The sequence below is a fragment of the Fibrobacter sp. UWB3 genome (assembly GCF_002210405.1).
Classification (GTDB): Bacteria; Fibrobacterota; Fibrobacteria; order Fibrobacterales; family Fibrobacteraceae; genus Fibrobacter.
The window spans coordinates 55,138-112,808 of record NZ_MWQJ01000004.1 but is presented as its reverse complement, the minus strand read 5'-3'; the positions used below and the strand labels follow the sequence as shown (position 1 = coordinate 112,808).

Sequence of the window (57,671 nt, the reverse complement as noted above, 5' to 3'; positions counted from 1 at the left end):
GCGTTACCTCGGCAGTAAAGACGCGAAGGACATCCTGAACGAGCTCTTAGGAAAGGTCCTCCGCAAGCTGCACCTCGCACGTTAAGCACCTTTGTGTCATGCCCGCTACCAATCTTGTCATGCCCGCCACTGAGCGGGCATCTCCTTCTTGTAAGGCTTAAAAAGGAGATTCCCAATCAAGTCGGGAATGACATCGTACTACAAATTATCCCCGTTTTCGTCACTTTTCACGGGTGGATAAATTTCTTCGGGCAACGATCCGTAGCTAGAGACTTTATCACCTTCAAATCCATTGATCATCCATTTGACGAACCCCACAGTTCCGCCAAGCACGGCACCAGTTGCAAAGCCTACCCCAGCAGCACTCAGTGCAACAAGTTTGAGAGGAAACAGGCGAATATCCATTACATCCACTGCACGGAGATGACCACTACCATTCGTAGCCATGAACCAACCGGGTATTGCCAATGTTGTTCCCGTATTCGCACCATAACGAATCATGGGGTTCGGGTTCTTGCTTGCTGCACAACCAACAAGGCTCAACACAAGCAACACGCAAACGACTAGCTTCAAAAAACTCATACTCGCAATATAGATTTCTAATCCCAGGATTCTGAATTTACCTTAATTTTGCTCCGTATTCAGAATCAGAATTTGCGGGCGGTAAAATTTCTTCTGGCAAAGGATCAGCTTTGGGGATATCATCATTTTCAAAGCCGTTGAACATCCACTTGAAAAAGCCAACTGTTCCACCTAATATGGCTCCAATTACATAACCGGCACCCGCAATACCTAGCGATATTCCAAGAACCGTTATGTAATCATCCTCAGCCTTCTTTTGGCTTTCGGTCTTACAGCTATAGCTATGACAATCGTCGTCATCATCGTCATCCAACGCGGCAGCAAGCGCTGTAACGCCCACAGCACCCACTAAGCCAGGAACCGCCAAAGATGCACCCGTATTCGCACCATAACGAATCATGGGGTTTGGATTCTTGCTCACGGCACAGCCTACAAGGCTAAGCGCAAGCAACATACATATGACGGCTCTCATTAAACTCATACTCGTAATATAAAGCGACGGCTTTATTTTGCCAATAGCACAATAAAATTTTATGATAATCTAGCAAAAATTAAGGATAAAGCGCAATAAAAAAATCCGGCAGATTTCCGCCGGACTCTCTTAATTTACAGAGCCTTCTATTTTATCAAAAGTTTCGTCGAATAATTGCTATTTGCGCTGCGAATATTCACGAAGTAATTTCCCGCGCGCACTTTCGGCAAAACTTGCGACGTTCCAAATGAAACGTTCGCCGAGCCGTTCCATACAACGTGTCCCATCGCATCCATAACCGTCACGCGGTCATTCTCGCGCAACCCGGAAATCGAAATTTCACGACCGTTCACACTCACTTTCGGCAATGCAAAATTCACGTTGTGGATTTTCGAAAGCGAAGTAGCTCCACAGCCAATAACATCCGGCCTCCCGGCGCACGGATCGTCCTTGTACAAAGGCGCCACGGCTTCAGCCCACAAGCGGTGCATCGACTGTCCGCCCTTTGGTTCAGCCGGGTGCACGCCATCACTTGTAGAAAGTTCTTCGGGATGTTCCAAGAAATAACTGTAGAAATCAGGACCGGCAGGTAATTCGTTATCTTTAGTGAGTTTGTCAATGGCGTCGAGGTAATCCTGATGCACCTGCCACTTTGCAATTTCGGGATTCGTCGCAATCATGCGGGCAATAATCGGAGTAATACCATGCGCTTTTGCCGTATCGATAATCGTCTGCAAGTTCTTCGTGAATGTTTCGACATTCGCATTGCTGCCGCCCCAGGCATCGTTTGTTCCCATTTCAATGGCCCAATACCTCACGTTCCCCACATATTCCGCGTAATACTTGAGCGCATCGACAACGCCCTGGCTCGTGACGCAACCAATGCCACCGCGAAGCATCGCCGGGTAATAATCTTCAAAACGCGCGTGAATCAACTGCGCAAAATTCGAATCGACTGCAAATTGCTTCATGCCCATCTGGCTGATGCTCGTGCCCATGAAGAACCACGTATCATTTGCGCCATCACTAATGTCGTAAGCGCCGACTTCCTCGAGATTTTTCACCGGGGATTCCGCCACGATGCGGAACCAGGACTTCCCAGCAAAATCAATTGCAAGCCCACGGGACATGGCACCGCTCTCGCCCACCTCGGCAACCGTTTCCCAGTCGCCATCGACGCCGTTTGTCGAATTCGCAGACGTCATCACCTTGAAATTCTGGAGGCTCGCCGATGCATCCACGGAATGTTGGCAGCTCGCCGCGTGGACATATTTTTCGCCAGCCCAAGATTCGTCACCGCGCGTCTCCCACGTGATGAACAGCTTTGTCGGACCCTCGCCCACGTTCAACGCAAAATCCGACACCGACGAGACCTGGTTAAAGTCGAGCTTTCCATCGGTATAGACTTCCGGTTTCCAGTTGGAATTGACAGCGCCCGCCACGTAGAGATTCTTGCCCAGACTCACGTTCGGACTCGATGTAGCTGCAAAAGCCCCAAAGGAGGCTCCACTCAAAGCAGAAACAAGCGCGGCATTCAAAAATACGCGCGCAAACTTTTGTTTTTCCATATTTTCACCCCAAAAACTTAAATACCTTTTCGGAAAAATAAATTATTATGGGGCAAATATCTCAAAAAATTGATTCAGGTGTGGACATTTTTGTCGAGAGATGTTCCTTACCTTCCGTTATCTCTCAAGCGATAGAGTACGCACGCGATATCAATCGGGCGCGGCAAGCTCATTTCACGACTCAAGCCTTGCGGCAAGTTGCGGAACCCGACATTCTTGATTTTTTCGCAAAGCGCATTGATACGTTCCATGATTGTCGCCTTCGCAGACTCGCCATTAGCATCGTTGTTGCTTGCGGCATTCTGGCAAAGGTTCAACAACATGAAGCCTGCACCGAATCGCTGTTGCTTATCCACAAGCGCACCCGCCTTAGACGTATCCGAGACAAGGAAACCGATTTGCAGTAATGTATCGCCAGAGATTTTCACTTTCACCTGACGCTCTACAGCAGACGCAGGGCGGAGTGACGGGAGCAAAGGCTTCACGTATTCGGCAAAGTCGCGGCACTGCGGTTCTACAAACGCAGGCAATCCCGGCACGATTTTTGCGCCATCCCCGCCAACCAATCCAGCAGCCACATTCTTTCCATTGATTCTTGCGCATTCCGCCTTGTACGATGCCATCACGATGATGTTGTCCGCCAAGTCCAAAAAGTCTCCGCAGGCACCCGCCACCAGAATAAAGCTACGTCCCTTGATTTCACGGATGCGGTCCGTCAACGGGATAAGCGGTTCGCGGTCATCGCCCAAAAGTTTACGCACGCGTACATCGCGAATGAGGAAGTTCACAGCAGAAGAGTCTTCGTCAATCAAGAAGACATCGCTCCCCGCTTCCATTGCTTCCATCAAGTTTGCGGCCTCGCTCGTCGAGCCCGACGCACAGGCCGTCGTAAAGTTCTTTGTCGAAATTCCACCCGGCAGGTCACGCACAAACTGCGAAAGGTCCGTGCCGCGCACGCTGCGGCCATCTTCGACGCCCACGCGCACCGCCGATTCGCTCACGACTATGCCTTCGCGACCGTCTCCCGGGATATGCGGGTAAACAGATTTCGTCAAAGCTTGCAACAAAGTCGATTTTCCATGGAACGCCCCGCCCGAAATCACGGTAATGCCTTTCGGGATTCCCATACCGCGAATTTCGCGACCATTGGCGACAAGCGTCACCGCCATTTCTTCGGGCGCCACAAACGGGACAGCCCCATCCATCGGGAGTTCACTCAAACCCGATGCACGCGGAAGCACGGCGCCATCCGGCACAAACGCACAAAGTCCACGTTCTTCGAGCTGCGACAAGATTTCCTTGCGCTTGGCAAGTACGCGGTAATGCTCGACAAGTTCCGGCTCCACGCCATCCTTCTTCGATTCGCCCGAATTGTACAGCGCAGCCGACACCAAGTCCGGCAAGACCATCGTCAAAATTTCGGCAGCAGCTTCCGCCTGAATCTTGCGGCCGTCGCCCGGCAAGCGCACCTGCAAACACGCACGCAGCTCGCCATTGTCCACCCAGAGCGCATTTCGCACTAGCATTTCAGGTCCAGCAGTGTCAAAGACGACCGCCGCATCCCTGTCGGGGTACTTCTCGCGCACAAGCGCCGAAAGCCTGCGATAAAGGTAATCGCTCAATGCCAGGCGGCGTTCAAAAGTGCCCCCCCATTCGCTCGGGAACCCAAGCATCAGCAAACTCGCCTTGATCATCACACGCGATGCCGGCGCATACGGGTCACCCTGCACATGCAGGAATTCCAGCACAAAGTCTCCAAAATCCCATGAGCGGTCCGCCAAGGATTTGTAAAGACCGTAATTTTTCCCTTGTAAACTGCGAATTTTTTGGTAAAGAGCTTTCATATACATAAAATTAATTAATCTAGACCAATAATACACCTAATATTTACGCACATTTTACGGCACTTTAACATTTGTCCTGTAAAAAAAGAATTAAATTCTAGAAGTGAACTAACTCTTTTACATGCAAATCAGGAGTACAACCCATGAAAAAGCTTTTCTTTTTTGCCTTGATGATGGCATTCCTCTTCACGACCGCCGTCGCTGACGAAGAAGATCCACCTCCGCGTGGCAAATCCGCAATCGTCAACATCGTTACCGAACCGCCTAACAGCGACGTGTTCCTCGGTGGCGAACCTCTCGGCAAGAGCCCGATTAAGGATAGAGAAGTCAAGTCTGGCCGCCAGACGCTCGTCGTCATTGACCAGGGCTTCGAACTCGTCAACAAGCGCGTGAACATTTGGCCGGGCAAGGACAGCCGCAACAATCTCGACTTCAGCACCAAGATTCCGAAGGGCAACATCAAGATCACGACGAATCCGCCGCGCTGCCTCATCTTCGTTGACGGTGAACAGGCCGACAAGACTGACGGTGCCGAACTCGTTGTCCGCAGCCTCGATGCTGGTGACCACGTTGTGCGTGCCCAGTGCAGCAACCGCAAGAGCGCCGAAGCCCTCGTGAAGGTCGTTGGCGAAGAAACGGTCGACGTCCATCTCGACGCTACCAGCGGCAAGAAGAAAAAACGCTAATAGCAATTCGAAATTCCTGGATCCTTCACTGCGTTCAGGATGACGAAAAAAGCGACTTTTTTCAAAGAACTCCCCTTTTGGGGAGTTTTTTTTATGTTTTTTTTGTATGTTTATAACATAATGTTTTAATTCTAGGAGAAAAAAATGTCAAAAATTTGGCTTTTCGCCCTTTGTGTAAGCTTTGCTCTCTTTACCGGTTGCGCCAGTGATGGTGGCAAAAAAGTCTCCCGCCTCGATGCAAATTCCGTTACCGATCTCTCTGGCAGCTGGAACGATACTGATTCCCGCCTTGTTGCCGACGAAATGATCAATGACTGCCTTGGCCGTCCGTGGTACAGCCAGTTTGCCGCACAGAAAGGTTCTGTGCCGACCATCGTGATTGGCAAGGTCCGCAACAAGAGCCACGAGCACATCCGCGTCGAAACCTTCATCAAGGATATCGAACGCGCCCTCATCAACTCCGGCAAGGCTGAATTCGTCGCCAACTCCAACGAACGCGAAGATCTCCGCAACGAACTCGCCGACCAGCAAGGCAACACCACCGAAGAAACCACCAAGGATGCCGGCATGGAAATCGGTGCTGACCTCATGCTCACCGGTACCATCAACTCCGTCATCGACCAGGAAGGTGGCGAACAGGTGGTCTTCTACCAGATCGACATGGAACTCACTGACATCCAGAGCCACCGCAAGGTTTGGCTTGGCGACAAGAAGATCAAGAAATACGTAGCCAAGAGCAGCGTGAAGTTTTAGACTTAATCAGACACCGTCATTCTGAACTAGATCCTTCACTTCGTTCAGGATGACGTATTCTAAGCTCAAAGTTCTAATAACTGAGAAGGCTCGCACCAGCGAGCATTTTTTATATAAATTTGCCTATATGAGACGACTTATATTATTCCTTGCAGCGACTTTGTTTTTTACGGCTTGTGCAAACAAGTCCATGACCCGCTACGAAGCCCTTGCACCAGTCTTTGAGCACAACGGCTACGATGCCACGATTTCCGAAATCAAGAAACAGCAAGACGATCTTTACGGCGAAAAGACCGAGTTCCTCTATTACTTTGACCTGGGCGTGCTCTACCACTACAACGGGAATTACGCAGAAAGCGCAAAGAACTTCGATAAGGCAGACAAGATTTACGACGACCTCTACACGCGATCCATAACAAACGAAGCGGCCGCCATCGTCACAAACGACAACATCCGCCCCTACAGAGCCCGCCCCTTTGAAATACTCGTGCTCCATGAAATGCAAATCATGAACTATCTCGCGCAAAAGAATGTCGACGGGGCTTTGGTCGAAGTGAATCGCGCCCTAAAGGCAATGACGGAGCTTTATCAAAAGGATAACGACAAGACAAACGACAACGGATTCTTGCGCTACCTCACGGCAATCGTCTACGAAATGGCTGGCGAACCGGACGAAGCCGCAATCGCCTACTACAAGACGGTCAAGGCCTACGATGAAAACATCCTGAACCTCCCCAAAGAAGCCCGCGAATTTGTCATTGAAAATTTAAAGCGCTCCGACCGCGAAGACGATATCAAGGCACTCAAGCTCGACAACTCCATCGAAACGCCAAAAGCCAAAGCCGCTTACGATCTCGGCCAAGAAATCATCGTCGTTGGTTATGCAGGCCACGGCCCCATCCTCACCGAACTCAAAATGTCAGGTACTTACGTGAGCGGAGGGCTTCTGAACCTCACCTACAAAGACAGCAAGACGGGCCAAATTACAAGCACCAATCTCGGCGCCCCGCCAGTCGCAGGAGCAAGCAACGGCGAGACATTCCATATAAGCTTTGCCCTCCCCGAAGCCCATTCATTCAGAAGTCAGGTCCAGCGCTTTAACGTCACTGTGGACAACCAGTCCGGCATACGCCCCGAAAAGGTGATGGCGCTCGACAAGGAACTCGAAATGAACCTCAAGGACGACTTTGCAAACACCATGACACGCACAGCCATCCGAGTCGTGCTCCGCACCATTGCCGCTCAGGCTGCCAAGAAGGCCATGGAAACGGACAACGCCCTCTTTAACCTTTTCACAAACATCGGTACAGACATCGCACAGGACCAGATGGAAAAAGCAGACCTCCGTATAGCCCTCTTCTTGCCGAATTCCTTCCAGATGACAAGAATTCCTGTAGAACCGGGTTCACACGAAGTCTCCGTCGCAGCCGAAGGCGACAGCGGCACAGTCAAGGTATTCAATTTTGGCAGTATCCCCGTAAAAAAAGGCGAAAAGAAGTTCATATTTGTACCGGCAATCAAGTAACTTGGACATAAATAGGCGAAAAAGCACCATTTTCTGAATTGTAAACACCTTTTTTCTAAATAATTATTTAGTTTCAAGGCAAAACATCCTAGGAGCAATAAATCCATGAATTTTAAAATCATTTTCGCAGCGGCAGCTTTGCTTGCCACCCAATCCTTTGCCATTGCAGGTATCGGCGCCCACTACACCCCGGCTGTAGGAACTTCCCTCAATGAAGCTAAAAAATCCGAAATTTTCAAGGGCCAGGACAAACTCCAGTTCAGCCATGGCAACTTTGACTATATCCAGGGTTTCGGCTTTAAGGCTTGGGTAGACCTCCTCCCGTTCATCGATATCGAAGGTACTTTCAATATCCAGTTCGCTTCTTACAACGCCTCTCTCTGGGCAATGCGTGACGACGGCACGTTCAAGGAAATCCCGATGGAAATCGAACTTGGTGGCACTCCGTTTGCAAAGGCTACCCCGAAGTACATCGCCATGAACGCAGACATTTCCGTCACCTACCCGTTCTCCATCCCGCTGTTCCCGATCCGTCCGTATGTTGGCGGCGGTCTCACGATGCACTGGAACACCTTCGTCTTGAACAAGGCCTTTGTGGCAAATGTCATCAAGGACGCTTATGGTGAAGCAGCAGCATCCAACGCAAATGAAATTGACGTAAGCAAGCTTGCCGACAAGGTTGTCGACTACGCCAAGGACGAAGGCCTCACCAAGAGCATTGGCATCCACCTGCTCGCCGGTGTCCGCTTCAAGCTCCCGATCATCCCGATTGCAGCATACGCTAACGTCAAGTGCTACCTCGGTGGCGACTACGACGACGATATCGATGCAGGTCACTTTGCATTCGAACTCGGTGGCGGTTTCGCACTTTAATCCATCAAATTTTGTATATAATATAATTGGTTAGAAGAGAGTAGGTATCCAAGAATGACTCAGAATACAAGCAGCACCAACATCCTCATCATCGAAGATGAAATTGCCATTGCCGAAGGCCTCGTAGACCTCTGCGAGCTCAACGGTTACCGCGTCAAACACGTCATTGACGGCGAAAGCGGCCTTGCCGAAGCACTTTCCGGACAGTACGGACTTGTACTCCTGGACCTCATGCTCCCGGGCATGGACGGCTTTACCGTTTGCGACAAAATTCGCGAAAAAGACAAGAGCCTCCCGATCATCATTCTTTCTGCAAAGAATTCCGATGACGATATCATCAACGGGCTCAAGTTCGGCGCCGACGACTACATCCCGAAGCCGTTCTCCGTGCCGATGCTCCTTGCGCGTATCGAAGCTGTGCTTCGCCGTAGCCGCCAGACGATGGAAAATGAAGGCAAGCTTGTTGCCGGCAACCTCCGCGTGAACTTCCGTGAATACACGGGCGTCCGCGGTACAGAAGAACTGGCATTCACCCGCAAGGAAATTGAAATTCTTGAATACCTCTGGAACAACCGCGACCATGCCATTCCGCGTTCCGAACTCCTCCGCAAGGTCTGGGGTTACGAAAATGCAGAATCTGTGGATACCCGTACGGTTGACATCCACATCACCAAGCTCCGCAAGAAGATCGAAGACGATCCGGCTCATCCGAAGCTGCTCGTCACGTTCCGCGGTGAAGGTTACCAGATGCGCTCGGCTCCAGAATGCGAGAAGTCAGTATAAATAAATTCTCTACATACCTCTCTAGCAAGTACAAGGCTCTTCGGAGCCTTATTCTTGCCTCTAAAGATCGTCTCATTTTTGTGGCGATTTTTATCGTTATTGCGATTCCCGTAATAATGCTTTTAAGCCATTCCTATGCACAGTTGCAAGCGTCGTCGCTCTTTGGCTACAAGGAACACGCGTTCTCTGTGCTCCAGAATTTAAACAAGAACATCACGGCTGACCTCGCCATCGAAGACAGGCGTTCTTATGCGGACTACCGCTTTATACGCTCGGTTCCTGTGTTTGGCGGCGAAGAAATCACGATGTCCGAGCTTGCGGAATTTCCGCAGAGGAGCCATTATGTTGGGCTCGTCGGGCATTTCCAGCTGGATCCCTCCGGAAAGTTGAGCACGCCCGTTCTCCCAGATGGCGTGCTTGAAAAGATCCCCATGGTCGACAGGGTCAAACGTGTCGCCATCCGTAACAAGATAAGCCTTATTCTCAACACCTCGGGATTTTCCGCCATCTCCTCGCCTGCAGTCGCATCGACATCGAGCAGCATGGAAAAAGCGGACTCGACGCAAAAGAACGACAGCAGACTTATCGACCAGATTTACAAGCAGGACCTCGACATTGCGAGCACACGCAAAAAGAAAAAGAACAGCAAGCACCGTGTCGAACAAATTACCGAAACTGGCGACTTTGCGTTTGGAGTCGAATCCACAAAGCTCGATACGACCGGCCTTCTGGTCCGCTTGATCAATACCGAAACGACGCATTCCATGGAAGCTGAAATCGACTTCTTCCAGGCTATTGTCGATTCGAACTACATCATCTTCCACCGCACAGTTAGACGCGGTACAGACGTGTTTATCCAGGGCTTTATCGTCGATGCACGAGCTTACCTCACGAACCTCGTGAAAAACGAAATCGAGAAGTACAAGGGCGTTACAAAAGGCAATCAGCAAGACCCGCTCGTGCTCGCCTTCTTCCACAAGAACAAGTCCTTTGTCGCTTTTGGTGAACGCAACAACATCACGACGGAACTCCTCTCCGAATCGTTGCAGGCGCCTCTCTCGGATATCACTTTCAAGATGTACACCACACAGCGCGCCCCGGGCGGAGAATTCGTATTCTTCATCGGGTTCCTGATGCTTGCGGTACTTGGAATCGGCCTTATCTCGATTTACCATGTGACACAGAGCCGCGTGAAGCTCGCCGCGAAGCGCCAGGACTTTGTCTCCGCCATTACGCACGAACTTAAGACGCCTCTCACGGCCATCAAGATGTACGCCGAACTGTTGCAGAACTCCTGGGTGGCTAGCGAAGAAAAGAAGCAAAAGTATTACGGCCAAATCGCCAGCGAAGCCGACCGTCTCTCGAGACTTATCCAGAACGTGCTGAACCTCTCGAAGCTCGATGGCAATCGCTGGAACGTGCAGCTCCGCATGGACAAGCCAAAGCAGGTCCTCGACGACTTCGTCTCGACTTACAGCAAGAACGTCGAAAAGCAGGGTTTCGAGCTTACAGTTTCTTCGGACACGGATGCCGATAACATCAGCCTCATGATCGACCGCGACGCCATCATGCAGATTCTGATGAACCTCGTTGACAACTCGCTCAAGTTCTCCAAGAACGCAGACTACAAGATGATCAACGTGGAACTGCGCATCAAGGGCACCGACATGTACCTCGCCGTACGCGACTACGGTCCGGGCATTCCGCCTTCCGAAATGAAGAAAGTCTTCCAGGAATTCTATAGAGTCGAAAACGAAATGACAAGACAGACGAGTGGCACAGGCATCGGACTTTCGATGGTAAAGAAATTGTGCACTTTATGTAATATGAACATAGAATTGGAAAACGCTAACCCCGGTTTGCGCACAAAAATACACTTCCCAAGTCTGTCCATTTAAGTTTTCATTATGTATTTTTAGGGCGTTCCGTCAGTATGGCGGAAACCCAAAAATTCAAAGAGGCGCGGTATGACTCAGGACGATATCATCAAGAATCCGTTGGATTATGATCTTTCCATTGAAACCGTTGGCAAGGGCACTCTTAAGTCCCCGATGAACGGCGTTCCTTTCGTTTCGGAAAACGACAAGGTCAGCCTTACCACTGACGTCAATCTCATCTCTGAATACTTAGCGAAGGGCATTCCGGTACCTTCACTCGAAGTCGCCGGCCCTCGACAGACAATTTTCCACGACCCCGCCTGGACGCGCGCAGGTATCGTCACTTGCGGCGGTCTCTGCCCAGGCCTCAACAACGTGATCAAGGGCCTTGTACAAGTGCTCTGGTTCGACTACGGCGTGAGGAACATCTTCGGTATCCCGTACGGCTACCGCGGCCTGAACCCGAATTACGGTTACTCCCCCATCGTGCTTGACCCGGATGTGGTCGACGCCATTCAGGAAGACGGCGGTACGATTCTCGGTAGCTCCCGCGGCATGCAGGATCCGGCCATCATGGTCGATACGCTCATGCGCCTCAACATCAACGTGCTGTTCTGCATCGGCGGTGACGGTACGCTCCGCGGCGCACATGCCATTGCCGAAGAAGTCAAGAAGCGTAAGCAGCCCATCTCGATTATCGGCATCCCGAAGACGATCGATAACGACTTGAACTTGATCGACAGGACGTTCGGTTTTGAAACCGCCGTGCTCAGCGCCACAGACGTGATTACAAGCGCGCACATCGAAGCAAATGGTGCGTTCAACGGCCTTGGCCTCGTGAAGCTCATGGGTCGCGACTCCGGCTTTATCGCAGCGTATGCATCGCTTGCAACAACCGTTGTGAACATCTGCCTTGTCCCTGAAGTACCTTTCACACTGGATGGGCTTTTCAAGGCTCTCGAAAGCCGTTACGCCAGCGGCAAGACTCACGCCGTCATCGCCGTCGCCGAAGGCGCCGGACAGGAACTTTTCAAGAACCAGGAAGAACGCAGAGACGCAAGCGGCAACATCTTGAAGAACGATATCGGTGAATTCCTGACCCACAAGATTAAGGAACATTTCGATAGCGTCGGCAAGGAAATCAACATCAAGTACTTTGACCCGAGCTACACGGTGCGTAGCATCCCCGCCAAGGGCACAGACGCCATTTTCTGCTTCCAGCTCGCAGAAAACGCAGTACATGCAGGCATGGCAGGCAAGACGGACATGGTCGTTGGCAGCATGAACAACGTATTCTCGCACGTGCCTATAGAATACGCCGTCAGCGAACGCAAGAAAATCAACCCCAATGGCCCCCTGTGGCATGCCGTTCTCGGTATCACACGCCAGCAGGACTATTTCTCCGGCAAGGGCAAACGCAGCAAGTAATCCTTTTATTAATTTATCACCATGCTCAAAAAAGAAGAAAAAGTCATCATCCGTACCGCACTCATGGAATACCGCAATCTCTTGTTCAAGACATTCCACGGCACTGACGAAGAAAAGACTCGCATTGCCACGGTGAACAAGTTGCTCCAAAACTGGAAAGTCTAAGCGTATTCATGAGAATTACGCGGAACATTATTTTTGCATTGCTGCTTGCGATTAGTTTCGCAAGTGCAAACGACTATTTGCACATAGCAGATTCCTGCTATGCGGCAAGAGCCGTGCGCGCCAACGGCGACAAGGCCGATGCAAAGAATGCAAAAATCATGAAGGAATCCTATCGCAAGGCGATGGAGGATTCTACCGTTCTGGAACAAGCGACTGAAGGCTATGTGAAGACGCTGTACTTCTGCTTCAGATTCGTGCAGTTCGACGAGAAGAAGCGCCAGCTCCATTTGGACACGCTGATGGAAGCAAGCAAGAGCGCCTACGAAAAGTTCCCCAAGAACAAAGAAATCGCACACGTTTACGCTTCGACGCTTTCGATGTGGGGCTCGGAACGCAACGTATTTTCGTCGATTAAGGAAGGCATTGCAGGTAAAGTCCGCGATGTCGCCACAGCCGCAGAAGACTGGCAGATTCTCGGGCGTGCGCATTTTGTGCTGCCGTATGTACCGCTAATTCTTTCGTGGCCTGATGAAAAGCTTGCAGACAAATACCTCACGATGGCACTCGAAAAGAACCGCAAGGACATTTACAACTACTACTTCCTTGCAGACTTGCGCTATGACCAAGACCGTTTTGATGATGCCGTAGAGCTGATTGTACAAGGTCTCGATGCAGGCGTGCGCCCTGGCTACATTCTTGAAGACAAGCGCGCCCGCTGGCATTTAAAAGAGCTCTGGAAGAAAATCGATTACAAGCACAGGGACAAGCTCTCGCCAAAACACCTTGAAGACGGCGAGAACATCCGAAAAGCGATCGAAGCGCTGAGAGCGAAGAATAAGAAAAAATAATTTGTTATAAAGGAGATTCCCGCTTTCGCGGGAATGACACACAAACAAAAAAACGGACTTTGAAAGTCCGTTTTTTTAATGGTGATCCCGGAACGGAGTCCGGGATGACAATGTAGAGAGTTATTTCTGGGCCTGCACAGCAGTCAAAGCGATCGTGTAAACGATGTCTTCGACGAGGGCGCCGCGGGAAAGGTCGTTCACCGGCTTGGCCAAGCCCTGGAGCATCGGGCCGATAGCGATCGTGCCGTGGGCAGAGCGCTGCACAGCCTTGTAACCGATGTTACCGGCAGAGAGGTCCGGGAACACGAACACGGTAGCCTTGCCAGCGACCGGGCTGTTCGGGGCCTTGAGGGCGCCAACGCTCGGGACTGTTGCAGCATCGTACTGGAGCGGGCCATCGATGAGCATTTCCGGGCGGGCAGCCTTTGCAGCGGCAGTAGCGGCCACAACGAGGTCTGCATCCGGGCCCTTGCCCGAATTGATGGTGCTGTAAGAAAGCATGGCAACGCGGCTCGGGAGGCCGAAAGCCTTTGCCGTGTCATCGCACTGGAGAGCGATATCGGCGAGTTCTTCGGCGAGCGGGTTCAGGTTGATGGCACAGTCGCCGTAGATGTAGGTCTTGTCCTTCATGCACATGAAGAACACGGAGCTCACGGACTTCACACCCGGAGCGGTACGAATAATCTGGAGAGCCGGGCGGAGCGTGTCGGCGGTAGAGTGGATAGCGCCAGAAACGAGGCCATCGACTTCACCGAACTTGAGCATCATCGTAGCGAGCATAACGTTGTCAGAAAGAGCAACGCGTGCAGATTCCGGAGTCATGCCCTTTGCCTTGCGGAGTTCCACGAGAGTCGGCACATACTTTTCAGCAAGTTCTGCGCTCGGTTCGATAATTTCGATGTTAGCCGGGAGCTTTACGCCCACAGACTTTGCGGTAGCTTCGATATCGGCCTTCTTGCCGATGAGGACCGGCACGGCGATGTTGCGTTCGACAGCGAGGCAAGCAGCCTGCACGGTACGCGGTTCAGAGCCTTCCGGGAGCACAATGCGCTTCACGCACTTGGAAGCCTTGGAAAGGAGGCTTGCGCGGAACATGGCCTGGCTTACGCGGCGTTCAGCAGCCGGTTCTGCGAGGTCGCCAGCAACGCACTTTTCGCAACGGAGCAAGCGCTTCGGGCAGAAGAGTTCTGCATCTTCGCCATCGGCAAAAATCTTTGCATCGAGGGCAGAGGCGAGGTCGTCGTTAAACTTGTGAGCAATGACATCGTTCATGCCGGTTGCACCTTCGACGACAACAGCGTCGACATCGTCAAAATCCTGCTTGAGGAAATCGGCACAGATCTTTTCCATGAGCACGGCAGACTTGCCGGCCTTGATTTCTGCAACGCTATCGGCAGCATTGAAAACTTCGAGCGGCTTGTAGACTGTAGCGATGAGACCAGCCTTGGTAACAGCGTCGACAAGTTCCTGGACTTTGGCTTCCATGTTGGAGGCAGCCGTGGCAACTAGGTAAACACGATTCATTTTAATCTCCAATTTTGAATTTACGAGTGTAAAGGTAGGATTTTTTTGCTTGGCGGACAAGAATATTCATAGAATAACGAGACATGACTGGATGGTGCGACGCCCCTACTCCTTGGCTCGGTTATAAAAATGAGCCTCATTTTTGCAACACTCGCCTTCTGAGTAGTCTTCCGCCTTCGGCGTCAGAATGACGCAAGAAAAAATCATGTTAATTTCTGTTTACAATGCCAAAAATTTTCACAAACGAGCGGTTTTTCGATGTAATAACTATTTAAGCTCTATTGACAACATAATTTTATTGTTATCTTTGGCGTCGAAAGTGTATGGGAAAACACTGTGGGATAGGGGATTTAATAATTAGGAGTCACGGATGAGGATCAGTGGACTTTTTTACAGGGTCTTGGTGTGTTTGGCTATATTCAGTGCCTACGCCTTTGCGCAGACGGTTGCTGTTGCACACATCATTTACGAAGAAGGCAACGTCTTGTACTATGCCGACAACGAAAGCAATTTCGTGTACAAGGCCGTTGAAAAAAACGAAGATGGTACATTTACCATCGAATTCACCAACGAGCGTCTTGCTAACGGCAAGAAAGATACTCGCAGACTTCAGTTCGGACAAGGCTGCAGCGGCAACACATGCCGCATCGACTTAAGTCCTGACAACAAGCCTCTATTGGGCGAACTTTTCCCGGAGTACACAGACGGAAGCTATACAGACGGTGTGACCCCGACAAAAAAACTGGAAGTCTGGATTGTCATCAACGAAGACAAGACGCTGACGATTTCCGACACGAAACCAGTGGTCGCGGTCAAGCCCAAGAAACATATCCGTTTCTTAACGCCATGGACAAACACGAACGCCATCATCTACATGAATGGCGCCGAAAGCTACATGAGCTCGCTCCCCTCGTACTGCGGATGGTTCGAGACAAAGCTTACAAAGCCTTCCACGGCCAACGTTTACTTTAAGCAGACTATCGGTACAACATTTGTTGGCGCCGAAGGCACCACCGAAGACGAATCGACAATCACGCCGATCAATCTGGATTCTGCCCTTGCCATTAGCGACACGGTTTGGGTCGTTGCATACCAGTACGGCGCTCCTGAAGTTCATGCAACATACCCAGGCGTTCTTGGCGAATGCCTCCCGAAAATTCTCCCCGTGATGATGTTCGACTGGTATGACGGTTCCATGAATTCCGACGGCTCCAAGAACGGCCTCAACTACGGTTCTGGCGGCGCCGGACGTACAGGATTCGACATGCGCGGAGTTCCCATGTTTGGAACAGGGGTAAGCCAGGACTTTGGTCAGGGCGGTTGCGAAGGTTCTCCGGTCACAGGGATGGTCGAAAAGCAGCTTGGCCCGAACGGCGTTCCTGTGATGGCAAAGAACTTCCCGCAGAACTGCAAGAATTCCACCCACCTGAACAGCTGGTTCCTCCCCGAAGAGCTCTATAACGACGGTACGAATTCTTACACAAACGTTACATGCCGCGATTTGGAACTCACGCTTACAGACGACGGATTCTGGCTTGGCCAAAAGGATGACGAAAGCCCGGAACACGGACTCTTCTTGCTCGACGATTTCCGCTGGCTAGACGAAGCCCAAAAGATTGAAAACCCCCACTACGATTCCATCAGCGGCGCAAGCGATATTCCGGGTTACCACAACTACGGATTCGCCATGAAGATCCAGGCTGAATTTGTCTACATCAAAGGCCAGTACTTCGAATTCAACGGCGACGATGACGTTTGGGTATTCATCGACAACAAGCTCGTTGTCGATATCGGCGGTCAGCACAAAAAGATCAAGAAGTCCGTTAACCTCGACGATCTGGGACTTACGCCGGGTGAAACTTATCCGTTCCACATTTTCTATGCCGAACGCAAGCGCACTCAGTCGAACTTCATGATGAGAACGTCTATCGACCTGAAGGTAGAATCCAGCATGCTTCTCACCGACCACTCGACAGATTCCACGCTTATCAAGAAGGAAGTTTGGCAGAACATTCGCGAAAAGACTCTCGCCTGCGACTTCTCCGCAAACTCCGAGACAAAGCGCACGGAACGCGGACCTTCAAACTTTACCTTGTTCGGAAAGAGCCTTTCGCCAAGCGGCTTTGCCATAAGCAAGCTCGATTCCGTCTACTTCAGCGGCATTACAGTCACAAACGACTATACGATGCTCACGATCAATACAAAAACAATTTCCCGTGCACAGGCACTCCCGCCGGGAACATACTTTGTACGCGTTTCGCTTAAGAACAATCCGAAGGAATACAAGGATGTCTACTTCACCATCCCGCCGACGGAACTTCCGAACATCGCCTATGCAAACATCATTGACTCCAGCTACTGCATTATGGCAGACGTCATCAACCAGGATACCGTCTGCTTTGAAAAGTACTGGAAGCCGCTCGGAAACGAAGCCAGCCGTGACGTCAGCAGCGACACGCTCCCCATTACTTTGGACAAGAACGAAAAGCAGCTCTGGGCAGGCCGCATCTACCCCGTCAACGTCACCTACGTTGAAGACTGGGCCTCAAGCTACACCGGAATTACAGTCCAGGTCGCGTCATCGGATCCGAACCTAGTCGCCTGCGACTCTCTCGGCACTCCGCTTGCGAATAGCGAATTTACGCTCATCGACGGCAAGAACACGTTCTACATCAAGGCAAACGCCGCCATAACGAACGGCACCTTAACCGTATCGACAGCATCTGCCAAGAACAAAAGCATCAACTGGACGAACATCAACATTATTGAACCTCCGGTCCCGCGCGTAGACACGGCATACATTTTCGACAAGAACGGCGACGGCCGTGGCGATAGCATCTGGGTGAGTTTCAACAAGCCGCTTGGTGGCAACAGTGTCCTGAATTCCATTTCATTTATATTCGGCAATACCCGCTATGAACATTTAAAGCCAGATTACAAGGATGGCGACAGGTCACTTTCGTTTGTTGCAAGCGGCGACGGCTTTGGCATCGACATTTCTACAGGTGGCGCTTACGAGCCCTACTCCGGCAAAATCACAGCCCACTACACTTACACCAACCCTGAAGACCACAAGGTATCGTACCCCTCCATGGACGGTATCCTTGGCGACAAGATCGGCCCCATCATCATGGCTGCAGAAATTGCATACACCGATGACGGAAAGACCGTACTCTCGCTCACCTTCAGCGAAGGCCTCACCTCCGAAAATGCAAGTGCCGGCCTGTTCGGCTACCGCAGCTACGGCAGCGGCGCATTCTCCTCCATCGTCCAGGAAGCGGAATATATCACCACAACACCGGCAAACCGCTGGAAGCTGATCTTCTCCAAGAAATCCGCTTCGGATATCCTCCCCATCGTCGGCGACTCCATCCGCATCAAGCCTCCTTCAGAAGGCGGGCTTGCACTTGACCTCATCGGTAACCCGGCACACGAAATGAACCCGTGGGTACGCATCACCGGCGAGCAGCGCATTACAGTCACGACCCCTGCAGTCGTCACCATGCACAAGGATTCCCCGAACTTCGACAAGACCAAGGAAATTGTCAGCAGTCCAAACGCAACCGTCCCGATAATCGTCAACAGCGAAAGACCTCTCACCGCAAACCAGGTCGGCGAGATTTACGGTACGCAGGGCCACTACCTTGGCGACATGAACATGTCCGAACTCGTCGAAAACGAAATCAGTGAAATCGTGAAGGTCGTCAAGAGCTCCACCAAGTTCGAAGACAAGGAAGCCGTCAAGAACGGAAGCCCATCGACATCTGTTTCGCTGGAGACGATCATTTCCATGCTGGACAGGAAGGAAATCACGACGAAAGAAGCCAAAAAGAGGTTCGGGCTCAACGAAACGATCATCAAGGCCTACAACAATGGGCTCTTGAACAAGAACAACCTGAACAACTACTTGCACGGCACCACCGAAGACGTCAAGACGATTGCAGAATCCCTGGCCGACAGGACAGAACTTAGCTACAAGACCACTTACTATTCAAGCCTCGGCCACTACATCAACAAGGACGAAGGACGAATCGCCTGCAATGACGAGATTTTCAAGACAGAAGGCGCCACCAACTGCCTCGGAAACGAAGGTCACCTCTTCCTCGCCTGGAACATGCGTTCCAAGAAGGGTCGACTCGTCGGAACCGGCGTCTACATCGCCCGTCTCGAAATCCGCCTCATCGTAAACGGCAAGAAGATCACCAAGCGCACGCAGGACTTCATCCTGGGATTCCGCCATCCGAACCTTACGATTGACGATTTCAAATAGACAAGGTTCAATACATTTAATCTTAGAAGCACCCCCTAAAGGGTGCTTTTTTAGTGGCTACAGACATTTATCCTGCAAAAAACGGAACTTTTCACCCTAGCAACAAAAGCCCCATTCCCGTGTTGCAATCTTCGCAATTTATTTTACAATTTGGTTAAAAAAATTTGATAAAAATCACAATAATGAGTGTATTTTCTATTAGGGTAACATCTTCAGGGAGTTGTGGATGCGGTGTAAAAATATTGTCTTCAGTTTCATTTTATTACTCTTATGTGCAGTCATTCCTTCAATGGCCGCTGATTACAATATTCTTGTTAAAAACGAAACGACACAGAACAGTGGAGCAAAGCTCTACGTCGTCATGCAATACAAAGATGGCGCGCGCAACAGGACTTCGGACTGTACCCAGCTCAGAAGCTACAGCGAAGACATGTTCTACGTCGGCGTCAACGGCGTCGGTGCCACCAACACCCCAAAACTCACCTTTTACACCAGCCGCTTTTGCAGAGCCACAGAAGCAATTGGCAGCATTTCGATTTTTGAAGGCCAGCAAGCTGTCGGCAGTGACTTAATCATTACCATTAACGACCTGACCGTCACGCAGGCGAACAGCCCCGATCCCATTACCCCGCCAGAAACAGGCACTCCTACAGCCGCAAAGAAAAAGGTCATCCGCTTCTTCGCTCCCTGGACAAACACCTCCGCCATTCTCCATATCGCTGGAGGCGACTCCGTCAAGATGACGACCGTCAAGAATTACTGCGGATGGTTCGAAGCTAAAATTACACCGCCTAGCGGTTCACTGCAGGTCTACTTCAAGCAGACCATCGGGCATGAATACGTCACCGACAAACATTACTCCTCCAAGACAGCCCCTATAGCACAGGCCGTTCTCCTGACGCTCGACGAAGCCGCCCAGAAAGACACCATCTGGGTCAAGGCAGGCAAGGAAATCGGCACAGCAACTACCATTTACGACAAGTACCCGGGCATCCTCGGCGATTGCCCCACCAAGACGCTCCCGGTGATGATGTTTGACTGGCTCCACGGCACCAAGGGTGACGGCGCCGAAGCCGGCAAAAACGGCGACCCCGCCAACGGCGTAAGCGCCGACTTCGGTTCCGGCGGATGCGGCGGAAGCAATGCCAGAGACGATAAGAACAGAGGCTACATGAAAGGCATGGTCGAGGAACAGCTCGGCGCCAACGGAGTCCCTGTACCGGCAGCCAACTTCCCCGAAAACTGCAAAATCACGACTCATCTCGACAAGTGGTTCTTGCCCGAAGTGGTCGCCCAGCAAGACGGCAAGCAGTACACCAACGCCACCTGCCGCTCAATCGAATTGCAACTCCAGGATGACGGCCTCTGGCTTGGCCAGAAAGACGGTAACAGCCCCGAAGGTGGCCTCTTCTTGCTCGATGACTTCCAGTACCTCGATGCCGAAGGTAAAGTCCCGAACCCCTACTTCGACAATATCACTGGCCACAACAAGAAACACAATTACGGTTTCGCCATGAAGATCCAGGCAACGTTTGAATACGTTCCTGGGCAATACTTCGAATTCCTCGGTGACGATGACGTCTGGGTATTTATCAACAACCGCCTCGTTGTTGATATCGGTGGCCAGCATTCGCAGGTTTCAGGCGCAGTCGATCTCGATACGCTAAAGCTCGTCGAAGGTCAAAACTACCCGTTCCACATTTTCTACGCCGAACGCCACACGTCTTCTTCGAACTTCATGATGAGAACCTCCATCGACTTGAAGACCGAAGCTAGCCTTTTCTACAAGAACCTCTCTACAGCAACCATTCTCGACTACCAAATTTACCAGATCATCCGTGAACAGGCACTTTCCTGCGACTTCTCCGGCACGACCATCAAGGACACTGTAGAAGCCCCCTCGAACTTCACGTTGATCGGTAGCGGCGCTTATTCCGAAGGCGTTGCCCTGGATAGCGTAGGCGTCTGGTACGGCGGCATAACCATCAAGCCGGGCTTTACAGGTTTCACCATCGATACGGCCCTCATCAAGAGGGAACGCGCTCTCCCGCCGGGAACATACCAGTTGCGTTTCTCCTTGCAGAAGGACGAAACTCAGTACGAAGAAATCACCTTCGTCATCGACAAGTATGCATCGCCTCCCATCAATTACGCTAGAAGCGACTGGACTCTCCTCGGCGACAAGGTGGACGGCACTACGGAACCTATCGGCCAATGGGTGAACACCCGCTACCCCGTAAACATCGTGTTCGCCGACGGATCGGCATTTGACGATATCGTGTATATCAAGACGAACAACGAGACAGTATTTATCCCTTGCGATGAAAACGGCAACAAGATTACCGCTATCACGTTGAAGAACGGCAAGGCGACATTCTACGTCAAGGCAATCGCCCCCAAGGACGGCTTAATACTCCTTGTCAGCAGCGCCGACGAAACGAAGCAAGCCATCTGGGAAAACATTTCGTTCCAGGAACCGCCGGTCCCGCAAATCACGTTTGCCTGCATCTTCGACAGAAATGGAGACGGCCGCGGCGACAGCGTTTACGCCAAGCTCTCCAAGCCGTATGGCACGCTGAACGCAAGCATGGTCCGCATGGATTCCGTGCAGCTGGAATTTGGCGAAAAGTTCCAGACGATTGTAGGCAACATTACGCCTAACGACATCGACAGCTCCATTGCGATTGTCTCTTCTGAAGGCGGGTTTGGCACGGTTCCGTTTACCGGTGGCACAGACAAGGTCTATAGCGGAAAGATTACGCCGTACTGGCTGTACACAGAAGGACTTGGCAAGTCAACGCCCATCAGCCTCACAAGCGATGTGCTCGATTCCATCGGCCCTGTGATTACATCTGCCGACATCTCTTACAGTGACGACGGTTCGACAGTTCTCCTGCTCACATTCAGTGAAGGTCTGGACTGCGAAAACGATGCCGACGCCAGCGTATTCAGGTACTTCTTCAGACAATCTGGCACAGAAAGATTCGATATCGTTCCGGATATTTATGCCAAGCTTTCGAAGGCCAAATGGAGACTCATCTTTAGAAGCACGAACAATGACAAGGCCAACATCCCTGTCATGGGCGACTCCATCAAGATGATTCCGGGCATCCACATGGACCTGCTCCACAGAAGCACTCCTGAAGAAAACCCGTATGTCCGCATCGCTGGCGAACAGAACGTGGTCATCACGAGCGCACCGGTCGTAACGATTGGCGAATCTGATTCTTCGAGAACGATTATCAGAAGCTCGAGCCCGACCGTTCCAAAGATTGTCCAGGACGAAAGACCGCTTACCGCAAAGGAAGTCGCGACATCTTACGGCACGCAGGGCCACTACCTCGGAGAATTGAGCCTTTCGAGCCTTGTTAAGGATGAAGTCACGAACCTCACCTCGGCCATCAAGAGCGTCAACAACAAGAACATTGAAAAGAACGGCAAAACGCTCGAAATGATTTTGACCGAAGTCCAGACAGGCGCCATCAGCATCGACAACGCCAACAAGAAATACAAGCTTGGTGACGAAATCGTAAGCGCCTACAAGAGCGGAGTCATCAAGGCGACCGATGTTACCGGCATCGCAAATGGCAACGCGTCCATCATCGAAAAGGTTTCGAGGGAATATGCCAAGAGGACAACGCTCGAATACAAGACTCAATACTTCACAAGCCTTGGCGTGTTCGTGAACAGCACTTCGAACAAGATCAGTTGTGTTGACAGCCTGTTCAATGGCAACTGCCTTGACGACGACAATGATGGCAAGATATTCCTCGCCTGGAACATGAAGTCGAAAAACGGACGACTGGTCGGTACTGGAGTTTACATCGCTAGACTTACGTACAAGATTCAAATCGGCCGAAAGACCGTCGCTGACCGCACGCAAGACTTCATCTGGGGTGTGCGTCACGGAAAGACCAAGGGCTTTACCATCGACTTGAATGAATAAAGTTTCGTTCTCTCTAAAAGGCGCCTGCAACGCAGGCGTCTTTTTTTTGTGTGGAATTTTAAGGATAAGTGCTAAAAGGGAGATTCCCGCTTTCGCGGGAATGACAAAGAGTAAAGCCGGGATGACAATGCAAAAAGTCCCAGCGGAGCTGGGACTTTTTGCGTTTAACGCGGGAATGTCTGCGCGAGAATCGCGGATGACAACTTATGCGAAGTTGTACAGGTCCGTGATGTCTTCGTTATTCTTGTCGTACATCCAGAACTGGTTGATGTGGGCATATTCATCTTCCACAAGGGAAATCTTGATGTTATGCTTGTATTCCAGATAGTTGAACATACGGTTCAAGTCCTTGCAAAGCACATCGATGACCGGAGCGCTCACGACGAGGGTGACTTCGCGGAGACGGCCCTTGGTATGGGCGCGGGCGAGCCAGCGGTCGATCATGCCGAGCGTCGATTCGAGCGTTGCAATGCGGCCACTGCCGTTGCAAACCGGGCAGCATTCGGTCTTTTCGGTCATCAGGTTCACGCGGACGCGCTTACGGGTGACTTCCATGAGGCCGAACTGGCTGATCGGGGCCGGGCTAATCGGGGCCTTGTCGCGGCGGATTGCCTTGCGGAATTCCTGATAGACGGCTTCGCGGTCTTCATCGGTTTCCATATCGATGAAGTCGATGATGATGAGGCCGCCCACATCGCGGAGACGCAGCTGCTTTGCGATTTCGTGGCAAGCATCGAGGTTTGTCTCGAGAATGATCTTGCCCTGGTCCTTGCCATGAACCTTCGGACCGGTGTTCACGTCGATAGAGACGAGAGCTTCGGTCTGTTCGATAACGAGGTTGCCACCGCGCGGAAGCGGGACCTGACGCTGCAAGGAGCGAGCGTAGTCGTTTTCAATCTTGAAGTATTCGAACAAGCTTTCGCTAGAGCTCCAGAGCTTGACCTTGTCGAGCTTATCCGGAGAGAGAACCTTCAGGTAATCGCGGAGAGCAAAGTACTCGTCGCGGTTGTCGATATACACGTAGTCCGTGTTGTCGCCGAAGTATTCGCGAACCGTCTGTTCGATGGAATCGGATTCTTCGTAGATGCAGGTCTCGGGCGGCATGGTTTCGAAGTTGTACTTCGTCTGTTCCCACTTGCTTTCGAGTTCGCGCATCTGCTTGTTGATTTCGAATTCGGATTCGTTGAGGCCGTTGGTGCGGACGATGTAGCCCACGTCGCGACCCTTGAGGCGGCGCACGACCTTCTTGAACTCGCGGCGCTTGACCGGATCGCGTTCACGCTTGGAGACGCCGACGAAATTTGTACCCGGCATGCAGACCAGGAAGCGGCCAGCAAAGCTCAAGTGTGTCGTCAAACGAGCACCCTTGGTGCTAATCGGTTCCTTGACCACCTGCACCATGATTTCTTGGCCTTCCTGAAGAATTTCGTCGATCGAAATTTCCTTAGAGGCATCGCCTTCATCATCATCGTCACCATATTCGCGGCGCAACAGTTCGTTGCGGTCCATGGCGTCTTCCTGATGCAAAAAGCCAGCCTTCTCAAGACCAATGTCAATGAATGCCGCCTTGAGTGCGGGGAGCACCTTCTGAACGACACCCTTATAAATATTGCCCAGAACTCGATTAGAGGAAACACCTTCAACAACCAATTCCGCAAGTTCGCCATCTTCCATGATCGCGATGCGCTTTTCGTACGGTGTTTTGCTAATCAAGATTCCGCGCTTACACTTATTTGCCATTAAAACTCCTAAAGGGTAAAGCAAAACTTGATAGAAATCCCCAAGACCAGTCCAAAAGTATGGACCGCATCCGAGCTCCCGATGTTTCTTGACGGAAAGTACCGCCCGCCTGCAAAGCAGAGCCTGGGGACCTAAAATATAATAAGTAGGAAGACTTGAGACGAGAGACGAGAGACGAGAGAAGGGAAAATGTAGGGAGAATTAGGAAGTAGGACAAATGCGTAGGTCGAGTATGCTCCAAGGCGAATGTTGCAGGGCCGCTTGCGGACCTATAACTGAGCCGTTTTGCATGACGCAAAGCGTCAAAGTCGCGACAAAACTTGTTTTGGCATGACCGAGACCAGCATTTAACGCCGTTGGCGTTCGTGGCTGCGGTTATGCCATATCTGAATACAAGTATTCAGTTGCGTCATAACCTTGCACACTATTGGTACTTGAGCGAAGCGAAAGTACAAAAGTGGATGAAAGTCACTGGATTCTTCGTTTCACTCAGAATGACGAACAACGCGAGAGAAAAGTGGTGATGCCGGAACAGAGTCCAGCATGACAATCAACCAATAACTAATGACTAACGACCAACAACCAATTACTAACGGCTATTTTGTAATAAAGTAATCTTCCGGGTTGACAGGCGTTCCGTTCACGCGGATTTCGTAATGCAGGCCGAGACTCGACTGAAGCCCGCTCTTGCCAATGAGAGCAATCGGGTCGCCACGGCGAACTTTAGCGCCTTGCTTCACAAGCGTTTCACCGAGATGCGCATAGAATGTCTTCACATGTTCCATGTGCTCAATCTTCATCGAAAGCCCAAAGCCACGATGCTTGCGAACCTCGACAACAGTACCGGCACCCGGCGCGTAGACCGTATCGCCTTCAGCAGCCAAAAAGTCCACACCTCTGTGCGGGAGTTCCTGATCCGTGAACGCATCGAAAACCATTTCAAAACGAGCCTTGATATCGTGATGATTCTTGAGCGGATGCAACACCGGGACATGCGCGGCAAGCGCAGAATCAGCCTCAAGCTTGTTCAGCGTCTTGCGGAATGTAGACCTCATTGCATGCAAATTCTTTTTCGGAGACTCGTCTTCAGGAACATTTTCAAGCGTGAAACCAAGGCCACCCAATTTGAGTGTACTATCGCGGACAACACGTGTTTCTTCAACCTTCAAAATCGTCGTATCGACCACGGTACGGATTTTCTTGATTTCGTCCTTGATGACCGAATTCTGGTGATAGACATCCATCAGGTTGCCGTTAGACAAATTCTCCACAATTTGCACTGGCGAGAACATAATGAATCCAAGGATCGCACAGATAGTTAAGACAAAGTAAATAATTGCTTTTCTAACCGAGAAAGTAACAGTTTTCCCACGCGAATCCTTGTTCGGATAAATGTGGACCTCAAGCTTTTTCACTAGAACCTTCGGATTTGTTCAATTTTTGCTCGAGTTCTGCAACCTGCTTTTGGATTTCGAAAATGGCACCTACCGTTTCGACAGCGGACGGGTCGTCCTTGATTTCGTCCAGACGGCCTTCACGGATAGCCTCGTAAACCTTTTGCCCGAGCAATTGGAACTTGGTTTTGAGCTTGGACTGCACCATGGACAGCTCCACGCGCGAAAGCACGTTGGATGCACAGCCTTTAGCCGTAATTTTCAGCTTATTTAGAGTATTTTCGTTCATAATTTCATCCGACTAGCCTTTAAAATAGTAGATTTTTCGATATAAAACAACGGAGATTTTTCTATGAGTCGCAGCGATCGCAGAAGAGCAAAGCAAAACGTCAAAAAATTCGTTCCAAAGAAGTCAAACGCGCTGGATAAACGAGTCATCGTACTCCTCGCCATCATTGTCGTTGTGTTTTTCGTAGGAACAATGATCATCCAGAGAGGCTAATTAATGAAGTTCACTATCCAGAAGAATGTTTTGCAGGATGCACTGCAAGCGGCAATTAGCGCCGTTCCGAACAAGTCCACCATCCAGATCCTCAACAACTTTTCGCTCCGCCTCGAAGGCAACTTCCTCGAAGTGAGCGCTACAGACCTCGACCTCGGTATCAGGGTCAAGGTGGAAGTGCAGGGCGAACGTGATGGCGCAGTCGTCATCAACGCACGCAAGCTGTTCGATCAAGTGAAGAGCCTCGTGGACCCGAGCATCACGAACATCACTTTTGACGCACAGGATTACCTGGTGAAGATCCAGTGGAGCGAACGCGGTAAGGCAAGCATCATCGGCTTTGACGCGAACGACTTCCCGCCGTTCCCGGAAATTGAAAATGGCGAAACATTGAACATCGCCGCAAGCGAACTTGCATTCCTCGCCGAAAAGACATTGTTTGCAACATCTACCGACTCCACACGCTTGAGCTTGAACGGCGTGTTCCTCGAAGCAAAGGACGGCAAGATTTCCATGGTCGCAACAGACGGTCACCGTTTGGGCCGCGCCGCCATCGACCAGGAAGGCGCAGAACTTTCGAACGGCGTCATCATCCCGCACAAGGCTTTGCAGCACATCCTGCACATGGCTAAGGGCGATTCCACGGTTGAAGTCCGCACGTCTGCAACGCACATCCTCTTCAACACGGGTTCCATCCAGGTCATCTCGAAGCTCTACGAAGGACCGTATCCGAGCTACCGCTCTGTGATCCCGCAGCAGTTCGAACGTACCGCACAGGCCAACACCACGGAATTCCAGAACAAGATCCGCAGCGTGATTTCTATGGCCAACGCTCGCACCCGCAAGATCCGCTTGCAGTTCGACGGTAACATCCTCGAACTCAGCGCAACGGACCCGGATGTCGGCGGCGATTCTCGCGAAGCACTCGCTATCACGCACAACGGCGAAGGCAGCTTCTGCATTGGCTTTAACGGCCAGTTCCTCGCAGAAATCCTCGGCATGTGCAAGAGCGAAGAAGTCATCATGAAGATGAACAATCCGCTTGGCGCTTGCATCATCGAGCCGGTTGGCGAGAACATGAACTTCTCGTTCTTGTTGATGCCGACGCACCTCACCGACAACTAATCGTAGTTCGGAAAGATTTAAGGGCTCTCGCGAGAGAGCCTTTTTTAGTGGAATGTATCTGCAAATGGAAGTGCGCCAAGTTTAATCGGAATTGCCGAGAGAATTAATCGGGACTGCCGCGCGCAAAGAAAAACGCGCGCGTTTTGGATAAAGTAATTATGTCGAGTCAAATACGCAAGAGAGTCAATAAGAAAATCACGAAAGCTATTCACGACTTCAATTTGATTGAAGACGGAGACCGCGTGCTCATTGCCACAAGCGGTGGCAAGGATTCAAGCGTGTTGTTGATGGAGCTCGCCGCGCGACTCGGCAAATTCGGGCCAAAATGCGAACTTGCCGCCATCCACATCCAAAGCGATTTTGCAGACAAGGCCCCCCGCGAATTTTTGCAACGAATGGCAGAAGAATACCCGCAAGTGCCATTTTACTTTAAGGATGTCGCCGTAGAAGCGCGCCTCAAGGAAGGTCGCAAGCTCAATTGCTACTGGTGCAGCACGCAGCGCCGCACGGAACTCATCAAGTTCGCAAGCGAAAACAACTTCAACAAGATTGCACTCGGCCACCACATGGACGACATCGTCGAAACGCTTTTGATGAACATGCTATACAAGGGCGAGTTCAGCGGCATGCCGCCCATGGTGCCATACGAAAAGTACCCGTGTAGCATTATCCGCCCGCTCTGCTACTGCGAAGAAAGCGAAATCATCGCCTACGCCGAAGACGCAGACATTCGCAAGTTCACCTGCACCTGCGAATTCTCGAAAGCAAGCCACCGCAAGACCATCCGCGAAGAAATCAAGAGCTTGACGAAAGGAAGCTCCACGCTAAAAGCTAATTTATTCGAAAGCATGCGAAATATTAGAATGGATTATTTATTGTAAGACCGCTTTATTGCAAGATTTCCCAACGTCCATTCTTTCGAGAACCAATGCGGGCAATGTACGATTTTTCCCGTAAAGCCTTCAAAGTTCTATTAATCGTTGGTTCGGAATAACCCGTTTCATGCATAAGCAAGGGAACCGTAATAGACGGATTCCGTTTTATTTCTGCGTAAATCAGCGATTCTGTTTCCGTAAGATTTATCCTATCGTTTAACCTATCATTTATCCTATCATTTATCCTATCATTTATCCTATCACCCAACTTATCACCCAACCGCTGTTGACCTTCAAAATAGAACGAAGTCCGCATGAAATGATCCGTAAACGAAAAAGCTTTTTCGTCATAGGAGCGCAGAATACGCCGCATACCGCTCCCAAGCTGTTCGACCATATCTAAATCATGGAAAATACGCATAAGTTCGCGATTGCGCGGCATCGAGCAACAGTTGAAGAAATCTTCTTTCGAAAGGCCTTCCACTAACCCACCGTAGTTCGTTATTTCCATCCTGTCAGAAAAAATCTCAAACAGGGGCGGAACCTCTTTTGTGTAATCATTATGAACGACTGCATTGATTACAGCCTCACGCAAGGCAACCGGATCAACCAAAGGCTTTTCGATACGCTCCATAGGAGTGATTTTTGCATGAGTAATGTTCGCCACTTTCAATCGCGTGAGCACCGATTTTACAGCCTTGATAATACTACAATAGCCAAACTCTTCATTTTCAATAAGGTCGTACTTGTCCGCGCCTTTGTACCGCGCCACCTTTATCGACACACCGTTTTCATCAGCAAGGAGATAAGCGTTGTAATTGTATCTCCCATCGGGAGTAAGCAATTCTAGAGTCTTGGCAAATTGACTATTCAAGGGCTTTTTACTTTCTTCGTAGTAAATTTTCAACTGGCTAAATGTCAAATCCTGCCGCGGGGCCGGAATTCTAGCAAGAGAAATCTTTGCGCGAGAGGCGAAAGTCTCTAGAATCATCTTTTCGCTCATTCCATGGACTGAACTCCCCACACGCATAAAGCAACCTTCGGACGTCATACCAGCTTTTTTCAGGTAATACGGCTTTTCGGGACCACCAGAAATCGCCACATGAACAATACCCTTGTCGTCTTTTTCCTCCGTCACGACTTCAAAGAGCCCAATAGCATTCGGCTTGATATTGTTCAAAATTCTATCAGCCACTTGACGCTGCACATGGTCTATATCCTTTACGCCATATACAGAGCCATCGTCATTGACTCCAATATAGATGTGTCCACCTGTAGAATTCAAAAAAGCGATTACAGAACGCTCAAAGGTTTCGGACAATTCGCGCTTGTATTCAACAAGATGATTTTCTTTGTTCATTACGCCTCCATTGGGCTGTTGAGGCGTCCCCTTATTCCAGAAACCCAGAATAAAAAAAGACGCGATTCTCCATTTGACAGAGAATCACGTGCTGCATTAATGTACCTAATATCGCCAGATGTGGCAAGGGGTGTGGGAAAATTTTACAAATAGGATTATTTTGTTGACACCAATGCGCGGATTTTACCGGACACAGCGCACAGAACGATAGTCCTCTTTCGCGAACGCATTCAAACTCGCAGCATCACTGCTGAACGACAAGAACAAATAATACGCATTCGATTCTGGATTTTCAGGATCTTCGGTCGCGCTCCAAAAATACGCGTAACCGCCAAAGCCATCGAACTTGCCACCCGTAATTGCACCATCATCTGCTTTCAAAACAGCGCTGCGATATCCCGCCGGGAGCGCGTTGAATCCGAATTCATCGGAGCCGTTACCTTTTTTTGAACCAACCATCCTTTGCCTTTAAAGCCGCGCCAACTTTATTCGGGACCACGCCGGAATTGCCAGCACGAGACGTCGCGGCATCCCCAGAAGTTGCGAGATTCACCGCAGAAATGAGTGCCGCAAAGTCCGCCTTCGTTGGGAGGCGCCATCCCTCAGGGCAAATCGTTTTCGCCTCCGCCCATGTATAGAGCCGCCCCAACCGTTTGCAATTGCGAGTATCACCATCTGGGCAAGCACTTGTTTCCGTTTCGTAATTCAGATTTTCCGCCATCCACGTGAGATCGCCAATCTTCACAACATCATAACTCTGCCCGTCACGCGAATCCGTGAAGGACTCGGAACAAGCCAAGAGGAGGAAGAAAAGAGAGGTGATAAAGAAAGAGGAATGAAATGGGATGCGCATAGGGAGAATTTAAAAAATTTAGTTCCTAAACTTTTCAAACTCTTCTTATCACACCTTTGGCATTGCTTGGTAAATTTTCCCATTTAAAAGTTTTCCATTTTCCTTCTTGGAACGGCGAACACCATCAACGCCCCATGCACCCCACTGTTTAAAGAAGAACGCAACATTCTGTTCCGAAGCTTGTTTCTGGATATTTTCAACCCATGCTTTTTGCATCAGCCTTGCCTTAGGGCCGCTTTCGCCTCCAACAATAACCCAATGGATTCCATCAAGGTTTATTTCACCAAGGTCACTCAACAAGGGCTCGCAAGAAAGAAAGCGAACTTTGGCATTTATTTTACGCAATACTGCTATACGACTTTTACGAACAGCATTTTCAACAGTTACTCCAATCCAAGCATTATCCGGCACACTTCGAGTTTTAAAAAACTCTTCCATTCGTTCCGCTCTTTTCGTGAGAATTTGGAAACGGTGGTTCGTGGCCTTCTTGATTGTTTTGAAAACCTTATCAATAAAAGTAAAAGGGACTTTTTCATTGAACAAGTCGCTCATGGAGCATACAAAGATATTGCTGGGATAACGCCAATGAAGAGGTTCATCTAAGGATTCTTCGTGTACTGTAACATCAAAGCCGTTTTTGTACTTATCAAGCCCCATATTCTGCAAACGCAAAGACATGGTAGCCGCATAACAATTTGCACAACCTTCAGATAAACGGTCACACCCTGTAACCGGATTCCATGTCTGATCAGTCCATTCAATCTTCGTAGTCTTCATCTAGATAGCCTTGACATATATTCTTTCCATTTTATCATCATCAAGATAAAATGCATTCTGTCTAATTTTTTTAGATTCATCGTATGCACAAACTTGAATTTTCCCTTGTTCGGCAAATTTTCTCAATGCCGCATTACCATGCTTAGGCATGGAACCATGTTCAAAGCAAAAATCTCGAATCTGTATATTTGTTTTTGAACCTGTTTTTAAGTAGGATATCAATTTATCTTCTAGACGATCCCTAAAGAATGATTCAAGAAATGATTCTTGCCCTTGGTTTCTCTTATCATATCCAGTTCCTTCTTCCTTGTCTATTTCCCATTTCGCTTCAACAAATTTTTCCAACCCTTTACGGTTACTAGAAAAATAAATCAAACAATTATGTCCCTTACCAGCATTATCTTGGATAATGAAACTATCTACAAAAACCTTCAATTTGTTTCGAAGGGTATCTAAAATATTTCTAAGAAAGGCTACATCGCTTTTTATTGTATATAGTTCCGGTACAGAGATGAATTCTTCTAAAAAAGTCTTTACGGCATTGGTCTCACCTTCATTACTTTTAAATCGGTAAATATGAGATAAGGGTAAAAAAAGCAAAAGTTCCGTATCCCCATCACTTAAAATTTTCTTTATATCATTAAGATGTATACTCTTATAACCAAAAGGGTCTATAAAGAAAAACCTTTTGAAATAATTATGCGTTTTATGATTTTCAATTATTAGAGGAAGAAAATCGGAATAATCCTGATTCTGAACATTTATCTTTACCCAACTTGTCTTTTGAATTTTGTGTTCTGCAACTAAAGCATTCAATTTTTTGAAGTTTTCGGGGTTCATCTCATTAAAGCAAATCTTCACACGCAATCCATCCAAGAATGTTTGCGAAAGATAGTCCATCAATATCTTTGGACTACCAGGATTTCCATTTTCATCTTCGCCAGGGCCAGCAAACAAATCAGCTATATAAATTCGATCTTTTTTATTCCAGGGCAGTTTATACGCTTTACTTAATACCTTGAGATATCTTTTGATATACGCTTTATATATACTAAGCTTGGCTTTGGTCGAATCATTGAAACCTTCAAAAAATTCTGGCATACTCTATCCCTTCCACACGTGTTCGCGGTGGTATTTCAGATATGGCAAGTGATGGGCGTCTATCCAGCGAAGACGCATATCGGGATAAATGCCTACCCTTTTCAGATTAGATTCATTCAGCTGAGACGATAGCATAATGCAGCCGTTATCGTCAAAGGTGATTAGCCCCTTGTCAAAGAGTGCGTCCAGATTGGCACTCAATAAGAATCCGTTATACACATCGAGGCGTTCTTCAGCAGAGGTACATTCATTCCATGGCCTTGCATGGCTAGCACGAAGGATTTCTGGAATAATGCTGTTAGTGACGGCACACGCACCTTTCCAGTAGTTCATTAGGGCTTCGCGATATACATCTTGGCCGACACGCTGTTTGACGGTTTCCTCGGTTTCGGTTGCAGGTAGGCCTCCAGCGACAATTTGTCGCCAACGCGTATTATATATTTCAATTGGTGTCGGCGGCAATGCAATGAACAGCTCTTGCATGCGGTGCAGTACACGGCGAAGCGACTCATACTCACGTTCTTGCACTATGATTTTTTGAGATCCAACAACATCGAAAGCACCTCCGACATGGAGTTCCGATTCATTGAACGGAGCTGTAAAGGTCACATCCATTTCGTGGTCGCAACACTTGATAGTGGCACGCTCGTTATGCGAGGCGCTACCAAGAGTGACGGAATCCAAGCCATCGGATTCCACGATGCTCCAGCCCGAATCGTCACCAGCCTTTTTAATCAGTTCCCGTTCAGTGAAGGTCATAGTATTGTTAATAGGTTCCCGCGTTTTCGATAGCCTCTTCAATTAAATCGGACAAGTTGTCTTCAATATCTCGATACACACCAACACTTGTAACACACCTAGAATTAAATGTGCGCACATATTGAGACAAAGGTTCTCCATCATCAGTATAATTAAAATCCAATGGATTCAAACCTTTTTCGGATTGATTGCCGTCAGAATCTTTCAATTTATGAACATAAACGCCAACAATACCCTTTTCTAATTCGTAGGCCTTTTGAATTTCATAATCCACCCAAGGACGCGTAAATGTTGTTTCACCAATAAGAACAATTAAACAAGAACGCATTTTTAACTGCGAATTAATCCATCGTTTAATGGTCAGTTCACTACCCTTTACTTTTTCCCAATCATTATCTGTGAATGTAGAGGATTGATCTACAATTCCCATATTGCGAACTTGGTTTGCTCGCCACGCATCAGCATCGTATTCAAAGCTAAAGAATACTTGTCTTTTTATTGGAGTCATCACTCTCACCTTTATACATCAAAGCATAACTCAACAATTACAAGGACAACAACAAACTACAAAACTAATTTTCGTTCCTATTTGAAAAACGCAAGTAACAAAGGCTATAACAAAAGGAATTCCATAAAGTGGCCATAATGTTTTAGCCAACGCAGTATCAATTCGAGAACCAACACGCTTCTTATACGGATTCGGATCTAAACTGTATTGATTATCAAAATTTCCCTTAGACCTAAGCAAAACGACTTCTTTGTACATTTCTCTATACGCCCTTTCCGTTTGCAAAAAGAATGCATCAAGATACCAAAAAGCCGTCACCCCCAACAAGATAATAACAGCAAGTAGCAACACGGATAATTTCCCGTTGAACAAAGCCAAAATACCTCCAATATATGTAATGGTCCAGCCCTTTATTAAAAAGGAGTTGCTCGCCATTCTCTTTATACAATCTTGAATCAGATCAAGTTCCTTATGAAACGCTGTCAATTGTTCTGCTTGAAGCATCTTTAAACCTCCACTGAAATGTTATAGTCTTCAATATTTTCCATAATATACGCTGCTGTATCGATATAGCTCTGCGGATCTTTCGCAAAATCAGCCCACTTTACAACTTTGATATACGAGGATTCACCGCTAAGAATAACAACGCCATTCAAGCATCGGGAGGCGTTTACACGCTTACGATTGAACATATTCTTCGCAACGATATCGAATGTCACATTATTATTGTATCTCGTACAGCTGCAATTATAATTGCACGAACTTTCATTCAAATAATACGAATATGAACCGCGCCTGTCAGGAAGGACTACTGCCAAGATGGCATTAGATTGACTAGTCCGTTCATCTCTAGTCACTCGACGAAGCGAATACGAAATTTCCCAGGGAATCCACTGCGACGAATCCCTTCTATGGGGTTCCTTCATATTCGGAGATATCAATAGAATTGTGGTCGAACTATCGAAAATACGGTCTTTTAACATTTCCCAGATTGTATTTTCATCGTAATTCGACAAATCTTCGCCATCACGCTCGGCCTTATTGACATCATCTGTCTGATTGAAATACCGCTGCAACAGGTCAACATAGTCACGAACAGTAGTATGTTCAAACATTTCGGGCAATGGGTCTTTAAGCGGACAAACGTCATCATCCGCGTACTTGTACGATATGAATATTTTCTTACCCATTTACGAAAGCCACTTTGATAACGGTATATAAGTAAATGTACCATTCTTTTTAAATCTCACGTACCACCCACGCTGCTTTGGAACATTCAAGTTCTTAAATCCGGAGTTCGATTCTATTTCCTCATGAAAAAAATTTTCAGGATTAAACACATCCTGCTCATTTATATTTCCACTTCCATCACCTTCACAATAGACGATAAACGGATATATTTCCATATACTCATTCCCTCTATAATTTTGGCGAGCAATCTGAGTGTCATGCCATGCAAGGAACGCCAGGTTATCAGGAAGCTTTTGTACATCGCCCATTCCAAGTTCCCAGTTGCACCATTTTGATGCTATTGCTCCATTAGATGCCAGGAATAAGAATCTATCACACGTCTTGATCTTTTTCTTTATCACCTGAGCTGTTTTTATAGAAGTTCTTAAAGGGAGAGATTTATCTTCGCTATCTATATAAACATATACATTATATCTATTTCTTAGAAAAGAAATTAGCCCCATCGTATATTGTAAATCACTATGACTATGGGAAAGAAAAACAAATAGTTTACATTTAGACGACTGATAGTATTGTTTGCCAAGATTTTCGAGTCCTTCCCAATCATCTTCATTCTTTAAATAGTGAGACTCTTCTTGAAAACGACGATACTCGTATTCAATATCCTTATCAATATATTCTTCAAACAGTCTTGGTTGAAATAAATCTTGCAACAAAATCATTTTCTAGTTCCTTGTTTTAATTCATCTTATCCCAGGCTTCGAGGACGAGGCGTTGGGTGCGGTATTCGCCGTAGGTTGAGAGTTCGGCGTCGCGGAGGACGCGGAAGGTTTCGCTGGGGTAATCGTCGCCCATGACGGTTTTGGGGTCGAGGATGTATTCGAGGTCGCGGCGGCTTAAGCCGTAGAGTTTTGCGAAGTAGGCGTCGAGTTCGGCGCGAAGCCCCGCTCTGTGCGAGTCTTCGAAGACGATGGGCGGAATAGAGGCCGGATCGAAGTCGGAGGCGGCAAGGGCATTGATGTCGGTGCCGGTTGGCAAATCCTTGTGCTGGGCAATTATGAGCTTGCGGAGGTCCACGCTAGCGTCGTTCCAGAGAGCACGAGCCCATTCGACGATATCGGTAGCGGTATAGGTCAGGGCGAATACACGCGGGACGATAAAGTTGATGGCAGTTTCAGTGAATGCGGCCGGAGGAAGAACAGGTAACTGTTTCGTCACAAACATTGTTGCGTATGACCCGCCTATTTTTGTACGTGATACAAAATCAAACGGCAAAGCATTGAAATTCGCTAACAAGCAAGACATCATAACAGCACCTTGACTGAACGATGACAATAATTGAGTATTATGTCCAACTCCGCAAAAAGGCATTACTGACGCAATCATCGTTCTTTCGTTCATGGCATTGGTTACGCCTCGCCATCCCATTAGATACTTTGGGCAATATTTTTCAGTAGCATTGAGCAGTTTCTGCACAATATCATCGCTTTTGGTGGCATCAAGATAAACTTTCTGCAAATCAGCATCCGTTTCCGTCATAGCAAAATGCAGGCAAAGTTCACGGAGCTTTTGTCCATCTTCTTTACGCAAAGCGGAGACTACAGAGGAATCTAGGGTGGTTGATCGCAGCACTGTTTCGGTATATGGCACCCAATATTCTGGTTGAACCACGAAACCCACATCAGCCTTTTGCACTAACGAAATATCAACTGTTTTCCCATTAACAAATGTTGCCCAACGATGATCCATCTGATGCATCATTTTAGGTTCATACAAAGGTAGCATCATTTTCCCATCAGCCCCTTCCCCTGAAACCTTTGCAAAGAGATCACTTGCCGATGTCATGTTATACATCTGTTGGAATTTGATATTCCACGGATTTCCGTTCTTATCATCAGATTCACGAATAAAAACGCCCGCCTTGCGATATATCTTCTTCGCAAGTTCGGCATCTTCCTGACTTCGGAACACGGGGCATGTGTGCGTATTCGGGTTAATCAAGTCAAAGTCATCCGCCGTCATCGAGAAATGGCGTCGTTTGTCTTCGAGTTCGGGTACATTCTTGAGGAAGAATGCAAAGTCGCCCGGCGTATTCCCGGCTGCAATCGTCAGCAAGCAGAACTTGAACATTCGATGCACATTGGGGAATATGCCTTCCTTATTTTCGAAATCATAAAGGCTATGAAGTTTTCCTTTGGAGGCTATTTCACCAAAGAACGCCTTAGTTGAATCATCTGTGGCAATTCCGGATGGACATACAAAACCAGTAGTTCCTCGTTCATTACGGAGACGATAATTTAATTCAGCAAATTTTGAATAAAGATTCACCTTTCCAAACGATGTCAACGGGAAACGGCCACTATTTCCATAATAGGTGTTCTCCGCTTCTAAAGCATGTTTTCTTATTTCATACAGCTCGTATATATGCGGCCGGTCTTTTTTCAGCTGATCTATTGCTATTTTTCGATCATTACCATTTAACATAGCAATTTCTGGCAAAAGGTTCGCGAAAAATTCAACTTCCTTTAACTGCGATACCTCCCACGGTGGGTTACCCACTACGCAATCGAAGCCGCCCTTAGCGAACACTTCCGGGAACTCCACCGGCCAATGGAAGAATGAGTATTCTTCGCTCAGTTTGGCAGCAAGTTCACGGACTCCTTGTTTGGTTTCTGCAAGGTCGTTCATTACGTCGTAAACATCTTCGCTGGTCGGAATCGTCAACGGATCCGTCTTTTTAGCGAAGAATGCCGCCGTATAGAGATCGCAAGCAGCACGATTCCTAATGTAGTCCGCATCATTTAGGAGTTTCTCATAAAGCGCACGTTTACGCTCTTCACTTGCCAAGTTGTCATTAGGCAATGCCTCTATATCGCGAGTAAGCTTAGCCAGCCTTTCATTAGATAGAGGTTTCGCCTTCTTAAGGAAACTCTGCTGCGACTTTTTACCCGACTGGGAGTCATTCGTCTTCTTAGTCGCCGTACATACGGCCTTGTCATCGCCAATTAATGCCGTGTACGCAGCCGCGGGGATTCCGTCATTCAGTACCTTGAGGTCAAATACGCCTACAAGCGAGTTTCCCTGCTTGATATGGTGATTCAGGAACTCCAACGGTTTGCCCGGTTCGTAACCTTCGAGCCAGAGCGCGGTGCGAGCCAGTTCCACGGCCATTTCATTCAGGTCCACGCCGTAAATGCAGTTGGTAATCACGTCGCGAAGCGCCTTGCGGTAGGTTTCGGCGGTCGCGCTTTCCCCCGTCTTTTCGAGACGCTTTTCGCTGAGGACTTCAGCCAAGCGGCGGCTACCGGCAAGCAAAAAATGCCCAGAACCGCTGCCAGCGTCAATCATACGGAAATCAAGGATGGCGCGTTCGTAGTCCGGTTCGCGTTTTTCCTTACGGGCAAGGTCTTCTTCGGCCTTGAGCTTCGCTTCGATGGCGGGTTCAAGAGCCGTCTTGACGAGGCTCTGCACAAGGCTTGCATCGGTATAGTAGCTACCACTGAGCTTACGGGCGTTACCCTTGGTCGATCCGTCTTCGATAATGCCGTCTTCGTCGCCCACGCCCACGAAACTGAACGTCTTGGCCTGTAAATCCACATGGGGCACTAGTTCCAACAGGCTCTCGTAAACGGAGCCGAACTCTTCGGTGCCCATGTTGCGATAATCGGTGAAGGTCTTCACGTCGTCGATATCGTTCCAACGAAGCTGACGGATGGCCTTCATCAAGTGTTCGTTATCGAGTTCGCACGCATCCAGTAGCGGACACTGGTCGGCCTTGAACAGACCTCCAAGCGGCATCAAGTCCAGATTGTCGTTACCTTCCTGGAATGCCTTATAGACCACCTTCACGCCGTGCCACAGGTCGGTATAGCGGTCGGTACGGATAGCCTTCTTGGCGCGTTCGGCCAAGCGGTGGACGCTGTAGCCGGTCCAGTAGAGCCGATGGGCGTTGCGGAATCTGGGTTCAAGTTCCGCGTCGGTGCCGGATTCGCTGGGATGAGCAAAAATCAGGCCACGTTCCTCGATAGTGCTAAGGAAGAGGAATCGGTAAACTTCACGGAGTAGCGCCTTGTAGAACACCTGAACGGTATAGGGAGCACCGTCCGGGCGCTTGCCTTCGGCAAGGGAGTTCAGAAGCACATTGTTGCCGGGGCCTTCAGTCTTGAGGAATCCGGCGCCAAGGTATAGGAGAGCATTCGTCACTCCGGTACGCAGACCTTCGCGCACGCGCGTCCCCTGCAAGATGCCTTCGGTACGCCACTGTTCCCATACGTTCACGCGGCTTGCCTGCATAAAGCACCAGAACGCCACGAAATCAGGGTAACGGTCTTCCTTGAGGATGGATTCGATATTGAACGAGAGGTAGCTAGGACGGACAAGGCTTTCGGAATCGCGGAGCAATCGGAGTTCACGCCCGTTGGTGACAATCGCCCATGTGCAAGGTTCACTTGCGTTCAGGAACATCTGGGCAAGCGCATAGCCGCTCTTTTTGCGGCTAGTCACGCCTTCGATGGTGAAACGGGCATCGGCCATGTCGAGCGAGAGGTCTGCTGGCACAATAACAAGCGGAACATTTGGCGTCACGTAGGTCGTCACCGGGTATTTCACGCCGCCGATTACGGCTGGCTGTTCCTCGGTAATACCGGTATAGTCGAGAGCGGTACCGAAAAGCTGGAAGACGAAATTCTTGAGACTGTCAAACGAGGCATTCTTTGACGCATATTCGGCGTAGAGCGCCTTCGCGATACTGAACGCACGGCTGGTTTGGTCACTGAACTTGATTCCCGGAGGCAAGTTGTAGTCCTTTTCGGACTGGGCCGAGCACTTGCGCTGGGCAATCTGGGCGATACTGTCACTTACAAAGAGGGAACCGACCAAGTCAATCGTCGAAAATTCAATCTGGTTCTTTTTCATCTGAGTATTTCCGGGTTCAGCAAAAATTCAATCAGGTTCACGTGAAGGATTCCGTCCGTATCGCGGAATGTCTCGGGGATGTCGTTCTGGACGATGATTTTCGAGAAGAAATCCTTGGCGAGTTTTAGCGAATCGAGTTCCGCCTTGATTTTTTCGTCGGTGTTCATCTGCCAAGCCGACTGGATGTAGATACGCTTGTCGCCGTGGTTTACCACAAAGTCGATTTCCTTTTGGACCCTTCCACCTTTATTCCTGTCAACAACGACACCCACATCTACCGAGTAGCCTCGCGAAACGAGTTCGTTATAGACAATGTTTTCCATCAAGTGACCGGAATCAATCTGACGGAAATTCAGTCGGGCATTGCGCAGCCCCACATCGGTAAAGTAATACTTGTTCGGGTAATCGAAGTAATGCTTGCCCTTGACATCGTAGCGCTTGGCCTCGCTTACGATAAAGGCATCCTTGCAATGTTCAATGTAATCGCTCACGGTGTTCACGCTCAATTTTTCGTTCTTGACGCTCTTGAGTGCATTCGTGATGTTGGTCGGGTTCGTAAGGGAACTTATCTGGGAACTGAGATTATCCAGTATGTTTCCAAGAATGTCGGAACGCGCCACATTGTTGCGTTCCACGATATCCTTGATATAGACTTCATCGAAAAGCGATGCGAGATACTGCTTTTGCTGCTCCGAGTTTTTCAGTTTCAGCAAATAAGGCATTCCACCGTAAAGCATATAGGCGTCGAAATCGTCGCGGACATGCCCGGCCCTGTACCCGTGAAATTCGGCAAAGCTCAGCGGATAAACGTGTATTTGCGATGCTCGACCACGAAATTCTGTCGCGATGTCCTTGGAAAGCATCTTCGAGTTGCTACCCGTGACATAGACATCCAGATTCTCATAGTCCTTGAGCTCGTTCAACAAATCGTAAACGGTGATTTCGTGCCCAGCATTGTCGGGATCCGGAACAGAATAGCAGAACTGGATTTCGTCGATAAACAGATAATACTTTTTACGGCGGTCCTTTATTTGCGATTCTACGTATTCGGCAAGGACTACCGGGTTCCTGAACTTCGCGAACTTGCGCTTGTCCAGTTCAAGCATAATGATGTTCTCTGCCCTGGAGCCATTTTTCAACAGGTAGTCGTAAAAAAGATGGAACAGGAGCGTCGATTTTCCACAACGCCTGATACCTGTAATGACCTTGATCTGGCCATCCCACATGTAATCGACAATCTTTTTTAGATACCGTTCGCGATCAATCATTAAAGCCTCCATCCAAGCGACGCCTTGACTGAAAAGTTACGCCAAAAATGGCAAAAGAATTCAGACATAATATAATAAAAAAGACTCGCCACAGGTCATTATAGGTCGCCTCCGGGCACAAGCACATAACATCCAATCAAGTCCGCCGGTAAGCACGGCTCCACGGTCACGGTACCGTAACGCTGGGCGCTGGCCGAACGAACTCGCAAATGGTCTTCGGAAAGCACGGCCCCGCGTCTCTGGGCAAGGTCCGCAAAAAGCTGGGTATTACCCCGATAAAAGTCAAGCGCACGAGCCACATTGTCGCGGATAACGGGTTCGCCAAGATTTCCGGTCGGACTCCCTTCGAGGAGCGCGTTTACGTCGCCGTTTTCGATGATTCGAGGCTCCCCTACCAAGTTGACGGCCACCGCCACGGCCTCTTCGGCCATCATCAGCTTCGGCACATTCTTGCCGGTATTGCGCAACTGGTAACGAACTCGGAGCAAGTAAATGGCGGTCAGTTCATTCACGGCCTCGGTCTCGTACGCGCCAGAACGGGCTGCGATGTCGTTCTTGCCAGAAAGAGCGCCTTCCAACAGATAGTTAGAGAGACTCTCCACGATGGGATTCGTACGGTGAATAAAGGCATAGCCTTGCGGCGGCGGATACGCAAACGATATCTTCAGAGGCTTTTTCAGGTCCTTCTTGGGGAAAGATGCTTGCAACTGGCTACGGATTTCGAGAGGTAATGTCTTGACATCGAGGGTAAAGGCATGCTCCGAAGCACGTTCCTTCGCCGCATTCAAGCGCGTCGTCGCCACCTCGAAGAACTTCTGCACGTCTTCGGAGTCGCCAAGGGCTTCCTTCGTCTTGTCCCATTCCGGCATGATTTCTTCGGGCTTGAGGGACTGCTGGCTGAAAATGGTGCGGTTACGGCGTTCCTTGTCGATGGCGCGTTGCCAGTTCCGTTCAACATTGTTCACGTCGGTAGCAAACTCTTCGCCAAAGTCAAGTTCTAGCTGACCATTCTTATCGGTCGCCACGTATTTCTTGAGCAGAGCAGCTTTCACAAGCGCCACGCGGATATTGCCATTGTCTTCAGGAACCGGAACAGAAATACCGAGGTCTTCCTTGATCTTTTCGGCCTTGCGGAGGATTACATTGAAAATAAGTCCGTCTACCGGATTGTCGGCACCGTAAAGCATGGTACACCAGACATCCTTGCACTGTTGGCCGAAACGGTCTACACGGCCTTCGCGCTGTTCATGGCGAGTCGGATTCCATGCCAAGTCATAGTGAACGACGGCGTTAAAGTAGTCCTGAAGGTTAATACCTTCGGATAGGCAGTCCGTCGCCACGAGAATCGGCGAATCGGATTCCGCCAATTCACGGACCTGTTCTTCGCGTTCCTCATTGGTGAGTTCACCGGTAACGCATGCCACGCTGCACTTGGGGAACTCAGCCTTGAGCTGGTCGGCTACATAGTGCGCCGTCGCAATATACTTGCAGAAAATGACCGGACGGTAACTGTCGCCCGACTTCTTTAGCATCTTGAGCATGTCGTCAAGATGTTTGGCAAGACACTTGAACTTCGGATCTTCAATCTTGCCACTCAGGGATTCGGCCTTCGCTATCAGGCGCTTGACCGCTTCGGAATCTTCCAGAACCGGACTTACAAACTGGTCGTTGGCTTCTGTATCGTCTTCGCCGTCGTAGGTTTCGGTGATGTAGCCTTCCAAGAGAGCCGCATTTTCGGCGGTTTCTTCGGCCAGCTTGGCGTTCTCTTCGATGCTGTTCAGTCGAGTCGTAAGGGCGCTCTTGGCGGCAAGCGGACTGGAGGATATGCAGCGCAACAAAGCGAGCGTCGCATACCACATCATACGTCCCTTGAAACCGTCGGTAATTTCGGCCCTGTTCGCGATATCTACGCAGTATTCGCGAACCTCGTTAAAGAAGTCGCCCCATTCACCGGTCAACTTGTAGGTGATTTCCTTGGTCTTACGGTCAGGGAAAGCAGCCTTGCCGGGATAGTTCATCACGTCAATTCGACGGCGCTGTACCAGATGACGGCCCAAATCTTCACGGAGCTTCGTCTTTTCACTGGATGAGTGGTCCACGGACAAGTCGTCGAGTTCGGCATAGTCCTTTTTCAATAGCGAAAGAAGGTTATTGAAGGCATGTTCGTCGCCGGAATGCGGCGTTGCCGTCAAGAGGATAATATGGCGTTCCTCGTTCGCAGCCAAGTCCTGCAACAGGGAGAATCGCAACTGTCGGCCACCGCCCACGCAACATGTATGGGCCTCATCGACCACCAGCATGGCGTCGTCGATATGTGTCTTGAACCAGTCGCGGTGAGTGTCGCTCTTGATATAGTCCAGCGAAATGACCGCCGCCGGATAATGCTCAAAGAACTGTTCCGTCTTGCTGACCTCTTTTTCGAGGCTTGCAATAGAACGCGCCGTGATACCGACGGCGTCGATATTGAAGTGTTCCTTGAGTTCCGTCACCCACTGGGTCACAAGATGAGGCGGACATAGAACGACAAACTTGGATATTTCACCGCGTTCGTAGAGTTCCTTTATGATAAGGCCGGCCTCGATTGTCTTACCGATACCTACGTCATCGGCAATCAGCAAACGGACCACGGGCATCTTTAATGCCATCAGAAGAGGTACCAGCTGGTAGCTTCGCGGCTCAAAAGCCAAGTGGCCGAAACTGCGGAACGGTCCGGCGGCATTCGTAAGCTTGAGCTTCAACGCATCGCGGAGCAGCTTGGCGGATTCAAAACGTCCGATATCGGTCGTATTCGGAGCCGGGAATACGGCACTTTCAAGTCTCGTATCCTCGATGGACGGCATGATAACCTGAGTTTCGTCATCGGTTCCCCCAAGCGGACGGAGCTTGATGCAATCCTTCAAGTCGCAGGGTTCCACGACCCATTCGCGTCCACGCACTTTGACAAGGGAGCCTAAGGGGTAAATAACAGTATCAGCCATCTTAAATCCTTCAATTCATCAAAAGTTAGAGTTCGTCAGTATCGCAACCGGGGAACTTATTCCTATTCTGCATTATGGCTTGTTCCCATTCTTCTGGGGTTTTGCCGATAACGATAAAGCGATATCCCTTTGCATCAAGATATTGACGCAAGGAATCCTCCGGCATTTCTGCCAAGAGTACCAGACGCGAAGCCTTCCACAAAGCCAAAACCGTATAGGCTCCATTATTGATAGCCTTATTATATGCATCCGGCTTTACGCAGAATATCGAATCCAGTATGTCATCGAGCGACTTCGCGTGTTCATCTTCGCGTACGGTCGCCTCTGCCTGAGTTTCGACCTTTTCAGCCGTGGCGTTAGCGAGTTCGACAAGAATCTTGAGCGCGTCTTCGTCATGACGGTCAATGATGCTGTGCTGGGGTTGGTTATAGTAGCTCAATAGGCATCTGTAGCACCCTGCCACGCAGCGTACTTCAAGCGGTTTTGTCTGTTCGAGATCGTTCAGTTCATCGACAGACTTTGGCGAAGGTCCTCGACTGGGATCTTCAGCCGCACTATTCCACGAGAAGTGCATAATCGAAAGCGCACGACGAGCAATTCGGCCAATCGCCTCGCCATTGCGCAACAGTTCTGTCAGAACACCGGCTCCGCCTTCGGAAGCCTCGTAGAAAAGCAGACTTGTGCATTCCTTCTCGTTAGGCATCTGCTTTACGGAAAGTTCGGACTGTTCAATCTGGAACTCCTCTTCGATGGCTCGCTGTAGCGCGGAGGCTACCGTCGCCATCGTCGTCTGGGAATAGGGAGCCGTATCAAGCAAGCCACGCTTGGGTTCGTAGACCAGAATGTTCTTCGTGTCTTCGACAAACGGCACAATACGTTGCGGCTGGACCTTGGAATTTTCCTTGTCGTCCTGATCCGGCGCATCCGTATCGCCGGGGTCAGTTTCCCAGCGTCCCGTCATCGGATTGATTTCGAATCCCTTCACGGACATGTTCTTGCGCTTGCGCCAACCGAGATTCAACATCCACAACTTGGCATTCGGACCATAAGTCAGTTCACCGACACAATCGCCGTCCAGCATCATCTTCGACTGGTTATAGCAAAGAATACCCTTGTCGCTGGCAAAGCGATAAACCGTCTGGAGGTCATACCCCTTGCGAAGGCGTTCTTCCTCGTTTGCCGAAATACGCGTACTCGGCTTTGTCTCGACGGTTTCAATCTTGTAGAGCGAATCTATCGTCGTTCCGGCGGTCAACGGCTGGCCACACTTTTCGCACCGTTCGGCGTTCACGCTCACGTGTCCGTAACCGCAACGGTCGCAAATCACCATTGTCTGGGTAGCGAGTTTGTCCGTTGCCGTCGCCTGGCCGTTACCGGAGTTCAGCTTTGCCTTAAACACCTTGTAGCGGCGACCTTCGTGGTAAATGATGCTCTGGGGACCAAATTCGGAAATGGCAAGGAATCGCGGACGGCTCACCATAGAACCGGCGTCATCCTTCTTACCGGCGAGATTTCCCCTGACCGACGGAATCCACGCCATCAGCGGAAGGCGCGGAAAATCATACCCCGGAAGGAAGCCCTGGCTTGCCAAGTAACGGTATGGGTAGAAATCGTTGTTCTTGTTGGCAGATTTACCAATCAAAACATTCAGCTGCTGGCTGGCATCGAAGTAGCGCCTCTTGGCTCGTTCACGTTCAATGGCTGTTATGCTGAGGCTCTGAACAATCTTATCGGAATCCGCCATCTGTTTCTTGATAGACCGCAACAGAGTGCGCCAGCTGTCAAAGGCGGCGTTAAAATCCTTGGCAACATCGTCAATGACCTTATCGACGTAGTCATCCTGAACCCAAGGCTGTTTCTGTTCGTCTTCGGACAGAGCTTTGCGAACATCGGCCAAGACGTTCTTGGCCTCCTTTTTCGCAGCCTGTTTTACGCCGTCGTCGTTAATTCGTTCTAACAGGTCTTTTCGAATGTCAAGGCGTAAGCCGGATTCCGGGTCCATCACGTTATCATAGATGCTCTGGCCCAGACCGTAATCGAGTTCCTGAAGCCAAACAGCGTGAATATGGCTCGTTATCAAGTCCTTGTTCGTAATGTCAAGCGTAGGAGCATTCACGATACCGGACACCATATCGGTTCGCTTCTCAAAGAACCACTGGTCGTGGGGACTCATAGAGGAGCTATAGGTAATCACCAGAGCCGGTTGACCGGATCGCCCCGCACGTCCACTACGCTGGGCATAGTTGCTCGCCGTGGGAGGCACGTTGCGCATATAGACTGTGTTCAGGCTCGATATATCGACGCCAAGCTCCATCGTAGGAGAACAGTAGAGAACCGGCAGGCGCTTCAGCTCAATTCCTGGATTTTCCTCTTTCCATTCCTCGATATCTTTTTTGGTAAATCTAAACTGACGTTCCAGTTTCTTGCGGTCTTGCGCATCCACCTGGGCCGTATGTTCGTGTGCGCTGTAATCAAAGACATAGCAGCTCTGATTGTCGATTGCAGACTGCACAAGGGCATCCTTGACGTTCCTATAGACAGCACCGAAGTATTCATTGGCGCGGATACCGGCATTAGAAACATCCGGATTTCGACCAGTATGCCATTCCATGGTATTGGCATGCAACTGCCAGCCATCGGGTGTACGGTGAACAATATCGGCGGAACGGGCTATTTCGAATGCGGCTACGACGACTTCGCGAATCAGGTCCGCACTCCCCTTCGCCTTGATCTTAGCTTCAGCCGGAGTTCCGGCCCATATACTGGAGTTCTTGATGGCCCTAGAAATCTGGGAGTTCTGAGCCAAGGACACCGTCGCATAGTCGCGTCTACCCGCGCCACGCGTTTGCTTTCGGCCAGAATCGTCAACATAGTTGAACCCATCGGGCTTCTCGTTATAGGCGAATCCCCACTTTTCAAGTAGGTCAAGATAGGACGATTCCAGAACCTTCTGCTGCTCGCTTCTGTTCAGATAGAATGAATCCACGCAGAGCTGAGCCTTCATTATCTGGAACAAGATATGATAGAACTCTAGCCTCTTGGCCTGAGTCAAGCAAGCCAGTTCATCACAGCCTGCAAAGCGGTTGTCATCACCACAAAGTTCACGCAAGCCCTTATACTCGATATGGAGCATACCCAACATTTCAAGCGGCGGATTGTTGTTGTACCAACCGGAAGCGAGATCCTTCATCAGACGATAACCGAGAATAAACTTAGCCTCGTTCTTGACATTTTCGAGTGCATTAGGCTGGTCTATCTTCGGGTTGACCATGTACTCCTTGAGCACATCCTTGTTACGCGAATCGAAGCCCAGAGCCGCGAATACGGCACCGGAAAGCTGTTCGTACGGCAATACGCCGCCATGCTGCTCCATCGCGCCAAGCAATGCGGCACGGAGCGTCACAGTGTAGACGAAATCGTTAAAGTGTCCGGCCTGTAACGCAGCATCCTGACGGTTGTCGGTAAAACCAAGCATCTTGCGGACATCGTTATCGCCAACATCCTTGCCATAGGGATTGTCACGGAACAGCTGGTTAAGTACGGCCAGCGTAAGTACCGTGGTCGCCGAAGAACGGCCTTCACCACTCAAGCCTATAAGTTTGTTGCGGTCAGAACTGAACTGTCTGTATTCGTGGCCGCAACATGGGCAGAAACGAACCTTGCCCGGAATGTACCAGAAGTCGGTATTATTCGGTTTCTTTTCAATATCGCGTGTGCCGTCGGCCCGTATATACATCGGAATCGGCTGGAACGGAGCATAGTTCTTGCGAACTACCGGAAATCCATGCTTGTCAAGTTCCCACCAGCTTTCTGGCAGATCATCGGTTGTCTGATACTTGAAGCCGGACTTTTTCGGAACGAGGAAACCATTGACATCGCTATTATCATCCGTCGGAACCTCGCCGATATCGCGCGGTTCGAACACCTTGCGTTCATCATTGAAACGGACCGGAAAGAACTCTTCGCCACATTCTCGACAGAAGTGGGCGTTGAATAATTTTACGCCATCACTACCAGGAGCATAGACCTGAGCATCCAGGGTTACACGGCGCTTACCCTCAGGTTCGAGGGTACACAGTACGCTGCCGGGGCCGCTGATGAACTGGTGCAGCTTGAAGGCGAACGGCTTTCGGCCATTAGGGTTGGTCAGGGCATGGGCCGCCATCAGGTAATCTTGCAAGGCTCCCAACGCGCTATCCAAAGATACGTCCGCATCTTTAGCAAGTTTTTTAGCCGCCATACGAAGCGTAATTGGCTTCGCTCTCTTGGCCTTGCCTACAGCCGGTTTGTCAATACCAAGCGTAAGTTCCACCCAGACCGACAACGGATCGTTCCTAAAATCATCCAAGGACGTAAACGGGGTTACACCCTTTGCGATACGTGCATTCAGAAGCGGTCTTACCTTATCCAGATTCAGGTGTTCATCCGTCGCTTGAGCCAAAGTCTCCGTAATCACATTAGAAGGCGGGATTTCGGCACCGAACAGTTTAGACGCCACCGATGCCACGGCTCGGTTCTGGTCATCCTCGGTTCCGGCATTATCCATAGTCGCCGATGTTCCGATGCAGATTAGGTTATCAGCCTTAGTTTCACGACGTAGGCGGCGTACCAGCAAGGCCACATCGGCCCCTTGCCGTCCACGGTATGTATGCAATTCGTCCAGTACGAGAAACTGCAAGCCATCGCAATGCTCCATCACGGCCTTATCGACCTCGGAACCACGAGTCAGAATCAGTTCCATCATCATATAGTTCGTAAGCAATATGTCTGGTGGATTGCTCGCTATGCGCTTTCGTTCGGCATCCAAATCTTGCCCAGTATAACGATCCACCGTGAATGCGCCGGTATTGCCAAGAAACTTGTTGATTTCCTCCATCTGGCTATTGGCCAAGGCGTTCATCGGATAGATGATGATGGCGCGTGTACGCGGAGTTTTATCAAGTTCCTTCGCACGCAAGATGGAGTCTACGATAGGAATGAAGAAGGAAAGACTTTTACCGGAACCTGTACCCGTCGTGACAACAAAGCTTTTGTGCTCCTTTGCGAGCGATATGGCTTGTGTCTGATGCTGATATAGGGACATCGGCTTACCACCCATACCCTCGTTATCCTTGCCTACCTTGAATATGTCGCGGCACTTCGGTGACAGAACACCTTCGTCACAAAGCTTGTCAATCGTGGCGCTAGTCTGGTAGTTCGGATTGATTTGAATCAGCGGATCCGGCCAATAGCGGCCATCAGCGTATTCGGCATCGACGACGCGCTTGATGTCATCCGCCGAAATCTTAGTGAAACTGCGTGAAAAGCGGCTATACTCGTCGATAACCGCATCGCGATAGCTGAATACATTCTGCGCCATATAATAGTTCGTTCCTTACACTTATAATATAAGAAAAGTGTTCATTATTAGTTATAACGGGTCGTGCACCAACGGCAACCCTAGCCAGAATGGGAATGTCCCCCCTACCGACAATGTTTCTTTAGCGCAGCAATATACGCCTCAGCATATCTTGATTTCGTGACGCCTTTGCGCATAACATAACCGACAGTCATTTTGTCGTGGACATCAAGGCGTTTTGCGATGATGTTCTTGCCGTTGAGTTTGTGGCTAATGACACCAGAGCAAATCGTGTAGCCGTCAAGGCCGATGAGCAAGTTAAAAAGTGTGGCACGGTCGCGGACTTTGATGTTTCGCGGACAGTCAAAATCGATGGCAGTGAGCGGTTCTTCGGCAAAGTAGAACGAGTTGAAATCGCCCTGTTCGTAGGTCAAGTACGGGAATGGCTTGAGATCCGCAAGCGTGATTTTTTCTTTTTTTGCTAACGGATTCTTCGATGACATGAACACGTGAAGCGGTGTTGCAAAAAGTGGTTCAAACACGAGATTGTTCTTTTGAATGAGCTTGGTGATGACCTTTTCGTTTTTATCGCTGAGGTAGAGAACGCCCATTTCGCTTTTCATCTTGGCGACATCGTCAATGATTTCGTTAGTTTGCGTTTCGCGAAGCGTAAAATCGTAGCTCGGACCACCAAATTTGCGGATAACATCGACAAACGCATTCACGGCAAAAGAATAGTGCTGGCAGCTGACGGAGAAAATCATGTTGCCGCCCTTGCCGCCTTTATAGCGGTCTTCCAAAAGCGTCGCCTGTTCCAAAACCTGCCTTGCGTATGAGAGGAATTCATCGCCTTCGTTTGTAATGGTCACGCCTTTGTTGGAGCGGTTGAAAATCGTGACACCCATTTCTTCTTCAAGTTCATGGATGGCAGCGGTAAGGCTTGGCTGCGAGATAAACACTCGCTTAGACGCTTCAGTAATGTTTCGCGTGTCTGCAATGGCAATGGCATATTTAAGTTGTTGTAGAGTCATAAGTTTTCCTTATCGCTAGTTATAAATCACCATAGGAAAAATCTATGGTGAACGCATAAAAAATAGTATTTTACCGATGATAAAAAGTGAGGTATATTTGGAGCGTTCAAAAAACAAAGTAAAAAGGTAGGTAAAACACCATGAGCATTAAAACATCTGTAATTGGTTTCCCGCGTATCGGTAAGAATCGTGAACTCAAGTTCGCTAGCGAAAAGTTCTTCAAGGGCGAAATTTCCGAAGCTGAACTCCAGAAGGTCGCCGCAGAAATCCGCCAGTACGGTTGGCAGAAGCAGAAGGCCGCAGGCATCGACTTCATCCCGTCCAACGATTTCTCGTTCTACGACAACGTTCTCGACACCGCATTTTTGCTGAACGTCATTCCGGAACGCTACAGCAGCCTCGAATTGAGCACGCTCGAAAAGTATTTCGCAGCCGCCCACGGTTACCAGGGCGCAAAGGGCGATGTGAAGGCCCTCCCGATGAAGAAGTGGTTCAATACGAACTACCATTACATTGTTCCGGAAATCGACGACGCTACCGAACTCAAGCTCGTCGGCAAAAAGCCGGTTGAAGAATTCAACGAAGCCAAATCGGCCGGAATTGAATCCGTTCCGACGCTTATCGGCGCATACACATTCCTCCGCCTCGCCCGCTACAACGGCAACAAGAAGGCTAAAGACTTCGCTGCTGCAGCAGTCAACGCTTACGCAGAACTTGCTGAAAAGCTCGCCACCGCAGGCGCCAAGTGGATTTCGTTCGCAGAACCGGCTCTCGTCTTCGACGTGACTGCAGAAGAACGCGAACTCTTCAAGACGATTTACGCAGAACTCTTGAGAAAGATCGGCGAAAAGAAGAACCTCAAGATTGCATTGCAGACTTACTTCGGCGACATCCGCGATGCCTATCAGGATGTAACCGCACTCGGCTTTGACGCTATCGGTTTGGATTTCGTCGAAGGTCTTAAGTCTCTCGAACTTTTGAAGACAGGTTTCCCAAAGAACACGCTCCTCTTAGCAGGCGTTGTAAACGGCAAGAACATCTGGCGCGCTGATTACGCACAGAAGAACGCAATCCTCGCCGAAATCAAGAAGTATGTCGCTGCAGAAAACGTTGTTGTTGGCACTTCTTGTTCTCTCCTGCATGTGCCCTACACGGTTGCCGCAGAACAGAAGCTTTCAGCCGACATTCTCAAGCATTTTGCATTCGCCGAAGAAAAGCTCGTGGAACTTGCAGAACTCGCAAGCGCTGACGCAGACGCACTCGCCAAGAACAATGCTTTGTTCGCAACCGCTCGCGTTCAAGCAAACGCAAAGGTTCAGGCTGAGCTCGCCGCCCTCGGCGCTGCTGATTTCGAACGCAAGCCGAGCCGCCTCGAACGTCGCGAAGTGCAGAAGGCAGAATTCAAGTTGCCGGCCTTCCCGACAACGACAATCGGCTCCTTCCCGCAGACTGCCGAAGTTCGCGCTAACCGCGCTGCATTCCGCAAGGGCGAAATTTCCAAGGAACAGTACGTTGCATTCAACCAGAAGAAGATTGCCGAATGCATCAAGTTGCAGGAAGAAATTGGCCTCGACGTGATTGTCCACGGTGAATTTGAACGCAATGACATGGTGGAATATTTCGGTTCCAAGATTGACGGTTTTGTGTTCACGCAGAACGCCTGGGTGCAGAGCTACGGTACCCGTTGCGTGAAGCCGCCTGTCGTTTGGGGTGACGTGAGCCGCAGCGCTCCGATTACGGTTGAATGGTCCGTTTTCGCACAAAGTTGCACCAAGAAGCCGGTGAAGGGCATGCTTACGGGTCCTGTCACGATTCTCAACTGGTCCTTCCCGCGCGAAGACATTTCGCTCAAGACGCAGGCTCAGGAAATCGGCCTTGCCATCCGTGACGAAGTTTTGGACCTCGAAAAGAACGGCATCAGAATCATCCAGATTGACGAAGCCGCCCTCCGCGAAAAGCTGCCGCTCCGCAAAAGCGACTGGCACAAGGAATACCTCGACTGGGCCATTCCGGCATTCCGCCTGGTTCACGCCAAGGTCAAGCCCGAAACGCAGATCCACACGCACATGTGCTATAGCGAATTCAATGACATCGTTCACGACATCGACAACATGGACGCCGACGTGATCACGTTCGAAGCCAGCCGTTCTGACCTCAAGCTGCTCGACGCCTTGAACGACGCCAAGTTCGAAACGCAGGTGGGCCCGGGTGTTTACGACATCCACTCTCCGCGCGTTCCGTCCGAACAGGAAATCGTCGATGCTCTCCACAAGATCATCGCGAAGGTCCCGCAGCAGAATGTGTGGGTGAACCCGGATTGCGGCCTCAAGACTCGTGGCGAAACCGAAACGACGGCAAGCCTCAAGAACCTCGTCGCCGCCGCCAAGAAACTGCGTGAAGAAAAGTAAAGCTAGAACGCACTGGATCCTATCGGCCTATGGCCTCCAGGATGACAGTGCGCCATTCGCAAAAAACTTACACCTCTACTGTCGTTGCAAGGAGACACCTCTCTTTACTGATAGACAGATTCTAAGTTCGCTCTAGTCTATCGCTCATCCCCGTGTGCAAAAACGCCGCGGGGATTTTCTGTTTATGACAAGGAAAAACGCGCACCTTCGTTATCAATAAAACCTATACCACCCCATAAAAAAGTAGTATAGTCCTATACCTTGTGAATAACCTACCACTTTGCTATCTTTGTGCCGCATTTGAAAGAAGCATCAAAAAACAAATGCAAGAAATAATGGATCCTATCGCCTTCGGCTTCAGGATGACGAAAGCGAAGCGACAAGCGAAAGAGACAACAGGAGGCGTAACATGGAAAAACGCACAGGACTTTTTGCAAATGGAATTATATGGTTTGGCGTCGCCATCTCCGTTTCCGAAATCGAAGCGGGTATAGAAATTGGCGCTGCCGCAGCAAGGGATTCGCTCTGGCTCCCGCTCGTGCTCGGGCACATTTTTGGCGGCATCCTGCTCTTTTTCGTGGGCCTCATCGGCGCACGCGTTCGCCTGAACGCCATGGAAACAACAAAATCCTCATTCGGCAAATACGGTTCCAAATTTTTCGCCGCGCTGAACACATTCCAGTTGCTCGCTTGGGTCGCTGTTTTGAACGCTCAAGGCGCTTCGGCATTGGCAGGGCTCAACTTGCCAATTTCGTTCCCGCTCACGTGCGTGATTCTCGCAGCTCTCATCGCCATCTGGGTTTACGTAGGCATCCGCCGTTCCGCCAACGTGACGACCGTCGTGATGGCAGCCCTCGCCGTTTTGCTCGCGATTCTTTCTGTGAAGTTGTTCGGACTCGACAGTTCACCCGCAGGTGCCGCCGGAAACGCAGCAACCGCGCTCAAGTTCTGGAACATTTTCGAGATTTCCATTGCCATGCCGATTTCTTGGTTGCCCGTGATTTCGGACTACACGAAGGACGCCGAAAAGCCCGTAAAGGCAACAGCAATCTCTGCACTCGCCTATACATTCGCAAGTCTCTGGATGTACATTATCGGTATCGAAATTTCGGGCATTGGCGCAGGCAACAACATCGCGCAAGCCATTCTCCTCGCAGGCCTCGGACTCCCGGGAATCATCATCGTAGTGCTCTCGACAGTGACAACAAACTTCCTTGCGGCAAACTCCGCAGGCGAATCATCCAAGGCGATTTACAGTAAAATAAATCCAAAAATTGCAGGTGTTGTCGTGAGTTTCTTGAGCGCAGCTCTCGCCATTTCGGGAATCATGGAGCACTACATCAGCTTCCTTTACCTGATTGCTTCCGTATTCGCCCCGATGGCCGCCGTTCTCTTGGTCTCGTTCTACTTTTCCAAGGAACGCACCGAATCGCTCGGCGCTTGGCTCTGGAACATTTTCGCCTGGCTTGCGGGCTTTATCGCTTACCAAGTGGCGGAACATTTCGACTCCGTTTTCCTCGGCCCCACGCTCCTTGCAGTTATCGTTTCGGCAGCATTTGCATCCGTGCGCGTACTCTCGGAAAAGAAAGATTTTTAATTTTTAGTTCGCCATGTCTCAAAAGAAAATCGCGTTAATTAATGATGTTACAGGATTTGGTCGGTGCTCCATCGCAGTCATGGCACCGATTGTTTCCGCCATGAAAATTCAAGCGGTAACAATACCAACCGCTGTTCTTTCGGCGCACACGCAGTTCCCCGAATACTACTTCGACGACTACACTTCAAAAATGCGCGATTACATTCAAACCTACAAGGATTTGAATTTATCATTCGACGCCATTGCTTCTGGGTTCCTCGGTTCCGAAGAACAGGTCGACATTGTCATTGATTTCTTCAAGACGTTCAAGAAAAACGGCTCGTTTACCTTGGTGGACCCCGTGATGGGCGACTACGGCAAGCTCTACGAAACGTACACGCCAACTTTGTGCGAAAAGATGAAAGCGCTCGTCCATTACGCCGACATCTTGACGCCGAACTTGACAGAACTTTGCACGCTGACCGACGTTGAATACCGCACCGAAGGATTCACCGACGCCGAACTCGGCGAAATGTGCCGCAAACTCACGGAACAAGGCCCCGAACACATCGTCGTGACCGGCATTCCGTACAATAGCAAGCAAATCATGAACTACGTCTACAGCAAAGGCGAAGAACCGCGAATCGTGATGGTGGACCGCATCGGCGGCGACCGCAGCGGAACCGGAGACGTCATCAGTTCAATCATCGCGGGCATGTACATGAACGGCCACGATTTTTACGAATCGGTCAAAAAGGCCGCAGAATTTGTAACAAAGTGCATCCGCTACTGCGAAGACAACAACGTTCCCACGCATTGGGGACTGTGCTTCGAGATGTATCTTCGTGACTTGATGGAGGATTAAATGGTTGTTTATACTGTAACTGGAAACGTTGGACAAGCAGGCTACCTCGACATCGCCAACAGCGGCGACATCACAGGCAAGAACATTTACGTGAACATGACAAACCGCTGCCCGTGCAGTTGCGTTTTTTGCTTGCGCCAGACAAAGAAAATGATGGAAGGCAATTCGCTCTGGCTCAAAGGCGGCGAACCGAGCGTCGATGGCGTCATGAGCATTTTCGACAAATACGACCTTTCCGTCATCAACGAACTCGTCTTTTGCGGCTACGGCGAACCGCTTGAACGTCTCCATGACGTGTGCAAAGTCATCGACTTGCTGCACGGTAAATACCCGAATTTAAAAGTACGCCTCAATACGAACGGACTTGCAAACCTGATCCATAATCGAGACGTAACGCCGGAACTCGAAGGCCGTTTCAACACCGTTTCCATCTCGATGAACGCCCCGGACGCCGAAGAATTCCTGGAACTCACGCGTTCGAGATTTGGAATCCAGTCCTTCGACGCGCTGAAAGAATTCGCAGTGCTTGCAAAAGAACATGTGCCAAATGTGGTGATGACCGTCGTCGAGAAAGTGATGCCCGAAGAAAAAATCGAACGCTGCCGCAAGATTTGCGAAGAGCTCGGCGTCACGCTGAGAGTAAGGCCCTTCGAAAGCTAAGGAATAAAGCTAAGAAATGCTGCCGCCGACAAAATCGGCGGCTTTTTTGCAAAGTTACCCTTTAATCTTCTGCAAAATACCCTTCACCCATTCCGGTTTAATAAAGAATACCGCAATGGCAATCACGGTTGAAGTATGGAAAAGGCTATGGAAAACAACCGAGGCTGCAATATAAGGGTCTAATCCAGAGATGCGGATAAAATTGAATAAATTAAACAAAATATGAATAAGGATCATCAAAGACCCAGCCACCAAAACCGGCACATTCTTTTTCACAAGCGCAAATACGCCAACCGCTAAATAAACAACGCCAAAGAAAGCAAGTTGAAAAACGGGAGTTTGCACACAAATAAAATGAGACAAGCTATTCAATCCGCTTACGGCAAAGCAGATAGCGCAAAGCCGGAACAAGCCCAAATTAAAATCTTCATTCGCAATAGCCACGCTTTCATCTCGCTTTTTAGGAACAACAAAGAACGCCGCCACGGCAACGACAACATTTATGTTAAAAATCAAGCTAATGAAGCTCTGGGCAAGATTCACTTCTCGCATTTCATTCCCCAACAAACCGCTTATAGGATTCATAGCGAACGCACACAATACAACCCAGATAAGGAACGGCACCGCCAATATTTTTAGCGCCTTCACGCTCTTTTTGACAAGCGCAAATATCCCTAGCGCAAGTAAAACGGCAAAAGCCAAGACACCGAGCAGCACAACTAAGCCAACTCCCGAGGCAATCAACAGTCCGACCGTCGCAAGCAAATCTTCAAACGACGAATTTGTAAGCGCGCTCCACAGCGAACTGAAAAATCCACCGTGCCCAGCCATAAAGGACGTATTGAAGACAAAGTTCAATACATTCACAATGTACACGATAGCGCAAACCCTGAACAAAGCCAAGTTTCCGTTGAATTGATTTTTTTCTCCTTCGCTCATTTGGCCCCTCTATTATTGGATTAAATATATTACCTCGTTCTAAAAATACAAAAACGACCCGAATTTTATTCCGAGTCGTCTTTAAAATGTTACTGGATCCTTCGACGCGATGCCTCGCGGCATCTTGCTCAGGATGACAATCGCGCGTTATATTAAGCGGGGCGTGCCCCGCCATTTTTTACTTCACGAAGGCGGCGTAGATGGCCTTGATAGCCTTTTCAGTATCGGCTTCGTCAACACCAGTGATGATATTGATCTGGGAAGAACCCTGGTCGATAATGCGGACGTTTACCTTGTTTTCTGCGAGAGCCGTAAAGAGCTTTGCAGCAACACCGATCTTGTTCGTCATGCCGTGACCCACAGTA

General features: G+C 49.6%; 43 protein-coding genes (2 of these 43 only partly in view). 18 read left to right on the top strand and 25 right to left on the bottom strand.

The features are described 5' to 3' along the window. Window positions 1–85 carry the final stretch of a murein biosynthesis integral membrane protein MurJ gene (gene murJ / locus B7991_RS06225; RefSeq protein ID WP_088630066.1) on the top strand. 1,508 nt of this gene lie to the left of the window's left edge, so only the last 85 of its 1,593 coding nucleotides appear in the window; the start codon falls outside the window, past its left edge; it ends in the stop codon at window positions 83–85. A gap of 113 nt (window positions 86–198) precedes the next feature. On the opposite strand, the gene B7991_RS06220 is transcribed toward murJ, so the two are convergent. From B7991_RS06220 to B7991_RS06205, 4 genes are all read right to left on the bottom strand, one after another. Then, window positions 199–582: a hypothetical protein gene (locus B7991_RS06220; RefSeq protein ID WP_088630065.1), complete on the bottom strand. Its 384-nt coding sequence runs from the start codon at window positions 580–582 to the stop codon at window positions 199–201. 37 nt (window positions 583–619) lie between these two features. After that, window positions 620–1,063 carry a hypothetical protein gene (locus tag B7991_RS06215; protein ID WP_088630064.1) on the bottom strand — a complete coding sequence of 148 codons (444 nt, stop codon included), beginning with the start codon at window positions 1,061–1,063 and terminating at the stop codon, window positions 620–622. Window positions 1,064–1,200: 137 nt separating this feature from the next. Beyond that, complete coding sequence (locus tag B7991_RS06210; protein ID WP_176421766.1) at window positions 1,201–2,622, bottom strand: T9SS type A sorting domain-containing protein; 1,422 nt, start codon at window positions 2,620–2,622, stop codon at window positions 1,201–1,203. A 107-nt stretch (window positions 2,623–2,729) separates the two neighbouring features. Further along, window positions 2,730–4,466, bottom strand: a complete 1,737-nt coding sequence (locus B7991_RS06205) for an ABC-ATPase domain-containing protein (protein ID WP_254917868.1) — start codon at window positions 4,464–4,466, stop codon at window positions 2,730–2,732. Between the two features lie 143 nt (window positions 4,467–4,609). On the opposite strand from B7991_RS06205, the gene B7991_RS06200 reads away from it, so the two are divergent. The 9 genes from B7991_RS06200 to B7991_RS06165 all read left to right on the top strand — a co-directional run bounded on the left by B7991_RS06200 (window position 4,610) and on the right by B7991_RS06165 (window position 13,404). Beyond that, the gene (locus B7991_RS06200) at window positions 4,610–5,152 is read left to right on the top strand and encodes a PEGA domain-containing protein (protein ID WP_088630062.1); all 543 of its coding nucleotides are present in this window, start codon (window positions 4,610–4,612) and stop codon (window positions 5,150–5,152) included. A gap of 144 nt (window positions 5,153–5,296) precedes the next feature. Then, a complete protein-coding gene (locus tag B7991_RS06195; protein ID WP_088630061.1) occupies window positions 5,297–5,905 on the top strand; it encodes a penicillin-binding protein activator LpoB in 609 nt (202 codons plus the stop codon). A 160-nt stretch (window positions 5,906–6,065) separates the two neighbouring features. Next, window positions 6,066–7,430 (top strand): hypothetical protein, encoded by a 1,365-nt coding sequence (locus B7991_RS06190; protein WP_088630060.1) that lies wholly within the window; start codon window positions 6,066–6,068, stop codon window positions 7,428–7,430. Window positions 7,431–7,535: 105 nt separating this feature from the next. Then, a complete protein-coding gene (locus B7991_RS06185; RefSeq protein ID WP_088630059.1) occupies window positions 7,536–8,303 on the top strand; it encodes a hypothetical protein in 768 nt (255 codons plus the stop codon). Between the two features lie 54 nt (window positions 8,304–8,357). Continuing rightward, entirely contained in the window at window positions 8,358–9,086 is a 729-nt protein-coding gene (locus B7991_RS06180; RefSeq protein WP_088630058.1) for a response regulator transcription factor, read from the top strand. After that, the gene (locus B7991_RS06175) at window positions 9,068–10,984 is read left to right on the top strand and encodes a cell wall metabolism sensor histidine kinase WalK (protein ID WP_088630057.1); all 1,917 of its coding nucleotides are present in this window, start codon (window positions 9,068–9,070) and stop codon (window positions 10,982–10,984) included. Before B7991_RS06180 ends, B7991_RS06175 begins: the two co-directional genes overlap by 19 nt. A gap of 69 nt (window positions 10,985–11,053) precedes the next feature. Continuing rightward, a complete protein-coding gene (locus tag B7991_RS06170) occupies window positions 11,054–12,391 on the top strand; it encodes an ATP-dependent 6-phosphofructokinase (protein ID WP_014546029.1) in 1,338 nt (445 codons plus the stop codon). Window positions 12,392–12,412: 21 nt separating this feature from the next. Next, window positions 12,413–12,556, top strand: coding sequence for a hypothetical protein (locus B7991_RS14820; RefSeq protein ID WP_015731986.1), 144 nt, complete (start codon window positions 12,413–12,415; stop codon window positions 12,554–12,556). Window positions 12,557–12,564: 8 nt separating this feature from the next. Further along, window positions 12,565–13,404, top strand: coding sequence for a hypothetical protein (locus B7991_RS06165; RefSeq protein ID WP_088630056.1), 840 nt, complete (start codon window positions 12,565–12,567; stop codon window positions 13,402–13,404). Window positions 13,405–13,524: 120 nt separating this feature from the next. Here B7991_RS06165 and pta read toward each other — a convergent pair whose 3' ends face one another. Continuing rightward, complete coding sequence (pta, locus tag B7991_RS06160; RefSeq protein WP_088630055.1) at window positions 13,525–14,928, bottom strand: phosphate acetyltransferase; 1,404 nt, start codon at window positions 14,926–14,928, stop codon at window positions 13,525–13,527. Between the two features lie 403 nt (window positions 14,929–15,331). Here pta and B7991_RS06155 point away from each other — a divergent pair, with 403 nt between their 5' ends. Further along, complete coding sequence (locus B7991_RS06155; protein WP_235003066.1) at window positions 15,332–19,198, top strand: fibro-slime domain-containing protein; 3,867 nt, start codon at window positions 15,332–15,334, stop codon at window positions 19,196–19,198. A gap of 289 nt (window positions 19,199–19,487) precedes the next feature. Beyond that, on the top strand, window positions 19,488–23,144 hold the full coding sequence (locus tag B7991_RS06150) for a fibro-slime domain-containing protein (RefSeq protein WP_235003063.1): 3,657 nt from the start codon (window positions 19,488–19,490) through the stop codon (window positions 23,142–23,144). A 204-nt stretch (window positions 23,145–23,348) separates the two neighbouring features. On the opposite strand, the gene B7991_RS06145 is transcribed toward B7991_RS06150, so the two are convergent. The 3 genes from B7991_RS06145 to B7991_RS06135 all read right to left on the bottom strand — a co-directional run bounded on the left by B7991_RS06145 (window position 23,349) and on the right by B7991_RS06135 (window position 26,567). Then, window positions 23,349–24,884, bottom strand: coding sequence for an Rne/Rng family ribonuclease (locus B7991_RS06145; protein ID WP_085491757.1), 1,536 nt, complete (start codon window positions 24,882–24,884; stop codon window positions 23,349–23,351). A gap of 596 nt (window positions 24,885–25,480) precedes the next feature. Then, complete coding sequence (locus tag B7991_RS06140) at window positions 25,481–26,176, bottom strand: M23 family metallopeptidase (protein WP_235003064.1); 696 nt, start codon at window positions 26,174–26,176, stop codon at window positions 25,481–25,483. Between the two features lie 109 nt (window positions 26,177–26,285). Beyond that, the gene (locus B7991_RS06135) at window positions 26,286–26,567 is read right to left on the bottom strand and encodes a hypothetical protein (RefSeq protein WP_088630051.1); all 282 of its coding nucleotides are present in this window, start codon (window positions 26,565–26,567) and stop codon (window positions 26,286–26,288) included. A 216-nt stretch (window positions 26,568–26,783) separates the two neighbouring features. On the opposite strand from B7991_RS06135, the gene dnaN reads away from it, so the two are divergent. Beyond that, entirely contained in the window at window positions 26,784–27,905 is a 1,122-nt protein-coding gene (gene dnaN / locus B7991_RS06130; protein WP_014546038.1) for a DNA polymerase III subunit beta, read from the top strand. 158 nt (window positions 27,906–28,063) lie between these two features. Next, complete coding sequence (locus tag B7991_RS06125; RefSeq protein ID WP_041260116.1) at window positions 28,064–28,786, top strand: tRNA 2-thiocytidine biosynthesis TtcA family protein; 723 nt, start codon at window positions 28,064–28,066, stop codon at window positions 28,784–28,786. A gap of 7 nt (window positions 28,787–28,793) precedes the next feature. On the opposite strand, the gene B7991_RS06120 is transcribed toward B7991_RS06125, so the two are convergent. From B7991_RS06120 to B7991_RS06055, 15 genes are all read right to left on the bottom strand, one after another. Next, window positions 28,794–30,140, bottom strand: coding sequence for an RNA-binding domain-containing protein (locus B7991_RS06120; RefSeq protein WP_088630050.1), 1,347 nt, complete (start codon window positions 30,138–30,140; stop codon window positions 28,794–28,796). Window positions 30,141–30,323: 183 nt separating this feature from the next. Then, complete coding sequence (locus tag B7991_RS15100; protein WP_254917867.1) at window positions 30,324–30,599, bottom strand: FISUMP domain-containing protein; 276 nt, start codon at window positions 30,597–30,599, stop codon at window positions 30,324–30,326. Continuing rightward, the gene (locus B7991_RS15095; protein WP_254917866.1) at window positions 30,577–30,993 is read right to left on the bottom strand and encodes an FISUMP domain-containing protein; all 417 of its coding nucleotides are present in this window, start codon (window positions 30,991–30,993) and stop codon (window positions 30,577–30,579) included. Before B7991_RS15095 ends, B7991_RS15100 begins: the two co-directional genes overlap by 23 nt. A 48-nt stretch (window positions 30,994–31,041) precedes the next feature. Beyond that, window positions 31,042–31,770, bottom strand: coding sequence for a DUF5131 family protein (locus B7991_RS06110; RefSeq protein ID WP_088630049.1), 729 nt, complete (start codon window positions 31,768–31,770; stop codon window positions 31,042–31,044). Then, window positions 31,771–32,871, bottom strand: coding sequence for a three-Cys-motif partner protein TcmP (tcmP, locus tag B7991_RS06105; protein WP_088630048.1), 1,101 nt, complete (start codon window positions 32,869–32,871; stop codon window positions 31,771–31,773). Between the two features lie 3 nt (window positions 32,872–32,874). Continuing rightward, window positions 32,875–33,630, bottom strand: a complete 756-nt coding sequence (locus B7991_RS06100) for an HNH endonuclease (protein ID WP_088630047.1) — start codon at window positions 33,628–33,630, stop codon at window positions 32,875–32,877. Window positions 33,631–33,637: 7 nt separating this feature from the next. Continuing rightward, complete coding sequence (locus tag B7991_RS06095; protein WP_088630046.1) at window positions 33,638–34,138, bottom strand: TIR domain-containing protein; 501 nt, start codon at window positions 34,136–34,138, stop codon at window positions 33,638–33,640. 30 nt (window positions 34,139–34,168) lie between these two features. Further along, complete coding sequence (locus B7991_RS06090; protein ID WP_088630045.1) at window positions 34,169–34,642, bottom strand: hypothetical protein; 474 nt, start codon at window positions 34,640–34,642, stop codon at window positions 34,169–34,171. A gap of 2 nt (window positions 34,643–34,644) precedes the next feature. Further along, on the bottom strand, window positions 34,645–35,328 hold the full coding sequence (locus tag B7991_RS06085; protein ID WP_088630044.1) for a TIR domain-containing protein: 684 nt from the start codon (window positions 35,326–35,328) through the stop codon (window positions 34,645–34,647). Continuing rightward, window positions 35,329–36,051, bottom strand: coding sequence for a toll/interleukin-1 receptor domain-containing protein (locus B7991_RS06080; RefSeq protein WP_088630043.1), 723 nt, complete (start codon window positions 36,049–36,051; stop codon window positions 35,329–35,331). It lies immediately after the preceding gene. Between the two features lie 16 nt (window positions 36,052–36,067). Next, the gene (locus B7991_RS06075) at window positions 36,068–40,243 is read right to left on the bottom strand and encodes an Eco57I restriction-modification methylase domain-containing protein (RefSeq protein ID WP_088630042.1); all 4,176 of its coding nucleotides are present in this window, start codon (window positions 40,241–40,243) and stop codon (window positions 36,068–36,070) included. Beyond that, complete coding sequence (locus B7991_RS06070; RefSeq protein WP_088630041.1) at window positions 40,240–41,511, bottom strand: ATP-binding protein; 1,272 nt, start codon at window positions 41,509–41,511, stop codon at window positions 40,240–40,242. Before B7991_RS06070 ends, B7991_RS06075 begins: the two co-directional genes overlap by 4 nt. 98 nt (window positions 41,512–41,609) lie before the next feature. Further along, the gene (locus B7991_RS06065) at window positions 41,610–44,489 is read right to left on the bottom strand and encodes a helicase-related protein (protein WP_088630040.1); all 2,880 of its coding nucleotides are present in this window, start codon (window positions 44,487–44,489) and stop codon (window positions 41,610–41,612) included. 25 nt (window positions 44,490–44,514) lie between these two features. Next, the gene (locus tag B7991_RS06060) at window positions 44,515–49,848 is read right to left on the bottom strand and encodes a DEAD/DEAH box helicase (protein WP_088630039.1); all 5,334 of its coding nucleotides are present in this window, start codon (window positions 49,846–49,848) and stop codon (window positions 44,515–44,517) included. A 104-nt stretch (window positions 49,849–49,952) separates the two neighbouring features. Next, on the bottom strand, window positions 49,953–50,858 hold the full coding sequence (locus B7991_RS06055; protein ID WP_088630038.1) for a LysR family transcriptional regulator: 906 nt from the start codon (window positions 50,856–50,858) through the stop codon (window positions 49,953–49,955). Window positions 50,859–50,998: 140 nt separating this feature from the next. Here B7991_RS06055 and metE point away from each other — a divergent pair, with 140 nt between their 5' ends. The 4 genes from metE to B7991_RS06035 all read left to right on the top strand — a co-directional run bounded on the left by metE (window position 50,999) and on the right by B7991_RS06035 (window position 56,367). Beyond that, entirely contained in the window at window positions 50,999–53,266 is a 2,268-nt protein-coding gene (gene metE, locus B7991_RS06050; protein ID WP_176421765.1) for a 5-methyltetrahydropteroyltriglutamate--homocysteine S-methyltransferase, read from the top strand. Window positions 53,267–53,675: 409 nt separating this feature from the next. Next, on the top strand, window positions 53,676–54,863 hold the full coding sequence (locus B7991_RS06045) for a cytosine permease (protein WP_088630037.1): 1,188 nt from the start codon (window positions 53,676–53,678) through the stop codon (window positions 54,861–54,863). Window positions 54,864–54,876: 13 nt separating this feature from the next. After that, on the top strand, window positions 54,877–55,707 hold the full coding sequence (locus B7991_RS06040) for a pyridoxamine kinase (protein ID WP_014546053.1): 831 nt from the start codon (window positions 54,877–54,879) through the stop codon (window positions 55,705–55,707). Then, on the top strand, window positions 55,708–56,367 hold the full coding sequence (locus tag B7991_RS06035) for a TatD family nuclease-associated radical SAM protein (RefSeq protein WP_088630036.1): 660 nt from the start codon (window positions 55,708–55,710) through the stop codon (window positions 56,365–56,367). It abuts the gene before it with no gap. A gap of 54 nt (window positions 56,368–56,421) precedes the next feature. On the opposite strand, the gene B7991_RS06030 is transcribed toward B7991_RS06035, so the two are convergent. Continuing rightward, window positions 56,422–57,198, bottom strand: a complete 777-nt coding sequence (locus B7991_RS06030) for a hypothetical protein (RefSeq protein ID WP_254917865.1) — start codon at window positions 57,196–57,198, stop codon at window positions 56,422–56,424. A 286-nt stretch (window positions 57,199–57,484) separates the two neighbouring features. Next, on the bottom strand, window positions 57,485–57,671 hold the end of the coding sequence (locus tag B7991_RS06025) for an aspartate kinase (RefSeq protein ID WP_088630034.1). 1,133 nt of this gene lie beyond the right edge of the window; the window shows 187 of its 1,320 coding nt (coding positions 1,134–1,320); its start codon lies off the right edge, out of view — the gene reads right to left on this strand; it ends in the stop codon at window positions 57,485–57,487.

Bases quoted from the DNA above. Each gene is read 5' to 3' on its own strand.
- B7991_RS06220 (WP_088630065.1), bottom strand. From the start codon at position 582: ATGAGTTTTTTGAAGCTAGTCGTTTGCGTGTTGCTTGTGTTGAGCCTT.
- B7991_RS06215 (WP_088630064.1), bottom strand. From the start codon at position 1,063: ATGAGTTTAATGAGAGCCGTCATATGTATGTTGCTTGCGCTTAGCCTT.
- B7991_RS06210 (WP_176421766.1), bottom strand. From the start codon at position 2,622: ATGGAAAAACAAAAGTTTGCGCGCGTATTTTTGAATGCCGCGCTTGTT.
- B7991_RS06205 (WP_254917868.1), bottom strand. From the start codon at position 4,466: ATGAAAGCTCTTTACCAAAAAATTCGCAGTTTACAAGGGAAAAATTAC.
- B7991_RS06200 (WP_088630062.1), top strand. From the start codon at position 4,610: ATGAAAAAGCTTTTCTTTTTTGCCTTGATGATGGCATTCCTCTTCACG.
- B7991_RS06195 (WP_088630061.1), top strand. From the start codon at position 5,297: ATGTCAAAAATTTGGCTTTTCGCCCTTTGTGTAAGCTTTGCTCTCTTT.
- B7991_RS06185 (WP_088630059.1), top strand. From the start codon at position 7,536: ATGAATTTTAAAATCATTTTCGCAGCGGCAGCTTTGCTTGCCACCCAA.
- B7991_RS06180 (WP_088630058.1), top strand. From the start codon at position 8,358: ATGACTCAGAATACAAGCAGCACCAACATCCTCATCATCGAAGATGAA.
- B7991_RS06175 (WP_088630057.1), top strand. From the start codon at position 9,068: ATGCGAGAAGTCAGTATAAATAAATTCTCTACATACCTCTCTAGCAAG.
- B7991_RS06170 (WP_014546029.1), top strand. From the start codon at position 11,054: ATGACTCAGGACGATATCATCAAGAATCCGTTGGATTATGATCTTTCC.
- B7991_RS14820 (WP_015731986.1), top strand. From the start codon at position 12,413: ATGCTCAAAAAAGAAGAAAAAGTCATCATCCGTACCGCACTCATGGAA.
- B7991_RS06165 (WP_088630056.1), top strand. From the start codon at position 12,565: ATGAGAATTACGCGGAACATTATTTTTGCATTGCTGCTTGCGATTAGT.
- pta (WP_088630055.1), bottom strand. From the start codon at position 14,928: ATGAATCGTGTTTACCTAGTTGCCACGGCTGCCTCCAACATGGAAGCC.
- B7991_RS06150 (WP_235003063.1), top strand. From the start codon at position 19,488: ATGGCCGCTGATTACAATATTCTTGTTAAAAACGAAACGACACAGAAC.
- B7991_RS06145 (WP_085491757.1), bottom strand. From the start codon at position 24,884: ATGGCAAATAAGTGTAAGCGCGGAATCTTGATTAGCAAAACACCGTAC.
- B7991_RS06140 (WP_235003064.1), bottom strand. From the start codon at position 26,176: ATGTTCTCGCCAGTGCAAATTGTGGAGAATTTGTCTAACGGCAACCTG.
- B7991_RS06135 (WP_088630051.1), bottom strand. From the start codon at position 26,567: ATGAACGAAAATACTCTAAATAAGCTGAAAATTACGGCTAAAGGCTGT.
- dnaN (WP_014546038.1), top strand. From the start codon at position 26,784: ATGAAGTTCACTATCCAGAAGAATGTTTTGCAGGATGCACTGCAAGCG.
- B7991_RS06125 (WP_041260116.1), top strand. From the start codon at position 28,064: ATGTCGAGTCAAATACGCAAGAGAGTCAATAAGAAAATCACGAAAGCT.
- B7991_RS06120 (WP_088630050.1), bottom strand. From the start codon at position 30,140: ATGAACAAAGAAAATCATCTTGTTGAATACAAGCGCGAATTGTCCGAA.
- B7991_RS15100 (WP_254917867.1), bottom strand. From the start codon at position 30,599: ATGGTTGGTTCAAAAAAAGGTAACGGCTCCGATGAATTCGGATTCAAC.
- B7991_RS15095 (WP_254917866.1), bottom strand. From the start codon at position 30,993: ATGCGCATCCCATTTCATTCCTCTTTCTTTATCACCTCTCTTTTCTTC.
- B7991_RS06110 (WP_088630049.1), bottom strand. From the start codon at position 31,770: ATGAAGACTACGAAGATTGAATGGACTGATCAGACATGGAATCCGGTT.
- tcmP (WP_088630048.1), bottom strand. From the start codon at position 32,871: ATGCCAGAATTTTTTGAAGGTTTCAATGATTCGACCAAAGCCAAGCTT.
- B7991_RS06100 (WP_088630047.1), bottom strand. From the start codon at position 33,630: ATGACCTTCACTGAACGGGAACTGATTAAAAAGGCTGGTGACGATTCG.
- B7991_RS06095 (WP_088630046.1), bottom strand. From the start codon at position 34,138: ATGACTCCAATAAAAAGACAAGTATTCTTTAGCTTTGAATACGATGCT.
- B7991_RS06090 (WP_088630045.1), bottom strand. From the start codon at position 34,642: ATGCTTCAAGCAGAACAATTGACAGCGTTTCATAAGGAACTTGATCTG.
- B7991_RS06085 (WP_088630044.1), bottom strand. From the start codon at position 35,328: ATGGGTAAGAAAATATTCATATCGTACAAGTACGCGGATGATGACGTT.
- B7991_RS06080 (WP_088630043.1), bottom strand. From the start codon at position 36,051: ATGATTTTGTTGCAAGATTTATTTCAACCAAGACTGTTTGAAGAATAT.
- B7991_RS06075 (WP_088630042.1), bottom strand. From the start codon at position 40,243: ATGAAAAAGAACCAGATTGAATTTTCGACGATTGACTTGGTCGGTTCC.
- B7991_RS06070 (WP_088630041.1), bottom strand. From the start codon at position 41,511: ATGATTGATCGCGAACGGTATCTAAAAAAGATTGTCGATTACATGTGG.
- B7991_RS06065 (WP_088630040.1), bottom strand. From the start codon at position 44,489: ATGGCTGATACTGTTATTTACCCCTTAGGCTCCCTTGTCAAAGTGCGT.
- B7991_RS06060 (WP_088630039.1), bottom strand. From the start codon at position 49,848: ATGGCGCAGAATGTATTCAGCTATCGCGATGCGGTTATCGACGAGTAT.
- B7991_RS06055 (WP_088630038.1), bottom strand. From the start codon at position 50,858: ATGACTCTACAACAACTTAAATATGCCATTGCCATTGCAGACACGCGA.
- metE (WP_176421765.1), top strand. From the start codon at position 50,999: ATGAGCATTAAAACATCTGTAATTGGTTTCCCGCGTATCGGTAAGAAT.
- B7991_RS06045 (WP_088630037.1), top strand. From the start codon at position 53,676: ATGGAAAAACGCACAGGACTTTTTGCAAATGGAATTATATGGTTTGGC.
- B7991_RS06040 (WP_014546053.1), top strand. From the start codon at position 54,877: ATGTCTCAAAAGAAAATCGCGTTAATTAATGATGTTACAGGATTTGGT.
- B7991_RS06035 (WP_088630036.1), top strand. From the start codon at position 55,708: ATGGTTGTTTATACTGTAACTGGAAACGTTGGACAAGCAGGCTACCTC.
- B7991_RS06030 (WP_254917865.1), bottom strand. From the start codon at position 57,198: ATGGCTGGGCACGGTGGATTTTTCAGTTCGCTGTGGAGCGCGCTTACA.